This window comes from Rubinisphaera italica, from assembly GCF_007859715.1.
Lineage (GTDB): Bacteria > Planctomycetota > Planctomycetia > Planctomycetales > Planctomycetaceae > Rubinisphaera > Rubinisphaera italica.
This window is the reverse complement of record NZ_SJPG01000001.1, coordinates 634,387-692,057: the sequence shown is the minus strand read 5'-3', so window position 1 is coordinate 692,057 and position 57,671 is coordinate 634,387. Positions and strand designations below refer to the sequence as shown.

Below are 57,671 nucleotides of genomic sequence, written 5' to 3'. Positions count from 1 at the left end.
TTTCTAATCCCTGGACTACCAGAAAAGAGAAACGGTTTGAGATCGTCCGCAAAAGTCCATCTCCAGAAAGCGAATTTCAAAATAGAGTGAAGGATGGAAATCTGGAATTTCGGTATGACAAACGCCCAGTTTTGACTTACAACATTACGACCGATGAGCCTCCTACTGGAGCCAATCCCCTGTATCGGAAAAGTGGCTACCTGCATCCGGTGTACTCACCAGCCGGTCATGTACTTACGGATGATTTTCCTGCGGACCATTACCATCAGCACGGTATTTTTCACGCATGGGTCAAAACAACTATTGGCACAAAGGAAGTTGATTTCTGGAATCAAGCCAAAGGAGAGGGAACTGTTCTGCACCATCGACTGCAAAATCGATTTGCCGGTTCACAGACTGCTGGATTCGACACGGAGTTAATTCACATCATGGCCCCTGAAAAAAGTCCACGAACGATTCTGAAAGAATTGTGGAAGATACGGATACATCCCCATAAGCGATACAACATTTGGCAACTGAAAAGCGAGCAATCCAATGATTCGGGTGGCGACGTCACGATAAATCAGTACCACTATGGTGGTTTTGCGTTTCGGGGACGTTCAGAGTGGCTCGGGACTTTTCAGCAATCTGGCTGCGAAATGAGAACCGATCACGAGGATTCCCGTGAAAACGGCAATCATAAATCGGCTCGATGGGTCGTCATTTCAGGACCGGTTGAGAGTAACGAAGGTGATGCAGATCATTCCATGCCCCGCAGTGGCCTGGTGATCATGAGTCATCCTCAGAATTTTCGTTCTCCCCAGAAAGTCCGTCTGCATCCCAATAAACCGTACTTTTGTTTTTGTCCTGTCGTTGATGAAGAATTTGTTTTGAAACAAGGACAGACTTTGCTCTTGAACTATCTGGTGATCACGTTTGATGGCCAGATTTCAGATCAGGATCTGCAGGAAATCTGGCAGGAGTACTCAACGAATATTGAGATCACTCTTAGTAAGCCTATCCATGAGTAAGACTGTCGTTCACACTGTCAGTAAAGAGCCACTGATGAACCCAGTGAGTATCTCGCCTCAACTTGTTTAAATCAATGACTAATCAATCGCCAAGACGGCAAGCGTAACAAGAGATCGACAGGTATGGAAATTGAGTTGATCAGGTTGCTCTTGGCAACTCGCCGGAATCCAAATGGTGGTTTTCAAAACCTGCGTAAGCCACACAACTTTGAATCGTTAGCAGCACAGAGTTCTCAGAGAATATTCATGTAACTCCTCCAATAAAAACTCTGAGTCCTCTATCCTCTCTGTGCCAATAAATCGGTAACTCATCCCGCAAATCTGGAATTATCTCCTGGCTCTATACGACCTGTTTCATGATGATTCTTGATTAGATCATTTTCAAATGGTAACTGCAGTCGCATGGACATCAAATGTCCTAAAAACGATGTGTTTGCTCCTGCTGAACGCTGCAGGTGATTTTTGAATATGCTCTACTAACATGAACCGCAAGCAGAACCTGTATTTCGAGTAAACACGAGTTCAACAGCACTATTTCTTGTTTTCCATTTTGATATCCAGTGTATTTTCACCCTTTTGGATATCAAATTTCAATCCACTTGTGCTTGGCGATCTATATTTTGGGGGAATGTTGGGCATTTGCTTTGGACTCTCGGTCTTAGGTGAATTAGGACCGGAATCAACTTCGACCATGGGAGGTATGACAGTGATCTGGTACTCCCCCAAAGGCAATCCCCCTTGTGCGGAGTCGACTTTATAGGTTCCATCAGGACCAATTGTTCCTGTTCCTCCAATCCCCTTGGTTACATGAGTCAATTGTATGACCCCCTCGGTCACCGGCTCGCCTTCAAAAGTCACTGTACCAACCAGCACACCCGTTGGGCCGCGATCAGAGTCCCCAGAATTGCAACCGATAAATGTGAAGAGACACAGATTGAAGACAGTTGCAAGATAGATATTTTTTAATGACACCATAAATAAATTCAGTTAAAAAGAAGGACAAGAAATAAAAATGAGACATTGCTGACCCGATATAAATGCGGACACCAATGTCTCAGAATCAGCCGAATTACTTTCAAACCACAGATAAAGCTTTTGCGTTCAGATTCTTCCTCGAACCTGCAAATGCTCACCAGTGGATATAAGGCTTGTCGTTGAAGCCACTATTTTCAACCAACTGAAGTTTAGCTCAGGCAAGAAGAGTCTTAGTATTCTCCAACCACATTGCCATCGTCTCGTGTCATGAGGAAACGAGTCAAATCAAAGTCGAGATTTTCTGATAGAAAATGAACACTGCCGTCCGCAAACACCAGCTGAGCGCCGCCTTTGTGTGCTGATAAAATTGGATTGTTACAAGCATCATTGGCAATTCCTGCCAATGTTGAATCGACGGTCCCGATTGGATACCTCAATGTTGTTGTGTTGTAACAACGCACATCGGTTCTTCCATTTGGAGCCATCCAGGCAGAACTGGCTCGAGCACTTCTCACATCAGTTTTTGCCCCGCTTCCGTTTTTGCCATAGTTAGACTGCTCACCAACCATTGCGACATTGGAAGTACCATCAGTAAAATCACGCATGCGGAAGGATCTCGCATGGGAGAATGAGCCACCTTCTGAACGGATTCCCTTGCCTGTAATGGAGCCAAATGTTGAAGAATCATCCTGAACCTGAGTAAGACCAGAAGCTCCTGAGATGAGCACGTAGTTGGAAATTTGCAACACGGTCGTGGTCATGGCAGTCGCGTCTGTAACGGAAACTGTTTCTGGCAATGGACTGGAAGGGCACTGATAAACAGAAACCTTTGCACCATTTAATGGGGTATAATTTGCAGTCGCCCCTCCACCGAACCAGAACAATGCACCTGGGCCTTCAAATGACAAATTGTCATACAAACTTCCTTGCTCAACAAAAGGAAGCAGGTGAACCCAGCCACTTGGCCCATGAGTACCTAAACCCCCAGGAGGAAAAATCGTATGTACATCATGGTAATTATGCAGTGCCAAGCCGATCTGTTTCAGGTTATTTTTGCAGGAACTACGACGAGCCGCTTCGCGAGCTTGCTGGACCGCTGGAAGTAATAGTGCCACAAGTATTGCAATGATTGCAATGACCACTAAAAGTTCTATTAAGGTGAAACCTTGACGCTTCTTCATCTCTAATCCTATAAAAACATTTTGATATGAACAATCAGCTTAGCTTTTCCGAATTATAAAAGGTCCAGGTAAAACAATTCAAGAAAGAAAGTATGATAATTTTTTGAGATACCGAACATTAGTCATCAGTAACCTTCTATCATAATAGATGCCACAGATTCATTTTCAAAATCCTGCATTTGAGCCCCATACGAGTTGGCCTACTGGGATTACCAGATGTCCTTTAAATGTAAAACAATTTGTTTACTCATTCCTTTCAAAAATAAGTATCAACGATACCCACGAAACTAGTGTACAAAATGTTGAGTTATTTGAAATCAATGCTGCCCCCTCTGTTATTTCTGCTTATTTTCATAGCTTTGTGGGAACTCCTGATTCGAATTGGTGGAATTGGTCCCTATTTACTGCCGACTCCCTGGGCAGTTTTCCAAGTCCTGTTTGATCGATCTGAAGATTTGTCCTCAGCAGCTGGAATTACATTTCTTTCCGCTGTAACCGGTTTCCTGGCAAGCATTTTCGTCGGATTGACTGTCGCGGTCTTCTTTGCAGAATTTCGCTGGCTGCGAATCAGCTGTTATCCCTATGCGATTTTTCTGCATACGGTTCCCATTGTGGCAATTTCCCCACTGATCATCACATGGCTCGGCTATGGGGTGATCAGTGTGATTGTCATCACATTTATCATCAGCCTGTTTCCGGTCATTACCTCTGCAACCAATGGGTTACTCGAGAGCCGGGAGGATCTGCAGGAATTGTTTCAGCTTTACGGAGCGTCCCGTTGGCAGAAACTCTGGAAATTGAAGCTTCCCTCTGCAATTCCTCAAATCATCAGTGGCATGCAGACCGCCTCAGGCTTGGCGATTGTAGGAGCAATTGTCGGGGAATTTTTTGCTGGTCATGAGGCTGGCCGTTATGGACTGGGTTATTACATGTTCACAGCTCAGGGGCAGTTTCGAATTGATATCCTGATCGCAGCGATCCTGATTTCCACCCTGCAGGGTATTATTCTCTTCGGGAGCGTGACGCTTTTCGCGAAAACAGCCCTGAAACGATGGATGATTGCTGGCTGAAAGATTCTGATTACTTCTTGATTTCCCATCATCAAAGCATTGAAACAAACTTCACTCAACCTTAACATATTACCAAATTGCTCATATGTGCATACTTACCTCTCCTTACCCTTCCCAAGGAACATTGCATGAAAACTTTACTGCAAATCCCGAAACGTCAAGCTTTCACGTTAATTGAATTGTTGGTTGTCATCGCGATCATCGCAATACTTGTGGCACTATTACTTCCAGCTGTCCAGCAAGCTCGCGAAGCAGCTCGACGAAGTAGTTGCAAGAACAACCTCAAGCAGATGGGATTGGCTTTGCACAATTATCACGATACCCATCGCGTATTTCCATCCTGCTCCTACTACAATCCCGCAGGAACTGAAGGCGTGAATGGCGAATGGGCATGGGGCTCAATGATCCTTCCCTTCATCGAACAGGGGCCTCTTTATGACAGTCTGGCCGTTGGAGAAACCCGATTTGAAAATGCAGTCGCCAACAGTACAAAACTGGCATTGATGCAACAGCCGATTGCAACATTCCGCTGTCCGTCAGATGCGGGTGGCCCCAAACTCAATACTTTCCGCAAAGTTCCCAAGGGAGTCAGTGGAAGCACCAACTGCACAGACGCCAACCAATGTGAATCGACAGCAACAGCGAATTATGTGGCTGTGATTAACTCGGGGACAGTCGATCGAAGAAATCCTAACGGATTATTTCCCTGGGCGCACAATGGCGCCAGTAATACAACTTTTTATCGAACAATGGCTGACATTACAGACGGAACGTCCAATACGCTGGCTGTTGGTGAACGAGCCTGGAAGCTGGGGGGAGACTCTCATTATGCGGGTTTGATCTTTGGTACCAACGGCAATACAGGCCATAATTCTAATGGACGACAGGGAATGGGAGCTGTAACAGGTTGTGCTCGATATGAAATCAATCGCGTGAATCCGGGCGTGTCCCGCCCTCTCAGTTTCAGCAGCCATCACGCTGGTGGAGCTCAGTTCTGTCTGGCTGATGGTTCTGTAAGATTCCTCAGTGAAAACATTCACTTCATTATCGACAGTGGAACGCAGGGATCTCTGAATCCCTGGGATGAAGGATACAAGGAAGTGGTCGACAGTACCTTTGAACGGCTTGTCGCTATTGACGACAATCAGGTTGTTGGTGAATTTTAATTCGCTGCTGTTGAGATTCTCATACTTCATTTGCAATGCACACCGCGACGTAATTCATTGTATTTATCATTAGTACGTTGCGGTGTTCGCCTTCCTCGATGCATGAGGAATATCTCCTTGTGGTTGTTTGAGAATCTTGTTCTTATCGAATTCACTATTAACAACTCCTGCTCATTAGCCAATGGATACTTACACAATGATGGTCCTCAGTAAACTTCCCTTTTCTGCTTTGTTACTTGCAACTTTTTGCTGGGCCTCTGGCTGCGGAGGTGGGCCAAATGACTTGCCTGATTTAGGTCAGGTGAGCGGAAAGGTCACGCTCAACGGTAATCCACTTGCAGATGCACAAGTGACGTTTACGCCTGTCGACACAGATAGTGGAAACACATCCTCAGGAACGACCGACTCCAGTGGTGCATACGAATTGCACTACACCGGTGAGAATATGGGAGCAATTCCCGGCGAACACAAAGTCACTATTATTGTTGGTGAAGGTGCCACGCCATCATTTCCAGAAGGCGTTGATCCTGACAAACTTTCACCTCAGGAACGACAGAAATATGCAGCTGCAGCAGTGATTCCCGCTAAATACAATTCAGAATCTACTTTGACGGAAACGGTGAAATCTGGTCCTAATACCATCAACTTTGAACTGACTTCCGAATGATTCGGTCAAGACTAAGATCGTGACCATTACGAAGCCCTTTGCTGATAGTACAGCAAAGGGCTTTTTTGCATTGATTTATTCGATAAAAATCGGCAGCAATTCCACAATCAGGTCGGGTGATACCGGAAAAAAGCCTGCCGGCAAGGGATTGGAGAATCTCTCATTGAGAAAAAAAGCAACATCGGGTGCGAGGACCGTACCGGGATCCGTTTCGATTCGGAAACCCGGAACAGACTTCTGCTCCAAAAAAATAAGACAGGCTGGAAGCCTGTCCTACTTGAGGGATTCGTTATTCGGTAAGGAACTACGCGTACAATGGATCGACTTTGTCGGGATCGATGCCTAAATCTTTGATGGCCTGTGGCAGGATCGATTTGTCGAGATGTCCATCTTGAACGAGGCCGGCAAGTGCGGCATAAGTGACGAAGGAGGCGTCGACTTCGAAGTGGTGTCGCAACGCTTCACGGGTATCGCTGCGACCGAAGCCATCGGTGCCGAGGGTGAGATAAGTGCCCGGCATCCAATCTCGAATTTGATCGTGAACCAATCGCACATTGTCGCTGGAAGCGATGAACGGCCCCTCAATTCCCTCGAGTGTTGTTTCCAGATACGACTTCTTCGGTTCTGATTCCGGATGCAAACGATTCCAGCGCTGTGCAGCTCGGGCATCCCGGCAAAGTTCGCTGTAACTGGTGACAGACCAGACATCAGTCGCGACATTGTACTTCTCAGCCAGAATTTTCTGAGCATCGAGGACACCTTCAAGAATCGGTCCGGAGCCAAACAACTGCGGACGAACTTCAGCTGCTGGCTTCTCAACTTCGTTCGAGCTGAGTTTGTACATCCCTTTGAGAATGCCTTCTGTCACACCCTCTTCTTCGGGCATGGCTGGCATTACCCAGGTGCCATTGTAGACACTGATATAATAAAAGATGTCTTCACCATCGGCATACATTCGCTGCATACCATTCTGAATGATCACAGCCAATTCGTAAGAGTAGGCAGGATCGTAGGCGACGAGATTCGGCACAGTGGTCGCGACCAGTTGAGAATGACCATCCTCGTGCTGTAGACCTTCACCATTTAATGTTGTGCGTCCGGAAGTTCCCCCGACAAGGAAACCTTTCGTACGAGCATCACCTGCCAGCCAGATGAGATCGCCAACGCGCTGGAAGCCAAACATGCTATAGAAAATATAGAAGGGAATCATATGTAAGCCGAGATTTGCGTAGGCAGTCCCTGCAGCCACAAATGAGGACATCGCTCCGGCTTCGTTAATTCCTTCTTCAAGCAATTGCCCATCTTCTGCTTCTTTGTAGTACATGACCTGTGCACGGTCGACCGGCTCGTATAACTGCCCTTTGCTGGAATAGATGCCACATTGCTTGAAGAGTCCTTCCATTCCAAAAGTACGGGCTTCATCGGGTATAATTGGCACGATTCGCTTGCCGACTTCTTTATCCTTGAGCAACATGCTAATCATTTGCCCAACAACCATTGTCGTCGAAGCATCTTTGCCATCACTTCCTTCCAGTAATTTAGAGAACGCATCCAAATCTGGAACATTCAATTTGTCTTCTGTTGGCTGGCGGGAAGGAACATATCCTCCGAGTTCTTCACGTCGTTTTTTGAGATATTCCTGCTCTTCGCTTCCCTCTTCAAATCGATAGAATGGCGTCTTGAGAACTTCTTCGTCGTTGAGTGGGATGCCAAAGCGGGTACGGAAGTTGATCAGTTCTTTTTCGTTGATCTTCTTCTCGTTGTGCGTGTTGTTACGACCCTCGCCCGATTCTCCCAGCCCATAACCTTTAATCGTTTTGGCGAGGATAACCGTTGGAGCGCCGACGTGATCGACAGCTGCTTTATACGCGGCATAGACTTTGGACGGATCGTGTCCGCCACGTCGCAACTTCTGCAGTTGTTCATCGGAAAGATGATCAACCATATCGAGCAGTTCCGGATCAGCCCCGAAGAAGTGATCGCGGATGTAATCGCCTTTTTCGACGCTGTATTTCTGATACTGTCCATCAATGATTTCGCCCATCCGTTTGACGAGCCGCCCATCGACATCTTTGGCGAGAATTGGATCCCAGTCTCCACCCCAGATAACTTTGAGTGCATTCCAGCCAGCACCGCGGAATGCTCCTTCGAGTTCCTGAATGATCTTGCCGTTGCCGCGAACCGGACCATCAAGTCGTTGCAGGTTGCAGTTGATGACGAAGGTCAGGTTGTCGAGCTTCTCGCGGGAAGCGAGTGTGAGTGCCCCCAGAGATTCCGGCTCATCGCATTCGCCATCTCCCAGGAAAGCCCAGACGCGACATTCACTGGTATCGAGCAAACCGCGATGTTCGAGGTATTTGAGGAAGCGTGCGTGATAAATCGCCGTGATTGGTCCCAGTCCCATGGAGACGGTTGGGAATTGCCAGAAGTTGGGCATCAGCCAGGGATGCGGATAGGAACACAGTCCTTCACCACGGGGAATTTCTCGGCGGAATCGCTCCAGATGCGATTCATCGAGCCGACCTTCGACAAAAGCGCGAGCATACATTCCGGGAGAAGCATGTCCCTGGAAGTAAACCATGTCACCGAGTTGTTTGTCGGTTCGTCCGCGGAAGAAGTGATTTTGTGCCACTTCGTAGAGGGTTGCTGAAGAGGCAAATGTTGAAATGTGGCCGCCGAGCCCTGCAAATTTTTTGTTCGCTCCATGCACCATCGCCAACGCATTCCAGCGAACAATACTTTTGATGCGACGTTCAATTTCCAGATTGCCCGGATAAGCAGGTTGATCATCTAGATCGATCGTATTGATGTACGGAGTTGTGGCGGAGAACGGAATCATCACGCCCCGCAAGTAAGCCCGCTCACGCAGGTTGACGAGCAATTGAGTCACCCGTTCCGGACCGTAACGGTGAATCACGTCCTCTAAAGACTGGTACCATTCTTCGAGTTCGACAGGATCAATTCCCGCCACGACGCCATCGGTTAAATCTGTTGTCATGTTGTTCTGTCGTTTATCTTTGTGCGATTTATAAAGGATTCAACCAGACATAAAAGTCTAGTCGAGTCAGTGCCTACGAAACAATTCTGTAATATCTGATTGGACTGCAGGAGGAAATTTTCTCCAGACGGCCTTAAATTCTAATGAGATTCCCTCATTTCACAATCCACTCTCAGCCATCCAACCAATCAGACTCCACTTTCGATACAGTTGGGATTCAATCAGATTTCAGTCATTTATTGCAAGACCGATCATAACATTTCCGTAATGAGGAAATATAGTCAATGCTGTTGAGGTTCTCATTATCACAATCGATTCTGGCGCGATGATCATAATTTGTACATTGCAGATTTTTATTTTGTTTCATCGGAACGATAAGAGTGCAGCTTTGAACCATGGATGAACACGGATTTTCACGGATAAAAATATTTGTGTCCATCCGTGCTACTAAAGATTCATAGTTTTGAGGCTTGCGCGTACTTTGAAAGACAATCATTTTGGTTCCGGCGAGCAGATCAATCCAACCGTGCTGGGCTTATCCGTGGTTCTTTATTAATTTTGATTGTTCGCTTTGATTTCAAGCACATGCATAGCTCGTAAGTCATCTCTGATAAGATAGAGCATTCAAGGAATTTATGACTGTTTTGACATTTGAGATTGCTTTCTGACGTTGTGATTCACAATCTTCTCAGTGAATGCTGCTCGGATTTAACCGAAATAGAAAGGATAACAGGACGCTGAAAATGCGTTTTGAGAGTATCGCGGGTTGGGGATGACCCGTTTTGACATCAAATCCAGGGAAGGAGCCCGCTCATGCGGCGACTCGTCAAATCATCACTGCTTTCATTATTCGCTGCTGGCTTTGCAGGTTTTGGATCACCACTCGAAAGCTACTCTGCGGATCTCGAAGTCGAGCCGGTCAGCGGGATTTGTATCGAAAACTCTCCCGGGCTAAGCAGTTACGGCCAGGGTAATGCCTGCAATTCCGGCTGTCGGCCCGTTTGTGCAGACCCGTTTTACTATTTTGATGTCGATTATCTGTTCTGGTCCCGCAATTCGGGATCGGCAACGAGTCCGATTATCGGAGGGCCTGAAGCCCTCAATTATGGCGGAACAGGATCCGATTTTGAAAGCGGAGTTCGCCTGAAAGCGGGAGCTGCCTTTGAAAACTTCGAATTGCAGTTTTCCTGGTCTCGGATTGATAACTGGAACAGCACGCAATCTGGCCAGCTCGTGAACGGAATCAGCTTCGATTCCGGGATCGGCACTTCGTTCGCCGGTGCCAATTTCATCAATGGAACGACTGGTTTCCGTTCACTGTTTGCTGCGGCGGAGTTCAATCCGGGTGGCGGTCCCGATGAAACTCTCGAAGATGAAGGTCTCGGGCCAGTTGGAATCTTTGCCGATGCCGCTCCAACATTTAATGTGCAATATCGCAGTGACTTCAACGATTACGAATTTATCACCAAATTTGCCCCAATTACTTCCCGCATCAAATTCGGCGTCGGCTGGCGACATGCGGATCTCGATGAACTGATGTCCGCCTCGATTACGGGAACATTTCGAGCTGTTGACAACGCTGTGGGTGCTAACGGCGGGTTGTCACATGCGGCCTTAACGGCTGCTAATGGCGGAAATTTAACGCTGATTTCCGGAGCCGCAGATGGTTTCGACGACGAAACCGGGCTTCTGGGTGGTGTCGGACCGGACATGCTGAATATGAACGAACGATCCAGCACGACGAACTCACTTGATGGGGTGCAATTTTCGCTGGATTTACTGCTGATGGAATCGGACCGATTCCTGATTGACAGTGTGTTAAAAGTCGGAGCTTATAACAATAAGTCGACCGGAACCTTTATTGAAACCTATTCCGGAATCGGTAACGACAATTCGGTTTATGGTCGCACACTGACCGACAGCAGTAATTCGGTTGCATTTGTTGGACAGGTCGGGCTGGGATCGATGTATCGTTTTAATGATTATGTCCGTTTCCGCTTCGGGTGGGACGTCATTTTCCTCTCAGGAGTCGCCCTGGCTCCAGAGCAAACGACTCTCGCGAACACCACTTACACGATCAATAACGATGGGAGCCTGGTCATTAATGGCGGACATGTGGGCCTGGAGTTCGTCTATTAATTACTGAACTGCTTTCTCCAATTAAGCCCTGTTAACTTTCAAAGTGGAAAGTTGACAGGGTTTTTTATTTGGCTCCGGGTTTCAAATCGAATTTAGTTTAGTCACTTCCGCATGCAGTCAAGCCCGGTATTTTACTCCTTAACATAAATCTCATCAGGAACACACCTTATGTTATTTGTTACAGGCAAGTATTCCGTCGATATGATAAGTGGATAAAGTGTTGAAATCCTGACGTCAGAGCATTTGCAAACTACCGATTTTAATTGAACTTAGCTCATGAATAATTAATTCAAGACAGGAAGTCCCAGGCGAGATAATCGCTGCCAATTCTTTTTTATTGACAGGTCAGGGAAGGCCAAGGTGATTTTATGATTGATCCCCATTCCTGCACGACGCCGTCCCCTCTGGTCAATTCTGCTGCAGCGAGAACTCACCACACTCCCTCAGGAGAAAAAGTGCGAGCACTTTTTCTGAGCGATGTCCATCTGGGAAGTCCGCATTCTTCCGCAGATGAGTTCCTCACGCTGCTGAATCGATATCGCCCTGAAAAGCTGTTTCTGGTGGGTGATATTCTTGATGGACGTCGCCTGAAAAAGTTCTGGCACTGGCCGAAAGTTTACAATCAGATCCTAAATCGCTTTGCCGAATTACTCTCCAACGGCACCATCATTTACTACACCCCCGGCAATCATGATGAATTCATGCGGGATCTGCTTCCCTCATTACCGCAGTTTGTGCGATCGGACCAGATCCGGATTGCTGACGAATTTCTTTACGAATCGCACCGCAAAGCTCGACTCCTTGTGACCCATGGGGATCAGTTTGATCATCATGAGCAGGCCGCTGGATTCGTTTCTGCGTTTGTGACCGTGGTTTATGACTGGTTATTGCGTCTTGATGGTGGGTTAACCCGATTATTTCCTCAAAGAAAACGGAGCAATATTGCTCGCTGGGCGAAGCGGCAATCGTCTAAAGTGCAGCAGTTTGTGGAGCAATTTGAGGAAACCGCTGCCAATTATGCCGAGCGTGGTGGCTACGACGGGATAATTTGCGGGCATGTACATGAGCCTAAGATTGTTTCTCGAAGCTCAATATCGTATTGTAATACAGGCGACTGGGTCGAACACTGTTCTGCTTTGATAGAGCAGACCACCGGCGACTGGGAGCTGACTTTTTTCAACCCGAAACATTATTCTTCGGCCAAAACCACCAAAAGCAGGCAATCTCAGACTTGTTCCTCCACTTGGAGAACGAGACCTCCCCGAGACGATGTGCAATTGACACTACTCAAAAGCAATCGTTGGACACATCGGCATTCATTTCCCGAGAAGACGTCCGATACAGACTGCCCGCAAGTGAATGAGGCCAGCGGAAATCAATCTGATGCTGCGTCCCAAGAAAAACAAATCTCCTGAGGCAACGACCTCAAGTGATGGTGATATCCAAAAAAAACGACGACGGCTCAATTTCGACCGTCTGAGCAAAACCTGGTTCAATCTCGTCCATCAAAATAATCTCGTCTACAACACTTGCTGGGAAGATCCCCGACTCGATCATGTCGCATTAGAACTCGGTCCTGATGATGTCGTCATGGTCATCACCTCGGCTGGTTGTAACGCGATCGATTACGTGCTCAAAGAGCCGAAGCATGTGCATGCGGTCGATGTGAATCCTCGACAGAACGCCCTGCTCGAATTGAAACTGGCTGCCATCCGTGAGTTGGATTACGACCAGTTTTTCCAGATGTTTGGCCGTGGCCGACTCTCGGGATACAAGAAAATTTACAAAGACAAACTCCGAAAACATCTCACGCACGCCTCGGTTTCCTATTGGGACAAACGGACGAAGATGTTTTCTGGAAATGGTCGCCGACCGAGCTTCTATTTCTACGCAACCTCAGGAATGTTTGCCTGGTTGATCAATATTTATGTCAATCGCATTAAAAAACTTCGTCCTGCTGTCGATGAGTTGCTGGCAGCAAAGTCTGTTGAAGAACAGCAGCAAATTTACGACAAACATCGTTTACGAGAAACACTGTGGACGCCATTCCTGAAATGGGCCATGAAACGCGATATGACATTGTCACTTCTTGGAGTGCCTCGCGCTCAAAGACGACAGCTCGATCGAAGTTATCCTGGAGGTATTCTGCAGTTCGTTGTCGATTCTCTCGAAACGGTATTCACGAAACTGCCGATTCGAGACAATTACTTCTGGCATGTTTATTTGACTGGACATTACACACCCGAGTGCTGTCCAGAATATCTGAAGCAGGATAATTTCAATCGACTGAAAAATGGACTGGTTGATCGAATTTCGATTCACACCAACACCATCCTTGGCTTCCTGCGGGAAGATCAAGACGTTGAAGTTTCGCGGTATATTCTGCTGGATCATATGGACTGGCTGGCAGAAGTGCGCGCCGATGTGCTGGCCGATGAATGGCAGGTGATGCTTGATCGAGCCGCCCCGAAAACACGATTCCTCTGGCGAAGTGCCGGATTGGAAGTCGATTTTGTCGATCCAATTCCCGTCCAATGGAACGGTGAAGACTGCAACATTGGACAACTCCTGAATTACAAACAGGAACTGGCTTCGGAATTGCACCCCAAAGACCGTGTCCATACTTATGGCAGTTTCTATATCGCTCATCTGGATCGAGATGCGAAGCCTAAACCGCTCGAAGATAAAACGGCAGAATCAGTCAAAGAACCTGTTGGAACTTGAGGTTAAAACGACAAGCACGAAGTGCAATCGAGTGTGTAATAACGATGAAGAGAATCACGCTATTGAGCTTCCTGCCTGTATGAAAAAGTAATTAATGCCCATTTGAGAAGTTGAGAATCAGGAATATTTATGCCGCTGCCTCAGTCGATCAGTTCCAATGCCCGCGTGTTGTGGCACCTGGCGCTTAATCGCGTGACTGGCAACACGCACGAAGAGCGGCTTTCCAGTTTCTACAAAGGTCAGGCGGGCGATTACGACAGTTTTCGTAAAAAGTTACTGCACGGTCGTCAGGAAATGCTCGAAACCATTGTTTTCCCGAATGATGGTATCTGGGTTGATCTGGGAGCAGGCACAGGATCGAATGCGGAATATGTAGCCGAGACAATTCCGCGGCTCAAGAAGGTCTATCAGGTCGATCTGTGTGAGCCATTACTTGATGTTGCCCGGGAACGGGTTACAGAACGTAACTGGCCACAAATCATCCCGACTCATGCCGATGCTACGAAGTTTACGCCCGAAGAAGGTTATGCCGATGTCGTGACCTTCTCCTATTCGCTGACAATGATTCCCGACTGGTTCGCCGCCATTGATAATGCGTATCGAATTTTGAAACCGGGGGGAGTGATTGGAATCGTCGATTTTTTCGTTTCGCGAAAATATCCGGCAGAGGGGTTTATCAAACATCCCTGGTCAACACGAAATTTCTGGACAGTCTGGTTCAGTTCTGACAATGTGTTTCTGAACGGCGACCATCTTCCATATCTGCATAAATATTTTGAACCTTTACGGTTGGAACAACGACGGGGCAAAGTTCCGTTTCTACCTCTGGTAAGAGCTCCACATTATATTTTTCTTGGTAAGAAAAGTGAGAAAGCTGAAGTCACCACATCGTAGGCTGAATGAAAAATACAAAAATATTTAATACCACGAAGGCACAGAGTTCACAGAGGAGAAGTTAAGGTTGTCAAACCGGACTGAAATTATCAGGCCTGGAGAGTAAAATATCCTCAGTGATCTCTGTGTCTCTGTGGTTAATTAAATTTCTTTGTGACATTAATTCGCATCGAATAGTAGTCATTGACACAATGTCATCTTCCCGGAGGGAAACGGATGGCGAAAATTTTCATGAGTATGTCGGGTGAAGGCCGAGGCCATGCGACGCGGGTACGCTCTCTGGTTGAGCGAATGCGGGATCGGCATGAAATTACTCTGTTTGCTCCCGGTGATGCATATCGTTTTCTCGAACCACAATACGGAAACGATCCTGGCGTTCGACTGTTCGAAATTCCCGGACTCAAGTTTCATTATGTTGAAGGCAACATCCGACTGACGAAAACCATTTATCAGGGTTTTCATTATCAGATGACAGATCTGCCTAAACTTGTCAAACAGTTGGTGGATGAAATCCAGACACATCAGCCCGATGTTATCCTGACCGACTTCGAACCGGCATTGCCTCGAGCCGCAAAAAAGTGTGGCAAACCTTATCTGAGCATGACGCATCAGCACTTTCTGGTCGCCTACGATCTGTCCATCCTGCCGATGCACCTGAGATTCTTCGCCTGGTTTATCGGCCTGGCTGTGCCAATGCACTACACGTCTCAGAAAGAGACAATCATCTCCTCCTTCTTCAAAGCAAACTTAAAACCTCGCTGGAAGAAAAAGGGAGCCATTTGTGTCGGTCCCATGATTCGACCGGAAATTCGTCAGGACGAATTCCATTATGTCAGTCCAGAAACAGAATCCGAAGATTCAAATCATCCCCCCTTTTTACTCTCCTACTTACGCAAGCAGGCCAAGACTGATGTCGTTGACATTCTCAAGGAATCCCCGATCCCAGTGAAAGTGTATGGACTGGGCGAACGAGAGCCTGTCGGTTCGATTACCTTCCATGAAATTCACCCTCAGAATTTTGTCGATGACTTGCTGGCCTGCCATGGTGTCGTGAGTGCCTCTGGAAACCAGTTGCTTGGCGAGTGTATGTATCTGGGCAAACCGGTCTTAGGAATTCCGGAAACCTGGCATCACGAGCAGCTCATCAATGCTCATTTTCTCAAGGCGATGGGCTGTGGAGATTTCGTTACGCTCGAGAAGTTTCATATCAAACATTTAAGGAATTTTCTGGAACAGATCGAAGAGTATCGAACGAAAATTCGCGAGACGTGTCAGGGTAACGACGGCACCGATGACACAATTGCAATATTGGAACGGAACATCCCAGTTGAAATTCCGAGCAATGTCGATGTTGTCGGACAAGTTCATTGAGATCGTGTGCAGCCAATTCCAGCATGTGAAATCAACCTTTGTCGTGAATATCCGGGGCCTCTCGCAGAAGCCCCCGTTTATCAGAATTCATCGTTTGCAGATCAGTTAAGCAGGTATATTTCTCCTGAATAGTTGAACGAAAACCGTATTTGAGCATCTTTATAAGGATGGCAAATCGAGATTTGTCATAATAATTCGTCGAATCTTCATCATTTTTCGGGGGAACTGCCCCCATCCTCAGGTTGACGAATACCCGCATGGGACTAAAAATAATTGACTCGACCTCGAATACAGGAGGAGATATGACGCAAGTGGTTCTTGACCGGCCGACGCTGGTCCTAAATAAATCCTGGCAACCGGTCCGCGTCGCGACTGCCGCACGTTGCCTGATCATGTTGTGGAACGGCACCGTCAAGGCAGTCGATCCACATGACTACCAGACTTATGACTGGGAGGACTGGTCTCGCATCAATCCGGGGGAAGATGACGCTGTTGTGCAAACGGTGCAACAGTCGATTCTCGTTCCTGAAGTCGTGGTGCTGATGAACTATTCCAAGGTTCCGAAGCAGACGGTTACTTTCAGTCGTCGCAACCTGTTCCGACGCGATCAGTATCAGTGTCAATATTGCGGCTGCAAGCCACAAAGTGTTGACCTGACGATCGATCACGTTGTGCCACGATCTCAAAATGGTGGTTCCAGCTGGGAAAACTGTGTTTTGGCCTGCATTCAGTGCAATACCCGTAAGGGAGGTCGCACACCTGTTGAAGCGAATATGAAATTGATGCAGAAGCCTGTCCGACCACGTTGGACGCATCTTTTCAGCATGCCCAAGCATCGCATCAGCAGCTGGTCGAAGTTTATCAGCGACGCCTACTGGGACGTCGAATTACAAAAATAGACTGATCGTTTTTGATCATACAAATGGGCCGTACATCGAAAGATGTGCGGCTTTTTTACATTTCCTGACAACTGGAATTTAGTTTATGAGAATGAATTCTTTTGTATCGCGTTAATGATGAATAAATCATAGCAGCAACTGAGGAACTTCGATCAGTTCCACACTCAGAGAATAGGCTAAGCCGTGCATGGCCAGTTGTTCGTCATCCTTGGTGTTCATGACCAGTAAGTCGGCACGATAGCTCGAAATCAGGTCGCGATATGTTTTCAGGCGATGCCCGATTTGAATTTCTGCAATCACAGAAACTGACGGGGAAATTTTTGACAAGACTTCCGCTGCGCTTTCGGAATAGCGTTTCGCTTCATGCATCAATTGCTCTAGAAGCTTTTCCCGTGCAATGTTCGTACTGAGTTCGGGGATCTGTTCGATCGCTTTGAGATATCTTCCAAAAACAAGATCATCTTCAACATGCCCGAGAATGAGTTTACCGTCGTTGTTGACCATACCAGCTGCATAATTGACGAGGCGATGGTCACCATTCAAATGATCGGTTACCACGATGACGTTAGAGCATGTGCGATCTTCCAGGGAAACTGGCTCAAATCGACTACCAGGTAATAGTAAAATCGGCACAGGAAGAACCTGCGTGAGAACATCGACATACACGCCAAGGCTGTGCTGAGGTCGAATCGATTTTTCACATAGATGTCGCCACGTCACAATCATATCTGCAGATTGTTCCAGGAGTTGCCTTTCCAATTTGGCGACTGTCGATTGGTCATCCAGTCGTAGAGTCTCCCACTTTTCCACAGATCGAAACGCCTTGGAAAACGTCTTCAACTGCTCGATTAAAGACTCCAGGTTTTCATCGACTTGATCTGTCACAATCAGAATCGATCGCGGCACAATATTCAAATACTCATACTGCGGCTTTGTCGCTCGTCGAAAGATCGATTCAAATTCATCCAGATTCTCAAGCGTATCCATGTTCAGTTCCTTGGTCAGTTTTATGACTCCACACAATCCAACTCTCAATTATTATTGACTCAATATCATATTGGATTGGCCTGCGTTTCACTGGGAAATTCCTCATTGTGCTGCGGATGCGAACAAAACGCGGCTTATTAATTTTTGCAATCCATTCGGGATCACTACTCGGAGAGTTCGTCTGTCTGTTTGGTTGAAGGCATAATTTCCAGGGTGGCTCGCAGTCCTGGTTTGAGCTTGTTTCCCTCATTGCGAACTTCCGCCCAGATACGTATTTTCTCGGTGACGGGAGTGACTGCTCCATCGATGAAACGAATATTCCCGTTGAAGGTCATATCGCGGATTTTTGACGACAAATTCGGACTTTCCAGTCGCACGACAACGGGATCCCCCTGACAGATCTCCCAGGAGTCAGCCACATTGATAAAGCCTTCAACTTTTAGAATTTGAAAATTCACCACTTCTGCGATTTCAGTTCCCTGCTGAACCGCTTCTCCACTAGTTTTGAAACGACGAACCACCATTCCTGAAATCGGTGTGAGTATTTGATGTTCTTTGAGGCGTTCTTCCGATTCGATCAGTTCGAGTTTTTTCACGGCGAAATCATGCTCAGCCTGTTCTATTTGCAATTGAGTTTGCTCAGCGGAAAGTTTTAAGCGGCGGATTTCATATCGGGTAACAACCTGCAGATTGGGATCTGAATTTGCCTGTACGGCTTGTTCGAGTTCCGCCGCTGCAACTTCACTTGTTTTTTGAGCCAGTCTTATTTCAATATCGTTCTCGGTCTGTTTCCGGGAAATTTCAACCGCCGCGGTTGCGACATCATCCCGCAAACGAGCGATTTGTTGCTTCGCATCAACTTCATCCCCTTCCTCAACCGAAATCAATTCGAGAACTCCAGGCCGATCACTGGCAATCTTGGCAGAATTCAAAGGAGCAATCGAACAATTATCGACTAAAATACGTTCTCGATCCTCCGCGATCGATAACTCTCCAGATATCGCGAAACCAAACGCGATGAGTAATATTTTTGTGAGTTTCGAATTATTCATAGTCATAAAAAATCAATTCATTCATCGCATACAGAACAGACAACATTTCCTCGATCTTCTTAACTACTTAAGATGATGCATTCTACGAGATATTGCAAATTGGAATGTCTATGGAAGGAAGATCATTTTTTTGATGCCGTACAATTCGGATCCAAACACTGCAGGACAGGTCTCTACAGTTGCAGGATATTTTAATTATTTCACTGTTAACTTTATGTTTCCTGACAAAACGATTGAGACAAACTTCAATCGACTAACTGCTCTTAACCTCCCGTCGCTTCCAGGTACGGATTCAGGCCGATTCGCCGGTAGGTTTCCATCTGTTTCTTTTCATGTTTCATCATCTGTTTCCGCTGCTTGTAGTGATTACGTTCGAGAAAACGTTGTGTCCGTTTGAAGAGTTTGGCCCAGTTTGCAGGAAGTTCTCCCACGCTGGCACGCGAGGCTTGCTTTCGAATTCTATTCACTCGATCTGCGGGCAAGTTCTTAAGAAGTTCATCTTCCATGGAAAGGAAAAATTGAAAAGTGCCAGGATCTCCCTGCCGTGCACAGCGTCCAACAAGCTGTCGATCGATTCTGGCGGAACTGTGCATTTCGGTCGCTATCACGTGCAAACCACCAGCCTCTTGAACTTCAGGAGATAGTTTGATGTCTGTTCCGCGACCAGCCATGTTGGTCGCAATCGTAACCGCTCCCAACTGCCCGGCACGCGAGACAATTTGTGCCTCCACTTCATGATAGCGAGCATTGAGAATTTCATGGTCGATCTGATGTTCATGAAGTACTGCACTCAAACGCTCCGAGGCACCGACAGAAGGAGTTCCGACCAGAACGGCACGCCCCTGTTGTAACAATTCCTGGAGACTCTTCATGACGGCTTGATTTTTCGCCTCCTGAGTGGAGAAAACTCGTGTTGGCAAACCTTTACGAATACAGGGGCAGTTGGTTGGAATTCGCTGTACGCCCAGTCGATAGGTTTTCCGAAATTCACGCTTCGCATTTGAGGCCGTTCCGGTCATACCGCATTTTTGGGGATACTGTTGAAAAAATCGTTGTACTGTAACACGAGCGGCATCGCTGGTTGGGGAGGAGATCGGCAAATGTTCTTTGGCTTCAATCGCCTGATGTAATCCATTTTGCCATTTTCGCCCCGGCATTAAGCGTCCGGTCGATTCATCGACAATCGTGACTTCATCTTCATGCAGTGTGTAATGGCGGTCTCGCTGATAAAACAGATACGCTTCCAGAGCCCGTTCGATATTTTCGAAAATCGTTTCCATATTCACCGCCTCCATCAAAGGCGGTTTTCCCAGCAGCACCACTTTTCTGCAACCGGGATCTGTAAGAAAAACCTGCCTTTTCTTCGAGTCGGCAATATAGTCTTTATGAGATTCAAGTTTCTGGATCGCTCGTGAACACCACCGAAATAGAGCAACCCGCTGAGGAGATTCCGGCTGAGCGGTTCCGATCAGAAGCGGTGTCCGGGCGTCGTCGATCAATACACTGTCTGCTTCATCGACGATGGCACAGAATTGATTCCGTTGAACAAGACCACCTTCCTCCTGAAAGATTTTGCGAGTTTCCTCGTGAATAAGTTCGGCTCCGAGACGCAGACGATCTCTCAGATAATCGAAACCCATTTCCTTGGCGGTGCCGTAAGTGATGTCACGAGAATACGCCTGACGTCGTGCTTCATCTTCCATATCGGTGGTGACACAGCCGACCGACAAACCCAGGCGTTCGTAAATCGGTCGCAGTTCGGTGGCATCGCGATCGGCCAGATAATCGTTCACGGTCACAACATGCACACCTCGACCTGCCAAAGAAAACAACACTGCTGGCAACACAGCCGTCAAGGTTTTGCCTTCTCCCGTTTGCATTTCTGAAATCGAATGCCGGGCCATGCTGGAAGCCCCGAGGATTTGCACATGATGCAAATCGAACCCGCAGGTTCTACGAATCGATAGACAAGCAAGAGTAAAGGCTTCGTCCTGCACACTCGCGAATGATTCCCCACTTTCAACACGATGCCGTAAGCCTCGGATCAGCCGAGGGATATCTTCGCTGGGAAGATCCTTCAACTCATGAGAGCGCTGAAGGATGTTTGCCGCAAAGCGAACAGTTTTCGTCGGCTTGGTGCGGTCAGGGTTTTCGTCAGGAGTTGTCGGCGAGAGGGTCGCACTCTCCACAATAACAGCCTTTGAAAGAGTGATTATCGTCCAGAGGGATCAATAAGAGATAAGACTCAGAAGTCGAGTTGAAAATCCCATTCTACACAGGTGATGAGAAGTTGAAATGGAATTCCTGGGAGAATAGTCTCGTTATCGCAATATACAAAAGAAAACCCGTACCAGAAATGGCACGGGTTGACTCAATGAGATCAATCCACAAATTACTTTGATGGTTGATTCTTAACTCGTTTGCGAACATCGGTTTCCAGTACGCCAAAAGTCTGCTCGTGACGCTGCACCGCTGAAGCGAGCAAAGAGACGAGTCGTTTGGCGGTGAAGTGATTCAGGATCACTCGCTGTGATACGCGAATCTTTTCAGGGGGATTGCCCACAGGATTCGGATTCAAAGCCAGATCGAGGATCAGTTCCTCAGGAGTACTTGAGACCCGGCACATATTCGCGTAAATCGCTTCGACATTGGAATCATCAATATCGATTCGAATCTGTTGCTGTTCCGCTGCTGCCTGTCCTGCTTCTACCGGGGATGCTTCATCTGCCATGTGCTTAATCCTATTCTCGATCTGCAATGTCCATTCTTGCCGTATTGGTCTCGCCAGGAGATTCATGGCGAACTCATAAAACATATCACTATTAGCTGTCTGTCTGATCAGAAAGACACATAAGAGTGATAACAGTCTGATTGAATCTCCGGATTTGTCAACTTGTGGAGAATACTAACATAAGGTTCACTATCAAAAAGCTTCAATCTTCTTGAAATCAACATTGCCTTCCCTTCCTATCTCTCCATTTTTCACGCAACATAATCGGAACATGACTTAGACACCTCAAGAATTACTGAAATACAAGCATGACGCGCAAGCAAGTGAGTGAGTGAGTTTGGAGTTTTTGACTCACTGGCTTGCGTTTCGTGCTTGTAAGGCTTGTCGGTAATAATCAGCACATAAGCGTTTGGCTTAGTTGAGTGGGATTCGGTTTCACACCACCTGCTCGCTGTTATAATGAAGCGTTTTCAATAAAGATCCCTTGGAATCGAAACCGTATGTCATCTGCACGCAAAAATGAGGCTCCTCCAGAGGAATCAGAGAATCACTCGCCCTCAGTCTGGCGAAAGTGGTTGCCGGTTTTTTTGGCTATTGTATGGATCCTGGGCTTCTACACTTACTTTTACTCGCAAACCTTACCAAACGCTCAGCAGCTGGCTGATGGGACTCGTCCAGATCGCTGGTTGATCTGGGAATTTGTGCCGCAAGTCTTGCTGGATGATTTGCTTCCCATTCGGGACAAGAATGCCGCTCCGGCGGGCTTGCCGTACTTACCTCAACGGATTCCGTTTCTGCTTATCGCCATCTTAATTTACGGGCTGGCCTATTGTTTGGGGACAGGTTTGTTCCATGCACTCGGATTGAAAATCCGCAGCATTGGTCGAGCAGAATGGCATGGACTGAGCCTGGCCGTTGGACTTTCCGGACTCTCTCTGCTCACACTCGGGCTGGGTATGCTGGGTGGTTTGAATCGGATCGCTTTCGGAATTGCTTATATGATAATTCTACTGTTCTGGGCAATGGTGCATGCGCGAAGCCTGGGAGGATTCTCGGCTTGGATCTCGCGGATGAAAGCCTGGGTTTTATTGCAGAATCACAAACTCTCTCAGAAAACGTTGACTCTAAATTCGATTCGAGTCTGGGGCACAATTGTGATCGTTCCCTTTCTCATCGCGATTTTTCTGGGAGCGATGTTGCCCTCTGTCGATTTCGATGTCAAAGAGTACCACTTCGGTGGTCCCAAAGAGTTCTACCAGTCGGGCTCCATTCACATGCTGCCGCACAATGTTTATACGAGCTTCCCATTTCTCACGGAGATGCTCACGCTGACCGGCATGGTTTTATATGGGAACTGGTATTGGGGAGCAGTCGCCGGAAAAACAATTCTGGCAGGTTTCGCTCCCCTGACGGCTTTGCTCGTTTACACCATCATCCGTCGTTCTGCCACGCCCACTGCCGGCTGGCTGGGAGCGATGATTTATCTGACGATTCCCTGGACCTATCGCATTTCCATCATTGCCTACACAGAAGGGGGACTTTGTCTGTATGTCGCTGCGACTCTGCTGGCGACGATGGTTGCGATCTCACTCTTGAAAAAGAAACCGACTCCAACTCGCTGGTTTCTGGTCACAGGTTTGCTGGCCGGAAGTGCGATTTCGTGCAAATATCCCGGCTTGATTTCCGTCACTCTGCCAATCTCACTGTTCCTGCTGGGCGCCTATCTTCTGGCTGTTAAGGCAGGTCAACGGAAGCCGATCGAATTACTCAGTGGAGCAGGCGCCTTTGTGCTGGGAACAGTGATCACGTTTGGCCCGTGGATGGCCAAGAACATGGCAGAGACTGGGAATCCCGTTTATCCCTTATTGTACTCCGTCATTGGAGGAGCCGACTGGGATGACGCAATGAACGTCAAATGGAAAGCGGCTCACAGTCCTGATCATCACAAAATCACTCATTTTTTCACAAGTGTGGTCGATGTTTTTGCCGTGAACGATTGGCAATCGCCATTGATTCTGGGTTTCGGTTTAATCGGAATTCTAGCGGGCCTGAAAAGCAGTCCGAAAGTGCGATGGGTGAGTCTCTATTTACTGTGGTTGCTGATCTCCTGGTGGGTGCTGACACATCGCATCGACCGTTTCTGGGTTCCATTACTACCAGTCGGGGCTTGTCTTGCAGGATGGGGAGCCTGGTGGCTGATGCAACGCACACGCATCGGATTGATTGCGTTATTAGCGCCAGCAATGTTGTTCAATCTGGCTTTTATCACACTTGAGCTATGTGGTTACAACGCTTATGTGATTGATCTGAATGCCGCTCGAAAAATCACAGCCAATATTACTTCGCCTGAAGTTGTTTATCTCAATGAAATAATGAAAAACAAGGAGGGAGCGTTATTGAGCGTAGGTGAAGCCGAGTTGTTCGATGCAACCTTCCCGTATCGTTACAACACGGTGTTCGATCGCTCCCTGTTCGCAGAGTGGATGGGGATTGTCGATCGGAAAATTCCCGAAGGGGAATGGAAGAATAAGCCAGCAGAGGACATTCGAAAGATCTTTGCAGATAACAAGTTCAGCTACGTGCTCGTCAACTGGCAGGAAATTCTGCGATATCGGACGTCCTATAAATACACCGACTTTGTCACTCCTGAAAGATTTCAGACACTTCAGGAGATGGGCATTCTGGGAGATGCGTTACCCAATACGCCGTTTTATCAGCCATGTAAATCCTTGTCGGATTCTCAGCGAAAAGAAATCGAACGCTGGGCGCCTTCATTGATCGTTGAGATCAACGGAGAGCGGTACTTTGTGACGACACAGGTTTTTCCCGTGCTGCCCGAATGATTGGTCAATAAGCCGGTAGGACAGGCAGAATGCCTGTCCTACATGCTGAATTACATTTCGGTGCTCAGCGATTGACGATATCCCAACTCGTACATCACATCGTACAATTCTTCATAAGTGATGAAACGACGTCGGTTGCGAAGTTTGTATTGATCAACCGCGTCAGCCAATTGAGCGACTTCCGGGCGAGTGTTGTCGCGAGAATCGCCAAATTGACGGCGGTTTGGCCCGCTGTAATCTTCTGAGCGATTTTCTGAGCGGCGATCTTTAATCGCTTCTTGTTTTCCAAACAGAGTTGCCATACTAGTCTCCACAAATTCAGGATGGTCCCGCAGACTTGAATCCTGAGGGCTAAACAAAATTGTTCATTAAACCGTAGTTCAGAAATCCCATTCGAGCGGATTCCTGCTCGAAAAATAGAAGGCGAAACTGCACATCAGTTTTAAGAGAGTGCATATTCCTCAAATACGTCATAATTGATAAGAATTATCTTCTGGATAACGTCGGATTGCCAGTTGGCATGCAACCGCTTATAAGTTATCTACAACTAAAATGAACATCGAATTCGTGAACAGCAGTGCTAATCACGATTACCTTTGAGGAGTGCTTGACTCATGCCAACGAAAATTGCAATTCTGGGCGGTGGTGCCATGGCGACCGCCTGTGCGATTCTGCTCAACGAACATCAGGATCAGCAGGTCTCCATGTGGTTACGGAGTGCTGATCTCGCTCGGGAAATCACAGAAACGCGGGAAAACAAACGGCTGTTGCCGGGCGTTCAGATTCCACAGGAAATCGAAGTGACTGGCGATATTGAACAGGCGGTCGCAGATGCCGAGTTTCTGGTCGTTGCCATCCCCTCTGCCTTTCTGCGATCATCACTCGATCAACTCGCCCCGGCTCTCAACAGCAATCGCCCTACGATCAGCGTTGTAAAAGGTCTGGAACCGGAAACTCATCAGCGTCCCAGTGAAATTATTACGGACGTTCTCGGTACGCGTTCTGTAATCGCCGTCGGCGGACCGAGCCACGCAGAAGAAATTGCCCGTCGACTGCCGGCGACAGTTGTTGCAGCCAGTGGAGATTTATCACTCGCAAAACGTGTCCAGAACATGTTTGCAACCGACCGATTTCGCGTCTATGCCAATGTCGATTTGATTGGCGTTGAAGTCGCAGGTGCGGTTAAGAACGTGATTGCCATCGCAGCTGGGATTTGCGATGGCCTCGGCTTTGGAGACAATGCCAAGTCGGCCTTAATGACTCGTGGAATCGTTGAGATGTCTCGCTTTGGTGCTCATTTTGGAGCTGAAGAATCGACCTTCAGCGGCTTGGCAGGCATTGGAGATTTGATTACCACTTGTATCAGTCCTTACGGACGCAATCGATTAGTTGGCCGTCGACTGGGCGAAGGAGAAACATTATCTCAGATCCTGGAATCGATGGATGCGGTTGCTGAAGGTGTGAAAACAACTCAGGCGGTCATGGAAATTTCCGATCAGAACGATATCGATATGCCGATCTCTCAGGAGATCTATCGAGTGTTGTTCGAAGAGAAATCACCTTTCGAAGCGACGCAAACCTTGATGAACAGGCCGTATAAAATTGAGTAATCAGTCAGCCTGATCGCGATGTGGTTCCAGATGGATCAGGACATCTCGTAATTCAGGATGCTGCTTTAAAAGCTCATCTTTGACATCATGACCAATCCGGTGCCCGAAGTCGACAGTGATTGAGGGATTCACTTCAATATGCACATCCGCAAAGTATTCCAGTCCGACTTTTCGCACCAGTAAGGTTTCAATCTCTTCCACTCCTGTCACCGATAATGCGGTTTGATGGATCGATGCCAGAAATTGCGGGTCGGCCTGCTCGTCCATCAGTTCACTGGCACTGCTGCGGAACAAATGGATGCCGGATGCAATCACTCCCAATGAAACGATGATTGCTGCCACCGCATCGACCCAGCCTGGACCACCCCAACGGATAATCAGCAATCCTGCCAGGACAGCCAGCGAACAGAGCGCATCACTGCGATGATCCCAGGCATTCGCAATAATGGAAGCCGACCGTGTCCGCTTTCCCACTTGTAACTTGTATTGAAACAGCCACTCTTTCAACACGACATTTCCGCCGGCAATCGCAATTGCCCACCAGGGTGTTCGAGGTGCAATTTCGCCAAATCGTATGATCGCTTCCCAACCGACAATCGCTGCGGAAATGATGATGCCGATCGCGACATTTGTCGCTGCAATTCCTTCAGCTCGCATGTGACCATAAGGATGCTCGGCATCAGCTGGTCGTTGAGCCACTTGCAATCCATACAATACTGCCAGTGAAGTGAGGGCATCGCCCAGAGAATTGACGGCATCGGCAATGAGAGCACTCGAGCGCGCCACCATGCCAGCAGTCATTTTCACAATCCCCAAAGTCAGATTGACGACCAAGCCGATTAAGGCGGCTCGAAAAGCGTCTCGATATCGTGTTGTAATTTCGTTCAAGACGAATCTGCTGGTTGGCAAGTGGTAAGTAATAGTTAGGGAAAACTGACACAATAGTGGAAAGCTGGATGCGTTCTCAATCCACTCAGCATATTCCTTGTCATTTACTTTCAACGAAGCAGTCGACAATACAAAGATCGAAGGGTGGCGGAGGCGCTCCGCGTTAGCGGAAGCACCCGCCACACAGTCCATTGAGTCGACAAATCGGGGATGGATGATTTATGCTCATTAAAAATGTCCCAAAACTATCTCAGAACTGACATCATGAAACCAATCGTACAAATCTCACTCGACCTGACGAACATCGAAGAAGCACTGGAAACCGCTCATCTGGCGATGCGGGCAGGCGTCGACTGGCTCGAAGCGGGAACTCCGCTCATTCTGGCTGAGGGTCTGCATGGGGTTCGAGCACTCCGTGCAGAATTTCCTGAGACTCCTATCGTAGCCGATTTGAAAACAATGGACGGCGGCTATCTTGAAGCCGAAATGATGGCCAAAGCGGGAGCGACACACGTTGTGGTCATGGCTCGTGCTCATGCCGAAACAATTCGCTGTGTCGTGAAAGCCGGAGCCGACTTCGGCTGCAAAGTCATGGGAGACAACATGGTCTCCGATAGCATGGTCGACGGTGCGAAGTTTCTGGAAGACTTGGGCTGCGATTACGTCATTCACCATATCGGCTACGATGAAAGACGCGGAATCGCAGCCCGAGGCGAACGAATGCCCAGCCCGCTCGATGAATTGCGTGAAGTCGTGAATGCTGTGAAAATCCCAGTGCAGGCCGTCGGAGGATTATCACTCGAACAGGCAATTCAATGTCCCCAATATGGAGCCCCACTGGTCGTTCTGGGAGCGCCGCTCACAATTGATGCCGACGCTTTCAAAACAGCCGATGGTGATTTGGAAAGTTCACTCCGAATGATCTGCGAAGCGATTCATTCACAAAATGTGTGATGGAGTAATTAGACTCGTCTCCCAAGATACTCCTTGGAAACAATCAAACTTCATTATAACTGTAGTTTTGCAAAACCTAAGTTACAAGCACGATGCGCAGGCGAGTGAGTTTATTCCAAGAACAATTTGAAAACCGGAGAAATAAAAACTCCCGACAAAACTTAAATTTATTTTTTGCACCACAGAGACACAGAGGACACGGAGAAGTCTTGAAATCCAAGGCTTATGAAGAGCTCGGTTGTTTGTGCATTGCAGGCCATTCCGAAAATGTCTCTGTGCCTCTGTGGTTTTAATCTTTCTCAAAATCTGTTGAGTCATTTTCGAAGTATGTCTTCAAGCTGAAGTTTTGCAAAACTCCAGTTATAACACTCAATTTGGTTCTCTACACTTATCAAAGTAGTCGCTCATGAAATCTGCAGCCGTTGTGAATTATGCTCCTGAAAAGGGTTCGGTGGAAATTCGGGAAATTGAGCAGCCGAATATTGGGCCGGACGATGTCCTGCTCGAAGTCGCCAATGTTGGCGTTTGCGGGAGCGATCTACATCAATGGACGGCCGACCATTCCTGGCCAGTGAATTATCCGGTCGTGCTTGGTCATGAATTCGGCGGACGGATTATTGAACTCGGCTCGAATGTACAAGGCTGGAAAGAAGGTGATCGCGTCGTCAGTGAGACAGCAGCCATCATTGATGCCAATAACCCGATGTCTCGTCAGGGACTTTACAATCTCGATCCCACCCGCAAAGGCTTTGGCTATGGCGTCAACGGAGCGATGACCAAATACGTCTGCGTCCCCTCAAGAATTTTACATAATGTGCCGGATGGTCTCCCCTTCGAACATGCCTGTCTCACAGAACCGTGTTGCGTGGCTTATAATGCAGTCGTGCGAAATGCCCGAATTGAGCCGGGGGATCGTGTTGTCGTACTGGGACCGGGAACGATTGGGATTCTGTGTGCCGCGATGGCCCGGCTGTGCGGAGCAGAAGTCGCTTTAGTGGGACTCGAAGCAGATCGGCATCGTCTGGAGATCGCGAAGCAATATGGCTGCGAAGGAATCATTGGGGATGCAAAACCCTGGGCCATGGAGCGAGATGGACTCGGTTGCGACGGCGTCATCGATGCAGCCGGGGCCAGCGTGACTTTGAAAATCGCTATCGATATCGTTCGGCCGGCAGGCTGGATCAGCAAAGTCGGCTGGGGGCCACAGCCGTTGAATTTTAATCTCGACCCCCTCGTCCAGAAGAACGTGAAACTCCAGGGCAGCTTCAGTCACAACTGGCCCATCTGGGAACGTGTGATTGCATTACTGACGAGCGGTCAGTTGAACGTGCAACCAATCATCGGTGGCGTCTGGCCAACGACCGAATGGCATGAAGCGTTCGAAAAAATGCATTCCGGGGAAGTAGTGAAGTCGGTGTTGAAGCCGGTTTGATTGCAAATTTGACAAAGGCGAGCCGAGCCAGTTATGGCTCGGGTGGGTTCGAATCGCCAACTACTTACTACATTGATAACAATGCACAATAATAGTCAGAATACCCGAGTCATGACTGACTCGGCTCGCCTGTGAATATTGCGATGTGAAACTTCAAAGCCACAATCGAACTCGCACAAAATCAATCGCATCACCGAAGAGCACATAGCCAAGAGTCATTTTTCCACAATTGATTTTCGCAATCACCTCGGCTCCGATTCGTAACTCCGCTAACTCTCGCTCGTCGATGTCTGCATAGACTTGAATCACGTTGCCTGATTCCTGATTGATGGAGGTTCGAGAAGATATTTTTTCCAGGTGGCCGGTATAGGTCGTTTCGGGATCAGTCGCCAGGACGTATTCAATCGGCAATGCGGTTGTTTCCAATTTGGATTGTGCCCGCAGCAAGTGCCCCATGCGTTTATCTTTAACTTCCAGCTCCAGATGCCACGTTCCCTTGGGATCCATCACCTCCATCAGCACTTCGCCGCGGCGTACCGGACGGTTTCTCAGCAACTGTTCGACCTGAAAGGTCGCAATCACGCCATCGATCGGGGCATACACTTTTAGTTTTTCGATACGATCTTTGAGAATCTCTGTCTCTTTTTTCAGACTGTTGACTTCGATTTCGGTTTCTGCAATGCGTCCCTGCAGTCGAATTGCATCTTCCACCTGACCGGCTCGCGAGGCCAGTTCCAGTTCCGATTGCTGCGCTCGAACCAGGAAGGTTTTTTCGCTCAGTTCTCCCTGAACACGCAGAAACTCAGCCTGCAGTTCTGGATTCTTGAGCTGAATCAATAAGTCACCAGACTGGACGGGATCTCCTCCGTTCACGAAAACGGTTTCAACCTCAGCATCCTGACTGGCAAACACATCCCGCTGAACGATCGGCATCAATCGACCTTCGCCATTGGCCCGATAATCGTATTGCACAAACATCAACGCGAGGAGTGCTGCAAGAATCAAACCGCTCACGACTAATGTTTTAACCAGTGTCTTTCCCCGCAACGCTCGGAATCCGCGACCGATAAATCGCCAGAGGGGGAGCAGAAAGATTTTCTCGTGTTCATCGGCATTATGAATCGCAGTGGCGATATGATCTGAGACCAATTCAGCTGCAGCTTGACGGTCAGTATCCCAGTTGTGGGAGGTCAACAGTTCGACCACCATTGCACCAATCAGGACTGGCGGTTTTTCTTTATTCTGAGGTTTATCTTCTGATTTATGTTCTCGATCCTGATATTCAAGCGGATAGATGGCCAGCATGCGTGCATTGGATTCTTCGAGATAATCCGCCAGTTGTTTTTCGACTTGAGGGGCGAGATCTTTGAGTTGTCCGTTGTAGATGAAAGGTTTGCGGGACTGATAAACAGTGCGAACCAGTCGATTCAACTTCTGCATCAGGTTTGCATTGCGATTGACTTTGTCCTGCCCGCTCACCGCAATCATTTTTGTTTTTCGGCCCCACTTCATGGCGATTGCGACACGGTCGACGGTTAATATCTGTCGCATATCATTGGCAGCGGTGGTCGCAACCTGATTGGTGTCGAGCCCGTTATGCAGATCGAGTAAAAAGCGATCGATCGATTCCCAGAACGTTTTGGAGTTGACTGCTACTGGTGAAGCCATTTTTCCGGAGAGGTGTAACGATGCCAACCCAGACAAATGCTCTGCAAACTGCATCATCCCTTTTTGAGCTTCATCGGAAATGGTCTCGGGAAAAAACAGCTGCAGGATCGCTGCGCATTGCTTCTCCTTAAAAATCGGCGAAACGACAACGACTAAAGCAGCAGGTCGCAACTCGGCTTTTGTGCTGGCGGGACCGATGGCAATCGTCTGAGAATTGTTGACGACCTCGGTCAGCAACTTGGAATTTTTCTGAGTACGGGCCTGATTTTGAAGTATTTCCGTGGCGGCAATATTTTGTTCGCCAACCAGACGAATTCCATTTTCGGCCAGTCCCCAGATCGCTCCTGCCGGTGCCTGCGAACCTTCCATGGCAAACGCGAGAAACTGACGAAGAAAATCATCAGGAGGCAAGCTTTGTCGAGCCAGTTTTTCAACCGCCTGGACACAAGCCGAGATTCGTTCGTTCGGGTTTGGATTATTCATGGAGTGGATGAAGAGTTAAGTCAGTCGAGTCGATATGATTGTCAGGAGTTTCATGGGAAATGAAACTTTTGTCCATGCTGGCCCATCATATTGGGTTTAGCATGCAATAGAAACTGGCGAATGGCGACTTATTCGATCAGACCCCGATTAAATTCCGACTGCACCGTTCGCGTTGACTGTGATGGCGAACCTAGCGAATAGGAGGATTCTCACCCTGAGAAATCTGCAGGGTTTCGCTTTGTGACGACCCCAGTTATTTTATAAAAGTTCCCCCCAATAAAAATGCCCGGGGTTACCCGGGCATTATAGAGCAAAAATTCATCAGCAGAGGTTACTTGGATCGACCAGCATCGATAATTGGTCCAAAGTTATCGACAGTCAGGCTGGCTCCACCAACCAGAGCGCCATCGACATTCGGCTGGCCGAGCAGTTCCTCAGCATTGCTCGGTTTGACACTTCCTCCATACAGGATTCGCATCGCCTCAGCTGCGGCTTGGCTGTAATTGCTACTCAACCAATTACGCAAATGAGCGTGGGCTTGATCAGCCTGTTCCGGAGAAGCCGTTTTTCCAGTGCCAATCGCCCAGACCGGTTCGTAGGCAATGATGATCTTGCTGAGATCGGCTTCTGAAACATCAGCCAGTCCGCCCTTCATTTGAGTATCGAGCACTTCTCCCGTTTTGTCGGACTCGCGTTCTTCGAGAAGTTCACCGACACACAGGACAACACCCAGATTTTTAGCGATTGCTGCTTTGGTTTTCTTATTGATCGTCCCATCGCATTCGCCGAGGACATGGCGGCGTTCGCTGTGTCCGAGAATCACCCAGTCGCAACCGATGTCCTGCAGCATGTCGACAGAGACTTCGCCGGTGAATGCTCCCGATTCTTCAAAGTAGCAGTTCTGAGCACCGACAGAAATTCCGGAATCACCGACCGCTTCTTTGATAGCCTGCAGGTAAGGAAACGGAGGGCAGACCAGCACATCGACGGATGAATCTTTGCCGGCGACATGACTCGCCAAACCCTTGGCCAGTTCGGTTCCGCTGGCAAGATCAGTGTTCATTTTCCAGTTACCGGCAATCATCGGACGTCGCATGGGGATTTCCTTTATTTTATACAGTTATCATTCGAGATATTGTGGCGAGCAATATTGATTGGCGTTCTCAAATCATGCACATTGATCGTGAGAATACCCGAGCCATAACTGGCTCGGCTCGCCTGAGTTATTATTTGAAATGTACTTATGCAGTGGCAACGGGATCGCCGATGGTTTTGCCCATCAGTTCAGCCATACTCCGCATTTTCTTCATTACTTCATCGAACTGATGCGGCAACAAAGCCTGCGGTCCATCACTTTTGGCAAGTTCTGGATTGCAATGCACTTCAATATGCACCCCATCAGCTCCTGCAGCAATGGATGCTAGAGACATTGAAGGAATCAGGTCCGGTCGGCCTGTCGCGTGTGAAGGATCGACAATGATCGGCAGGTGTGTCAGTCCTTTTACGTTCGGCACAACAGCCAGATCGAGCAGATTCCGCGTTGAGGAATCGAAACTGCGAATTCCACGCTCACACAGAATGACCTGCTTGTTGCCGTTGGCCATAATGTATTCGGCAGACATGAGCAGATCGACAACCGTCGCACTCATTCCGCGTTTGAGTAAAACCGGACGGTTGGTCGAACCGACTTCCTTAAGCAGATTGAAGTTTTGCATGTTGCGGGCACCGATCTGGAAGATATCGGTGTATTGATCGATCAGCTCGACCTGTCGAGGATCCATCACTTCGGTCACGACAGGCATCTGCAGTTCGTGTCCAACATCCTGGAGAATTTTCAGGCCTTCTTCTCCCATTCCCTGGAAACTGTAGGGGCTGGTGCGTGGTTTGAATGCTCCACCTCGTAATACGTTTGCACCGCTGGCTTTGATGGCGTGGGCGATTTCTGAGAGGATTTCTTTTCCTTCAATCGCACAAGGCCCGGCGATCATCATTAAATGACCGCCGCCGACTTTCACGCCGTAGCCGAGGTCGATAATGGAATCCTCTTCCTGATACTCCCGGCTCGCCATTTTATAAGGCTTGAGAACCGCATGGACATCCTCGACACCAGGAATAGCACGCAATGGTGCTTCGCGAAGCAGGTCCTCTTCACCGATCACGCCGATGACGGTTCGCTTCTCGCCTTTACTTAAATCGTGAGCAAAGCCCATCTCCTCGATTTTTTCGAGGATGTGTTGAATCTGTTCGTCTGTAGAGTTTGGTTTTAATACGATGATCATGAACTTGAACTGCCGGGGGTGAAAAATAAGGGCATCACGCAAGCTGGTGCGCGATTTGAAATAATGCATGATCAGCGAACTTTAACCGACAGAGGTGATCGCAAACAATCCATTCCACAAAACATTGTCTGTGAAACCCGGAATTTCAGCGGATTTTCATGATTTTCCCTGCAAATTCCTCGGACTCCAAGGCATCATATCCCGAAGGAACTTCCCGGCGTAGCCTTGCTATCGCTCAACAATTCCAGATTTTTGAGCTATTCTTACAGACTATTGAACTATATTTGGTCTGACTCGAAGTAAAACCGAAGCATTTAACTGTACATATTAACCGTGAAAGCGACCGTTTCAATGGCCGAGCGTCTCAAAGGAATTTTTACTCCAAATCTTGTCCCAATGACTCAGCATGGAGAGATTAACGAGGCTGAATTGCGTCGCTATGTCGACTGGCTGATCGAAAAAGGGGTCCACGGTCTCTACCCGAACGGTTCAACGGGCGAATTCACGCGATTCACTCCAGAAGAACGCCGACGGATTGTCAAAATCATTGCTGACCAAACCGCCGGGCGCGTGCCGATCCTGGCAGGAGCAGCCGAGGCGAATGTCAAAGAGACGATTCGCGCCTGCGAATATTATCACGAAGTCGGTGTACGAGCCGTCGCGATTGTCGCTCCCTTCTACTACAAACTGAGCCCGGCTTCCGTATACGCATATTTCAAAGAGATCGGAGATAACACGCCGATTGATGTCACCCTCTACAACATTCCGATGTTCGCCAGCCCGATTGATGTTCCGACGGTTCAGCGACTGAGTGAAGAGTGCGAAAAAATTGTGGCGATCAAAGATTCGTCAGGCGACCTGCCCCACATGATTCGCATGATTCAAGCCGTCCGCCCGAATCGTCCCGAGTTCAGTTTTCTGACTGGCTGGGATGCCGCCTTAATGCCGATGCTGCTCAGCGGATGCGACGGCGGCACAAATGCGACGTCCGGTGTCGTTCCGGAATTGACCCGAGCACTTTACGATTTGACGACTTCCCATCAAATCGAAAAAGCCCGCCAGTTGCAGTATGATCTCGTCAAACTCTTTGATGTCATGCTTTATTCGGCAGAATTCCCTGAAGGTTTCAGGTCAGCTGTTGAACTTCGTGGTTTCAAAATGGGCTGCGGACGTCAGCCGTTGTCTTCAGAACAGAAAACGGATCTGCAAACGCTGAGCAAAGAACTGCAATGTATGCTGTCCACGCATGGCTACAGCGATGAACCAATCGGCGGCTGTCCGATCGATGGCAACTCAGCAGGCAATGCGGATGAAGTGACCCGGATTGTCAGCACCGTTGTCGCTGAGCTTAAACGCCGCGGTATGGTTGACTGATTTTCATGACGTGCCACGGCTCTGTGAGCCGTGCGATTTGCAATCGACGTCTAAAAACACGGCTCGCAGAGCCGTGGCACCATACGAGTACTTCTGGGTGCTTGGCTTCGCTACGACCCCAGCCGCCCATCCTGTAACGCTTATAACGGTTGCAGGAATCGGTTTCAAAAACGCAACATCGAGATGCATCGGGAAATTCGCTGCTGAGGAAATCGTAAGCTACGCTTGAATTGAATGTGCCACGGTTCTGTGAGCCGTGCGAATTGCAATCGACGACCAAAAACACGGCTCACAGAGCCGTGGCACCGGGCTTATGGACTCTCAACCTCAACAACCGGAATACGATGTTGCCTTGCATACACGGCGCGCGATGTTTCTATTGTTCGGTCTTGTGTTGGCGGTCTTTGGGATTTCTGTCACTTTTGATTTTGTAAACTGGGATGATCCCTGGTATATCCATCGCAATCCGCTCGTCCAAAGTTGGTCTTTCCAGAATCTGTATGGAATCTGCACCGAAACGGTCACACGGAATTTCGCTCCGCTGACGATCTTTTCTTACCTGATTGATCACTCGCTGTGGGGCAAATGGGCGGGGGGATATCATCTGACGAATGTTCTGCTGCATGGCATTAACGCGATACTTGTTTTTTTACTCGTGCGGCAGATCACAACGCGACACGTGTTTGCATTGGTAGTCGCGCTGTTATTTGCGATTCACCCGATTCAAATCGAATCGGTCGTCTGGATTTCTGCTCGTAAAGGCTTACTGTCCTCGGCTTTCATTCTGCTGTCACTGCTCTTCTGGTTAAAACGCGAACGAACTTCACAGGACGAGTTATCAGGAACGATTCTGTTTGTCGTCGCCTTGATGTGCAAAGCCTCGGCTGTGGTCGTTCCGGGTATCGTTTTTGTCTATGACATTATTGTGCGTCGACGCTCTTTCGCCGATTCGCTGGCCCGGCAGTTTGTCAGCGGGTTGCTGGCCATCTGGTTCATTCTGCTGACAGCCGGTTCTCAAAACTCGCAAACGGGCGGTATCCGACATCATCTCGGTCACAGTAAACTCGAGATCCTGGGGATTGATTCCGTGCTGATGTGGAAGTACGTCGGCATGCTGCTCTGGCCGACCGATCTGGCCATCCTTTACGATCCGACAATCCAGGGAATTGGAGCCGCGATTGCTGTTTCCGTATTCGCCTGGGGAATTATTGCAGTGTGGATCTGGATGAAACGGGAATCGCAACCGCTGATTCTGTTCGCCTCGTTAAGTGCTCTTGCATTGATGATTCCGGTCTTAAATTTTTTTCCACTAACGACCTTGATGAATGACCGCTATCTCTATCTACCCTGCATCGCCTTCTTTGGATTGATGGTGGCAGCAGTGGAGTCTGTATTTTATCGTGGAATGGCGGTGGCGTTATCGCACAGAAGCCCCCAAAATGTTGAGAGCTCGGGGGCTTCCGCTGAAGCGGAGCGCCCCCGCCACCCTGACTTTAGTATTCGAACTCTGAAGCCGCAGACGTCTTTTCGGATTGCCGCTTTAACTGCGGGGCTGGTCGTTCTGGCTTATTCTGCCATATCTGTTCAACAATTGTCTGTCTGGCGAAATGACTCGGCTCTCTGGAAACAGGCCAGTCAGGTCTCCCCGGAATTGCCGGTGGTTCAGTATCAATACGCCTTAGCCGAGTGGCGAACCGGGGAACATCAGGCGGCCATCACTCGACTTGAAAATGCACTTCAACTTGAGCGGGTCGATGACCTGGATCGCGAACGATTCAACGAAAAACTGCAGATCTTCAAAACTCAGTTTCAGGAACTGCAATTGAATGCTGCCGTTTCAAAATAAACAGCGGTTCTGTTGTGCCTCGGCTCTATGAGCTGTGCTTTTTATCATCGACATCGATTTACACGGCTCATAGAGCCGTGGCACCAACTTGAGTATAAACTTATCCTTAAGATGCGAATTCAAAACTGCTGCATTACACCATCCAGATAAGTTTTCAACTCCGGATCAAACTCTGGAAATCCGTCAGAAACAGGTTTTTGTCCCATCGCTTTTCGCATCATGTTGTGCATCAGATAGCGTCCCGGTCCAATTGTCATGTGGATGCTGTCGCGATACATCTGCTCGATGTTTTCCAGCGGAGCATTACCAGTATCGATGTCCTGCTGAATCTGTTGCAAAGCGTTCATCGCCTGAGTACTGCGGAATTCGCGATCGGGATACGCGTCTCGCAACTGCTTGAGTAAGGCCTCAAAATAAGCCTGACTATGCGTCAGAGTTCCTGCGGAATCATCATCGGCAAACTCTGCTTTCAATTCTGCATGTCGAGCCCAGCCTGTGTGAATGATAACCGTCGCGTTCGGCTGCAGTTCGAGCCACTCTGAAATCGTTGCAAAATCTTCTTCGAGGGTTGTGCCATAATGGGGCTGAAAAGAGATGAGATCGTATTGAGCCGAGCGAAATGCGAGTGGCCAGAGACGGGAGGTTCCAACACAAGGTTGTTCGGGATGTTCCTGAATATATTTGAGACTCTTTCCACAATCGACATGCCACTCGACACCTTCATCGAGTCGACTCGGAATCGTATCCCAGGTTAGTGAATTGCCGATCAGGAAGATGCGTTTTTGTGTCTCAAGCACTGTGTTATCGACAATTGTAATATTCTTTTCGGGAGTGTTATTAAATCGCACTGGAGGAGTCGATTCTGTTGCCAGTTCCCAGCGATTGTTTTCGACGAGGTTCTCTCCCGCTTTATGAAAGCGAATGGGCGAACGATCAATCCTGCGGATTTCATTATTGCGGATCGTAAAGCCCGTCGAACCTTCATCCAGAAACATGCCGTTCGATTCTGCTCGGCCAGCATTGAGAGGAATGTCGGTAATCAGATTGTTTTCGATCACACTGTCCGGCTGCAGTCCCAGCGTGTAAATCCCGCCGCCATCACTCAGGACCTGCATCATGTATTGGATGCGATTGTCGGCAATGCGATTATTCCCAGCTGGGGTGTTGGAAGGATTCCACATCCAGCCGAGGGAAATTCCAGTGTAGGGACAATCGTGAATGTTATTGTTTGTGATTTCCAACTCACGATTCAATGGAGCCCAGATGGCGACGGAACCTGGCAGGATCACTCCACATTGACTCACTTCACATTGATCGATTTTATTAGCCGTCGGCACCTGCTCGGGAGCAGACTGATACCACGCTTTTCCATCCACGCGACGAGAATTATTTTCTCCCAGATTCAATCCATTCCCGCCCACATCAGTCACTTTGCAGCGTTGCATCAAGCAGTTAGTCGTGCGGTTGGAGAACCAGAGGCCCGTCCCTCCCATCGCCTGAAACTGACATCCCTGAAAGCGGCAGCCTTTGGCATTCTCGATATAAACCCCAGCCGGCAGCATTGGTCGATCGGAAGTCGTTCTCTTTCCTGATGCATCCCGTGGCTCATGCATGGAAGCCTGTGCTCCTGCCAATCCTCCGGCTGGCATCGGGAATGCCGTTTCGGAAAATGTAATTCCCTGAACCGAGAGATTTGTGATGGGCGAATCATCGGTTCCAATCGCGGAGAAGAGTGTCGTCAAAACGGGCAAGGCAATAATCGGTTCTTCCTGAGAGGCAGAAGGAAGCATAATCAGTTCGGAATTCTCGGCATCGATAAACCATTCGCCCGGGAGATCCGCAAAGTTGGCATGACCTTCCAGATAATATCGCGGCTGCTTTTCAAAATGATCAATCGCGTAATGTCGAGCAGAGCAGCCGATCGGGCCAACGGTTTTCAGTGTGCGAGATTCTGCATCGAATGATCCCACTGGCAATCGGCTGCTGGACCAGTCGTGCATCAGAATCAAATCGTATCCTGAGGCTGGCAATTTGTTTTCTGCGGAGAGGTCTCCTGCTTGAACAATAAATCCACTGCGTCGATCCTCGAGTGCCTTTTCGATACGCAAATATCCCTGGTTTGGAAAACGGGCCGGCGAAGAGAGTTTGCCATTAACAATCATCGCACGTGGTTGACCATTCTTATTCCAGCCTTGTGGCAACTGGTAATGCAGGCGACCGTTCTCTTCCCGCTTAGAAATCGAAAGCTGCTGACTTCCCGCAAACACAACCTTGCCAGATTCTGCGGCCACCAATTTCAAACCTCGACCGACAAGTTGTGCATCGAGAGTTAACGGTTCTGAAAATTCATAGCGTCCTTCAGGAATGACAATCGTGACCGGATCGGACTGCTGTTCCCGAATGCTGCGAACATCATCCAGCGTTTGCAGTAAAGCGGCAGTCGTCGGTTCCGCGACTAGAAATTCATTGGGCGATTGCGCAATAGATAACGCAGGCAAACTGCATGTCAGGAGGAGTGCGGGGAAGAGGAATCGTAACATGATCGACTTTCTGGTTTCTGGAGGATCAGAAGGATTGTCGTGGAATGTGTAATTTGAATTTTAAGCATAACAAAAGCCTCCGGAAAAAGATCCCGGAGGCTTTTGAATTTATCTTTGCAAGCTTGTCAGCTTAGCTTTCGTGAGCTGGAATGACTTCATCGTTTTTATCGATTTCCTCAGCTTTAGTGCCTGCCAAGTGCACGGTTTTGTAGCCACCAATCGATTTGAAGTAGAAGAACAGCAGCAGATAGATGATCGCCATTGTACCTGGAATAAAGGAGTCCGCTACCAGAGTCTTGCGATCACCTGTGATGCTGGATTCAACAACTAAATCCTGAGCTTCCGTGCGATCTGCTGGGTCAATTTTTTTAATCTCTTCAAACTTCTGACCATCGAGTCCGGTCACTTCTCCAAAGAATAAAAATTGACTCGATGAATCCGCTTTGTATTCTTCGTAAACCTGAACATCAGCAACTTTGAGAGTTTCACCGGCATATCGATCTTTGGCATAACCCAATCCAGCTGATCCAATCAGGCCTGCGGACATCATTCCAATACCACCCATGATGCTCATCGCGACAGCACCGGTTCGGGGAAATCGGTCTCCAATAACAGCAAGCATTGTAGGCCAGAAGAATGTTTTACCTACCGCATACACTCCAAGTGCAACCAATGCACCAGCAAAGGTTGTAATACCACTGGCAAGATTCAAGCCGACACATGCCAGGATCGAACAGACGAGCAGAATTCCGACTGGAGAAAGGCCCAGTTTTTTCTCAATGAAGTCTGCACAGAATCGCAACAGGAACATGATTGTGGATGTGTAAACGAATAACCATTTCCCTTGTTCTGAACTCAAAATATTGCCTGTGATATTCTGAATCCAACCATCTGTTCCCAACTCAACAGCCCCGACAAGTGCGTGAGTGATGAACAGGACGAAGATGAGCCAGGAGCCGAGTGAGAAATTCGTAAGAATTCCAACGGCAATCAGCAGTACTCCACCGATGGCGTAACCAACATAGTTTCCAGTTTGAGCGTCTGGGAAGATAGGACCGAGTACACCTGCAAAAAACAGTGCCAGGAAGAAACAGGCGACGGCACCGCCAAAGATACCAACTTCTCGAAGCATTTCTCCCAGACTCAATCCGCTTTCAGAAGCTTCTGATTTGGGGAATTTCTGCCCAAAGAACATCAATCCATAAATGACAGTTGGCACCAGGAACAAAGCCAGCTGAAATTTCCAGTGCATGCCGACACGGTCGTCAAGAACCCAACCCATCGCACTTCCCAGAACCAGTCCGGCCGGCCAGCTGGCATGCAGAATATTCAGGTAGTGAGTTCGTTTCGTTGGAAACAGTGTCGCAACCAATGGGTTTGCAACTGCTTCAAGTGTTCCGTTTGCGATGGCGAACAGGAATGTTCCCCAGAATAGAAAAGCATAGACCGTTCCCTGTGCCATGTCGGGCGTAGGCATGAAGGTAACAATGGCTGAGGCAACATGAAAGACAAACGCAGCAACAACCAACCAGCCGTAACCGATTTTATCAACGATCACTCCACCAATGATAATCCCGAAACAGAATCCCGTGAAACCTGCTCCACCAATTGCTCCCAGTTGAGAATTCGTGAAACCATATTCACCAGCCCAGTTATCGAGGATTCCTCCACGAATGGCGAACCCCACTCCCGCGGCTAAAATTGCAGTAAAACCGGCCCATAATAGCCGGTAGGCGTTGGAACTGATGGCTTCTGTTGGCTGGGTACTCATGCGCGGCGTCTCCTGGTTGTTATCAGTCTAGCAGTTGTTCTCGGTCTTTTAGAGAAGAATCCGATGGTGTCGGTCTCAAACTGGTGAGGTGAAATCAGAATATGTTGATCGAAGCATGCTATCCCTGATTCCATGCATTTTCAACGCAATCGTGGTCTCAGATCCCAGTAAAATGGAAACATCCGTCAAGATGTGTTCATCAAGAGCGGAATGGAAGAGCAGTTCGTCGAAGCACTTTGGCAATCTCAAATCTGAACGTTTCGTTCAGAGAGTTCGCTGGGAAAAGAAAAAACTTTCCGCGCCGGTGGAGTATTTTCTCCTGCGTCCATGCAGTGGGCCCGTCCATGGGTTATACAAGAGCAACTCTGATTCGCTGAGCGAGCTACAGCTTCCCTGTCCCTGCCCGGAAAGTTCCTTAATTGGCTAGCCTTATGAACTCAAATCCTTAAATAAGGGGTTGAAACCTGGCATTTCCAGCTTCAATGTTTCGATCCAGGCCTCCGGATTCCAGATTTCTACACAAACAACCGCACCCACAATCTGTACTTCCCGATTGGCATCAACTCCCAGAAACTCTCGGAAGTTCTCCGGAATCAATAACCGCGATCGATTTGCCAGTTTGATGGTCACTTGTCGTGTTGAGAGAAGCCGACCGAGCCGCTGAACTTCTCCCCAGCGATGCTCCATCCGACCTGAAAGTATTTTCTGACGAATGAGTTCAACCCCCTGATCCATCCGTGTCTGCCATTGACTGGCCGACCACAAACTCAGGCAACCGAAACGCTCCTTCACCACAATAGTTTCTCCCTGATCATCCGAAATTGCAGAGCCGAATTCAGAGGGCAGTGACAATCGAAATCTATCGTCGAGTGTTCTTTTACATTCTCCTTGAATTAAAGAATCACCCATGATGCCCGAAATTTACTGAAGTGAGCTGAAAGTCCTCCCTGCCATTAAGTCATTTGATCCATCATGAGGATCCCCGGACTCGATTAAATCAATTTCGAGACGGAATTCCTGATTCGCAGATTGATGATAATAGGCAGATTTCCCACCTGCAAGCCCTCAATACAGCAATATTGGGTAATCTTCCCAAATAACGATCCTGTCATGTGATAGACTGTGGATCTGCTGTTCAATCACAAAACACGAGAGTCACCGTTAAGAATGTGCATGGTCATTTAGAGCCGAACGAAACGTATCGAGCCTTTGCAAGGGCGTTATTAGTTGAAGACTTTAGAGCAGTTCCAAAACTAATGTTCCCCGTTCTGCCTGAGCCAATCCACCACTTCGGGAAAATACGCACATTGCGTTTATAGCCGTTTCCACGAATATTTAGCGGGTGATCGACTGGAATAACAGGGCTTAAACCATCAACAATTCGCTACTGTAAACTGCAAACGAAAGCCACCAGTGCAAGTCGAGACTAACACTGAATGGACAAGGCACTGGCAAAGCCAGTGCCTCCCTGTTTTTTATTGGATTACAGCACTAGAACTCAAAGATGGTTCCGACGGTCAAACCCTGAGTGAGCATATTGGTTTGTTTGGGATCAACATAGATATCGGGGATTTGATCACCATCGTCATCGTAGATCACATTTTGTCCGGGTCGTGAAACCGCATACAGAAACAGCAGGTCGTAGCTGGCATAGAGTTGTACATTCTCGAAGAGACGAATTTTGGAGTACAATGCGAGACTGAATATTGGCGAAAGTTTATCCTGATTGAAGAAGCTGGTTGTTGGTGCGGTCGATTCGTCAACAGTCGTCGTTGTGGGGTCATCACCCTGGAACAGATTGTTGGTCGAGACGCGTGAGTCAATATGGTTGACTGCCAGTGTCAATGCTGGCTGTGCACCAAATGTTACTCGATCCTCGACGAGTTCCATGCGAAACCCGATTTGTGGTCCGTAAAGCTGATTGATCGCTTCGGATGCGATCGTCGCGGTGCGAAAATAAGTAATGTCGTTATTGTTCGCATCAGTGGCGACATCACTATCGACACCAATTTGTGTCATCGTTTCGTCGAGTTTGAGATAGCGAGCCCCGAGTAGAAAATTGAGGTGGAAACCATTGATTGGACGATCGTCGTCCCAGAGATAATTGATTTCTGTGCCGAACATTGACGAGCTGTAGTCGACAGCGTAGGACGTATCAAAAATTAATGCACTGTTGGTAATGGCACTATCTCTCAGGAAGGGGATGGCGGTCACCCCCGTGGTGTCCAGTGCTGGCGCGGGTGGAGTTCCTATTGTTGTAATGTTTGGATTTTGACTTGGAGCCGGGTTACGGAATACAAAAGGAGCCTGAGAGGCACTGCGATCCGTCTGAAAAATCCACATCGTGCTGGCTTCTAAAGCCCCCGTTGTTGTTTTCAAACCATACTTGAGCCTCAAACCATTCATACTATTGAGGTCGACGATTCCCATTGTGGGAGCATAGCCGTTACGAGTGCCACCTACGGAATCCGTTGGAGATGTTCCTGTCGCACGGTCAAATACGCCATAACCATATTGCGGATATTCCACATTGAGGACCTCTTCCCCGATCACACCTTCATCGTTTTGACCCAGATTCCAGAGCAGGTAATCGACTTGAATCCAAGATTGTGCGGCAACCTGTTGGAGAAAGCGATCTAAGGGCGAGACTTCTTCATAAAATCCACCACGATCGGCGGGGACCTGTTCGTAATATTGCCGTTGCCGGGCATCCCAGGGGGAACCTCCTGCCAATTGAGACTCAAAGCCTGGCGCGTAAGGTTGTGCCTGACAGGTTTCGATAGAAACTCCGAACATGCAGAGCATCACACAAAAAGAGGCCCGTCGCAGGGTTTGATTATTCTTAAGGGTTCTGATAACTGTCGCCAATAGAAATGACGCAGACTTCAGAAAACCTGTCTTATTCCATATCAAATACATAACTCTCATCCCGAAGAATGACGGTGGCAGTTCCTCGTTGGAAGAAATCGATCTGGTCATTTTGAGTCCTGGTCCATTCTTCCTGCGAGGTCACACAAAGTCTCGGTGAAGTGCCCTGTGCGGGCATATCATTGGTCATAGAATCTCTGCAATGCACACTGTTGTCGTGCTTAACAAGAATTCCAAACCAAATGTTCTCTATACAATTTCGTCGAGTACAAATTTTATACCGAGGCCACGATCTTTTCGCAGCCTCATCTCAAACTTGCCGGATTAAGGCACAAAGATTCCGTTGAACTGCAGCTGCCCTGTGAAATCTGCGGAAATCGGAGCATCAAACAGTAAGTCGGGATTAGTCAACTGGATCAACAAGGGGTTAATCAAAACGGTATTGTCGTTTTGACTATTCAGAGTAATTTCTCCGCTGGCAGCATCGAATTCTGTCACCAGAATATCATTGACTAAGAACAGCAGTCCGGTGAGTGGATTAATCAAGGCACCAGCATCGTCAATGAGGATGGTATTGCCACCGATATCGATATCAGCAGTCCCCGAGACATTGTCGAAGAAGAAGACACGTTGTTCGTCGATGGTCGTTGCAACATTTCCGCCACCAGTGGTGTCTTCATCTTCCGTGATCTGAATCTCAAGATTCTGAATACTGATTTGGGCATCCGTTTCCAGATCGAAGTAGAAGGCCGGGCCTTCTGCTATGGTGAGATCTGCAAAGTTGGGATCGTTTATCTCAAGTCCACCTTCGGTCAACCCATCATCAGGATTATCATCAATGTTAATTGTAATCGAGCCTTCACCCTGATCGATAAAGTAGAAGCCAATCGAGCCTTCTTCTCCAAGGTCCATCAGGTTGTCGATGGCATTGAAGACGAGGTCATCGTCATTCACGGTTTCGTCAGAAATGTGAATGACTCCAATTGCCCCCTGGTCCGTATCGGTGAGAGAAGCGTTCGTAACGCTATCATCTGCAGCTTCCATCTCGTTCATCACGATATTGATGTTGGTCCGAGAATTGGCCCCCGAAATGTCCCGATAGTGAATAAATCCCTGGAAATCCCTTGAGGTTCCAGCAGCGTTGAAAGCATTATTATTGACGATAAAGCCAGTCTCGGTACCGTTAAATCCATTATCCAATACTCCTATCACATTGTCCTGGGCCTGGTTCTGCATCAGGATGGAGAAGTGAGAGAAGTCGTCATCGAATGTATTCTGATCATTATCTGCGGTGGGGTCGTCAAAATCAGAATTTCGTGGTCCGATAACCAGGTCGTAAAACGTCGGGTTGTTATCAAGCCCCGAGTTATCGTCGTTGAGTGTCAGCGTCATGACTGATCGAATTGTTGCCGTCGATTGCGATCCGAAGTCACCAATGGTTGAGCTCACCTGATTGTTTGTGAAGTCAGAACCAATGACCTGTGCTGTGACAACATTTCGCAAGTCAATCGCTTCTCGACTATTAAGTGTGAAGCTACCTGTATCAACCGAGACGTCATCAATCGCGATGGCAAGAATACCGGCTGTGTTCAGGTCAATATTCAGATCGTTAACATCCAGTGTGAACTGTCGTGCCTGACCGAATATCAATCCGTTTGCATTTGGATTCGGATTGCCAAAGTTCGCAGTTTCAAGACCTCTGACAAAACTGTTGTCGACATAAATCCCCGCCTCGAAGTTCGGTCCGGGGAACCCGCTGCCGAAGTTTGTCCCTGCTCCAGTGAGATCTCCTCCATTGAAGGTTGCCTGGCCTTTTACATTTGCCAGATGTACTCCATGGTCAGGAGCATTTGTCGATTCAACATTGCTTAACTCCAGATTTAAGTCGGTCAAGTTATAAATCAGTCCTGCTCCGACGGCACTATCTGCAGTGAAAATTTCCACTGCTGTCGCAAAGTTGACATCGACATCACCATCATTGATCACGATTTGATTATTGTTATATCCGAAGATCCCGGTTGAACCCTGGATATTGTTTTGGGTGTTGCCACCCTGAATTGTAATATCATTGAATGTGAGTGATCCTGTATTCAACCGCATATCGAGCGAAGCGAACATGGCAGCAAGTTCAGCGGCAGTCGGCTCATTGTCATCCACGAAATCGACATCAGGAGAGATAAAACCCTGAACATCAAGCGAACTGAAGAAGACATCCCCTGAATTATTAAAGATCCCCACAATCGATGTTCCACCGGTCAGGTTGGTATCGATATTGGCGGTGTCTGAGAATGTGATATTGCCTGTGTTCGAGTCGATACGAATCCCAGCACCGTTCGAATTCGTGATATTGATCGGAATATCGAAGATAACATTCGACTCATACCCAGTACCTGCTGGTGAATTGTTGGGAGCACCTGCTGGTGGATCCGCTCCGATCACGATTGCTGCTCCGCCGACTCCCTGTGTTGCAGCTGCATTTGTAATCGTAAGTGTTGATCCTCCAGAACCGGCAAGATATCGGAAGACTCCCGGAGTGACCCCGGCTGGAATGTTGTCGTCATTCGAAATCCGCAGACCTGCTCCACCTGAGTTGGTAATCGACATCGCATTGTTTAAAGTCAAATTCCCACCGAAGTTCTGGAAGAATTCAAATGCAGAGGCGGTTCCCGTTGTCGCAGTGTTATATGCGATTTGAGTTGTCGCAGATGTCTGGAAGATCGTGTTTCCCGCAGTGTTGGATATGATAATTCCAGAATTCATGCGATCCAGCTGGTTGATCGATATTGGTTGCACAAAGGTCACATCGGCTAAGGTTGCCGTGATTGGAGCAGTCGCAAGACCAATCTGAATTGCATTTTCTTCGGGATTCGTAATCGTCATGGGAATTCCCGAGGGATTACCATCTGTACGCGTTCCCGAGATCACAATATTTCCATCAACGCCTGGAAAGACGCCAACTCCATTGCCGCGGCTATTAATGATGGTTGTACTAACTGGAATGGTCACATCACTTTGAGCTGCACCAGTGATAATGAAGCCATCGCCACCATTATCATTCGTGATGACGTCTGTCCAAATAACACTTCCTCCGGTTGTCGCCTGCACAACCAGATCGTGATTATCTCCGGCGACTCCGGTCAGTGTATTTGGAATCACAGCCGAACCATTATCGCGATTGACGACGACGGAATCGACTCGCGAATCAGTTTCGCCTCGAGTGGAGGACTTCATCGTTATGTCTGGACTACCACCTGCGACAAACATTTCGTGATTGCCAGATTGATTCACAATCAGACTCTGGAGATCAAAAGTTCCATCTGTCCCTGTGAAATCGAGTCCATTGTTAAGAGCTCCGTTGATATCGACAAAGCGGGAAACCGTACTGTTGGTTGTTAGAGTTACGAATTCAATACCATTACCCAGTGGACCTTGTCCTGGAGCCGTTGTTGTAGCAGGATTGAACGAGTCGGAATCTCCTGAGGCCGGATCGGTTCCGTCAGGATTTCCAAGGACGAAGCCAGAGAATTCGGTATCATCGTTAGAGATAACTGTGCCGCCAGCTGCACCGATGAGATCAAACGTGACTCCAGGACCTCCTGGTACGCCCAGATTAGTAAACAAAGGACGAGGATCGAAAATGCCATCGTCGTAATTATTGCGGGCTCGTGGACCAGCCAGCAAACCAAATTCGTTGTAATTGAATAGGTGTTCGACACGATCGCCACCACCGAGGAAGCGTTTGCCTTCCGGCACAACAATTGTCGGCTGAGAATCGAATGTGGAACCGCTCCAGACGAAGACCGTATCGTAAGTATCAATTGGAACGGCATTCGCGCCGTTGATTGCACTTTCGATTGTATTGAATGGATTCTCAACTGCTCCATTACCGGGAGCATTGGTTCCCGTGATGGAATCGACATGCACTACATAATAGGGCAGTCCTGTTGTTGGATTGATCGCAATCTGATCGGCTTCCACGACAGCGACTTCCGCTTTCGGAACTGTCCACAAACGTTTTGGTGGCAGGATCATTCGATCCCAGGTCCGGCCGCGTTCCCCGGTGTCGTTATTCGGGTCGAAGGTCCAGGACGCATTGACCGTTACGCGGGTATCGAAAGTTTCATCGTCAGTCACAAGCATACTGACATCAAGATTTCGCATGAAGTTAGCAGAGATTTCTCCCGACCAACCCCAGATGCTATCAATGTCTGGATGATTAAAATTGTAAAAACCAGCTCCGACACGCATGTCGTGAGTTCGGCCGAATTCGGTTCCAATTGGAGTCGTCCACTTGGTATCGAAACCTTCCAGTGAATAGGCAGAGGTGCGGATCTGATCGAACAGAATGTTATTGCCAACGAACTTCTGAGAACCATCCGCAAAGTCCAGTCCGATATCCTGTTTGCGTAAATCAAACGGAATGTAGATATTCGTATCCCAGTCGAGAATCGAGCCATGAGATTCCAGTGAGATTGTCACATCTGTGAAATCCTCCGGATGTGTGGCATCGACATCGAACCAGGTGATCAAGCCGAAAGTACGATCGATTTGCGGGAAGTAGCGTCGGAAACCAGCACCGACCGATCCCCCCATGCGACCACTGTTAAGTGCCCACAGACGCATGTCTGCCAGGAACATGGTTTCTTCCCAGAAGGTGTAGGGCATCGCTTCGAAGAACGTCAGTGATTCTTCAGTCCCGAGCGCTTTTCCACCTTGATGTCCGGCACGGAAATAGTAGCCCTGGCCACGTTCCTGAATCATCTGTTCCGGATAGCCGGGATTCATGGAATAGTAGTCGGGTTCCGGGGCTCCAATGGTAAATGTCTGTTGCGTATTGTTTTGAGCGGCGACATCGAACGGCATCGACGGTGGCAAGGGACGCTCGTCGGCATTGGCTGTCATGCTCCCGAACATCAAAGAGACTATCGTACAGACCGTTGCGGCTAAGGATTTGTGCCGAAACTTCGTTTTGGAATAACCCGAATGTTGTTTAGCCATGGATGTCGTTGGATTTCCTGTCGAACGTGCTCGCGGAAGCAACATTCCTTCTGATTCCAAAGTTGATCGCTGGTTACGACATCGCAGTCGAGCGGAACATTTGTCGCGCTTTCCTAACAGAGTCGCAATGCGTTCGAGAGTCTTATTGAGTGTATTCATGCGGGCCTGCCCTGTTGTGCGTAATGTCAACGGAGATCGCAACACAGACGTCACCTGGAATCAGGGGAATTGTGATGGGAAGTGAGCGAATTAAACTTTGAAAATCATTTAATACGCCGCAACGATTGGAAGGGTCCAGCTCATTCAGGAATTGAATTCACTGGTAGTCGGTCGATGTGAAACTTGGGGTGTACTGCAAATCAACAGATTGTTGATTTCTCAGTGGATTGTCGTGATATATGATTTAGTTGGAATCACCCGCAGAGGGGTGTTGGGAATGGAATATTGAGGTTGGAGTGGAAAGTATCGGATGTGACTTCGCGTGGAAAGACTGATTCCGGTATTTTTACCTTCCCTCATCATCTTCGGCACTTCGAGCCATTCCGCTTTCGTTATAACCGGACCATTCTTCAATTTTTTCAAAACTCTCTGGAAATTTGACTAAAGTTGCCATGAATTCAAAATAGTCTGGAATTCTCGGACTTTATTTAACATCAGGAAGGCCTGTGTATCAAATTTCAATAAAAAGTGGGGAGCTGCCCCAAGTGATTGATCAAAATTAAATGAACCAACTTCACTCGAAATCTATTTTCTCTCAGTAAGAACTCACTCCAGATTCGAACCAAACTCCTCTGCAAATTTTGCAATTAAAGGCACAGACGTCCCGCAACAGCCACCCAATATGCGAACTCCCTGCCGAATCCAGTTCTTTGCAATTGCGGTATGCGTTTCAACATTGCCTCCAAGTGATTGAACCCAGGTCCCATCAGGTTTCAGAACACCTGAATTGGCATACACAATTTTTGGTAAAAGATTGTTATTTAAGGAATTAAGCACATTGTCCACGATTTCAATGGGCACACAATTGCAACCCAACGCCACGATTTGAGAATTGGAAACCAATTCTGCGACATCCGAGAGCGGCGTTCCATCCAGTAAATGCAAACCATCGAAACTCACCACACTGAGCATTGTCTGAATGGAATATTTCCCTGATAGATGCAGGAGAACCTTCAGCTCCTGAAAAGTTGTCTGAGTTTCAACCAGGAGGGCATCAATCCCGGCAGAGATGAGATTTTGCAGCATTCTTTCATGTTGTTCAATGAGCCAGTCTTCACGATAGTTGGTCTGGGGGTGATAACTATCTCCAAGAGGTGCTACCGATCCACAAACCAGAATAGAATCCCCTGCTGCCTGTCGAGCCAGATCAACAGCGAAAGAGGTTAACTCACGAGCATTTTGTGAGGGATTCCACTCCTTCAAATTCACGGCATGGGTGCGGAAAGTGTTAGCGGTCAGCAGATTTGCGCCCGCTGCGACATAATCTTGATGGATCTGCAGGATCAATTCAGGATTTTCTATCAATGCCCGAGCCGACCAGCCTGTTCGATCAACATTAAAGCCACGTCTGGTCAATTCCGTCCCAAGCGGTCCATCCAGAATGAGGGTGCGATTCGTTTTTTGCAAAAGATCCTGCAATGAATGAGGCATCCTGGTCCCCCTGTCAGGTAATTATTTTGGTGACCAATAACTGCAACACACCCTGTTGTCATGCATTCCTGCTGCAGTTTGCAGTAGCGGCTTTTTGATGGTTTAAGACCTATTATTCCAGTCAATCACCCGCTACAAATTCGTTGAAAAGGCTATAAACCCTGTTCGAATTGGAAACCGGATTTCCTGTCACGTCTTGAAAAGGACCTAAAGAGTGGCGGGGGCGCTCTGCTTCAGCGGAAGCCCCCATAAGTTCAACGATTCGGGGGCTACTCTTCGAAAGCGCCCCCGCCAACCCAAATTGATTTTGTGGTAATCAAGGCTATTGATATCTCCAGAACGACGGAAAAAACAGCACGAGAATGGCAAAGAGTTCGAGTCGGCCGAGCAGCATCAGGATGGTCAGCAGGAATTTTCCCTGCTGAGAAAATGCAGAGTAATTGGAAGCTGGCCCCAGAACTCCCAAGCCCGGACCAATGTTATTGATTGTCGAGGCGACCGCACTGGCACAATCGATCAATTTCTCAGCTTTCACGTTGTTGTCGCCATTTTGCCATAAGTCATCGGGCTCGATCGTGTTCAACAACATCCAGCTGAGAACAAACAAAGACAGAATCAGACTGAAATAGACAACAACTTCCTGCCGCAGTCGATTCGGTAGATTTTCATTGCCGAGTCTCAAAGAGCGAATGACATTAGGCCGAAACGATTTTTCAACTTCAGCGTGAATGACTTTTGCGAACAGCAAGAATCGAATGACTTTTATCCCCCCGGCCGTTGAACCTGCACATCCACCTGAAAACATCAGTATCAACAGCATGGCACGTGAAAAATCGCTCCAGTTGCTGAAGTTTTCTGTCCCAAATCCGGTCGTGGTGATAATCGAAATAGTAGTAAAAATGGCATGTCGTATCGCCATTCCAAAACTGTGATAAGTTCCCGAGACCAGTAAATTTACGCAGAGCGCTGCTGAAACGACACCGATTGCCAGCATGTAGGCCCGCCATTCGGGATCGCTGTATAAGACATCTGCCCGTTTATACAGTGGTATTCTGCGTCCTTTATTCGACGAACTGGTCATCATATAAAACAAGGAGAAGTTTGTGCCGGCAATGATCATGAACAGAGCGATTGTCATTTCGATGGTCACCGAATTAAAATGACCAACGCTTTTATTGTAGGTGCTGAATCCCCCAGTTGCCAAAGTGCCGAAGGTGTGGCACAAAGAATCAAAGAATGACATGCCCTCAATCAGAAAGATAAGACTGAGCAGGATTGTGAGGCCAACATAAATTTTCCACATCGCCAGAGCCGCCTCGCGGATGCGTGGTTTGACGGTTTCTGTCAAAGGCCCGGGCACCTCACGTTGCATCAAGGCTTTGCCCCCTCCGCCTAAATGCCCCAGCAAGGCTACAAACAGTACGATGATTCCCATTCCACCCAGCCAGTGGGTGAAACATCGCCAGAACATGATGCACTTGGGAATTTGAGTAGGATCTTCCAATTCGGTCAGAACGGAAGCTCCCGTTGTCGTAAAACCTGACACTGATTCAAAAAAAGCGTCGATGAGCGTCATGGAAATTTCCGGTGTTCTCATCGTACCGGATAGCAAATATGGGAGTGCGCCCAGAAAACCAGCGAGAATCCACCCCAACCCAACAACAGCCAGTGCCTCTTTATGCAGAATCGTGCCCTGCGATTTACGTCCGTAAGCAAATAACAGTCCGCCAATCACGAGGCTGATCAGCATCGAAAGCAGAATTCCGAGACAGCCCCTGGTTTCAAATTCTGTCGCGACTCCACAAATTGGAAACGCCCAGGGTATTGAGAGAACCATCGATCCTCCGACCAGCAGCGACAGCAGCCCTAACAGTCGACACAAAATTCGCCAGTTCATCGTGTATATAAACTTCCAGCCTGAAATTGATGATGGATTCAAGTTTCAGTGTGACGATCTCACGACTGGCTTGCAATTCCAGCCAACGAGTATTACTCACAGACAAAAAAACTCCAGTCAGTTAGAATTCGCAAAAGATTAACAAACCCATGTGAGTGTTACGTTTACTGGAAATTTTACAGTTGTTGCCTAAGATATCAGTATCACTAAGAAATTTAATAATCATAGCGGCCACTGCATTCGGTTTGCTGCGGAGTACAAAATATGCTGGAGCGATTGGAATTATTCCCTCAAGTCATCGAGATCAACCATCAGGCTCGCCGCAGATTTGGTTGCTCAGTGTATCTCGTTTTTCACAAATCCGACTGGCTCCTGATCGATATTGGGTACGAAGACACAGTTGATGAAATTATCGAAATGATTCGCCAGATGGATTTCCCCCTCGGGAACTGCAGATATCTTGTCGCCTCACATGCCGATGTCGATCACATCCAGGGCTTCCATCGCGCCAAGCAGCTGCTGCCCAATGCCCAAGTGGTCGGCCATCCCGAAGCTGCACAACTGCTCAAAGATAACGACAGACTGATGACCTATGCCGAGATCCCTGCACAAAACATCTCCATCGATCTTCCTGAAATCATTATCGAAAAAAAGGTCAAAGAAGGAGATGTGCTGGAAATCGGAGAGTTGAAGCTCGAAGTCTGGCACACGCCCGGTCATACTCACGGACAACTTGCGTTTCGGTTGGGAGATCTTCTGTTTTCAGGTGATAACCTTTTTCGAGATGGATGTGTCGGCAATATCGATGCTCATCACGGTTCCAACATTCCTGACTTTATCCGCTCACTGACACGGATTCGAGACAGTGATGTTGCCTGGCTGCTTCCGAGCCATGGACCGGTCTTTCGAAAAGACAAAGAGATGATCCAGAAAACCATCGATCGATTGACTGGATATCAACACATGGCTGACTTCGGCACCTGTGCGGTCGACTGGCCCCTACTGGATGACTGGGAAGATGAACTTGTTGCGGGAATCGATCCGAAGTCTGTTACCATCTGACCTCTTTCTAACGAAAGCATCGCACGATGGATAACTCTTTTCTAGCGATCGCACTCTTAGCACTCTCAACCGTCTTGATTATCGCAGAGGTGTTTCTTCCCTCGGGAGGAATTCTCGCAATTGGGACGTTTTGCAGTCTATTCACGGCGTTCTATTTTGCGTGGCTTGCCTGGTGGGAAGCCAGCCCGGCTTACTTCTTTGGATTTACAGGGTTTGCCATCGTACTCCTGCCGAGTACGCTCGTGGCCGCCTTTGCAGTGTTGCCATACACTCGATTTGGACGTCGCATTTTATTGGATGGCCCAGCCGAAGCCGATGTCGTTCCGTTTGCAGCCGAAGAAGCTCGTCTTAAAACCTATTTGAATCGACATGCCGTCACCGTGACTCCACTCACTCCCAATGGTTTCATCATGATCGATAACGAGCGTATCAATGCCAGCAGTGAGGGGATGATAGTCGACCCTCACATGACTGTTGAGATTGTGCAGGTGAAAGGGACGCGTGTCATCGTCCGCGAGGTTTCCCCGGAAGACCTCGAAAATCGTAAAACACAAGCAAACCTCAATGATCTCGATCCCGAAAATTCTCTCGACTTCGACCTTCCGGATGCTTAACTTGGAAACAGCTTTCGGTGAATTGCCCTGAGCTACAAATCGATGAATTCCTTTCAGAGTGGTAGGTGAGGCCGAGATTCGGTAGTATCCAAGTGTGACTTTAAGAACAACGATAATCGTAATCCTGCATTCTGCAGGAATGAATATCTTATTAGCTGCCTCTCAGCATTACAGAGTGATCGACATTAAGATTTCAGGATAAGAGGATAAGAACTCATGCTCAACAATTCCCTGATTTTAGCCGCCGGACCATGGGATATGGCCATCTGGTTTGGAATTATCGTACTCGTTCTTGGTGGTCTCATCTTCTTTGCTTTATTTGCACGCTACGTGGGACTCTGGATCCAATGTAAAACGACAGGTGCCGGGATTGGGATTATCAATCTGTTCATCATGTCGATTCGTAAAGTGAATCCTTCCATTATTGCCCGTAGTAAAATTATGGCAGTGCAGGCTGGACTGACCCACGTTTATCCAATCAGCACACGTGACCTTGAAGCTCATTATCTGGCGGGTGGAAATGTCCCCAATGTCATTCGGGCACTGATCGCAGCTCATCGTGCCAGTATCGATTTAGACTGGATCACTGCGGCAGCGATCGATCTGGCTGGGCGAGACATTCTTGAAGCTGTTCGTACCAGTGTTTATCCCAAAGTGATTGACTGTCCCGATCCTAAAAAAGGAGCCGGCACTCTCGATGCCGTCGCTGGCGATGGTATTCAATTGAAAGCCCGCGCCCGTGTCACCGTACGAACAAACATCAAACAGTTGATCGGTGGAGCGACCGAAGAAACGATTATCGCTCGAGTTGGACAGGGGATCGTCCAGGCGATCGGTTCCAATGAATCCTATGCCGATGTTCTGGAAAACCCCGATCGAATTTCTCAGACCGTACTCAATCAAGGTCTTGAAGCTCAGACTGCATTTGAAATTGTTTCGATTGATATTGCCGACATCGATGTTGGAGACAACATTGGTGCCCGTCTCCAGGCGGATCAGGCCGAAGCCGATATGAACGTCGCTCAGGCAAAAGCCGAAGAGCGTCGAGCAGAAGCCAAAGCCCGCGAACAGGAAATGGTCGCCAAAACCCAGGAAAATCGTGCTCAAGTTGTCTTGGCTGAAGCCGAAGTTCCAGCAGCGATTGTGGCCGCATTCAAAAATCGAACTCTCGGCATCATGGACTACTATGAACTCAAAAATGTTCAGGCTGATACACAAATGCGAACTTCCATCGCTGGCAGCAACGGCGATCAGGTCGATGATGGACGCGTCAGCCTGTAATACCATACTGTTTAATACTTACTGAAATCGCATACGCCATTCCAACTCACGGAGAAATCACCGATGGAAGGCATCATCACAATTATCATTCTGGTCATCACCGCAATCGGTTGGATTTCGAATGCGATGAACGAGCAGAAGAATAAACCCAAGCCGGGTCAGAAGCCGCAACAGCGCCCACGTCGGAAATTGCAAAGTGAGATTGAAAACTTCCTCAAAGAAGTTCAACAGCAGCAGGGACCTGAAAAAGCAAAACCACAGCCACATCAGCAACGGCCGGCAGAGCGTCCCCATTTAGTTGAAGAACGACCTCCTGTATTGAGGCAACAGGAAAGTCCTCCAACTCGTCCACAATTTCAGGCGAAAGCTCAGGAAAAACCCCAACGCCGAAAAGAGAAACGCAAGAAGCCAAATGTCAATAAATCGGTTTCTCAACCATTAGCACACTTGAATCCGACTGCTGCATTACCAGACTCATTCAATCGTCATAATGATAAAACAAAGCCACGAGAGTCGGTCTTTGTTGTTCCGAAGGGGGCTGAATACAAGAAGCCTGCCAGTAAAGGAAACTTCTTCGCTTTGCTGCATGTTCCCGGTAATGTGCAAAACGCAATCATTATGAGCGAAATCCTCCAGCCTCCACTGGCGTTGAGGAATCGAAAGTCTTCCCGATAAGATTAATCGAATAACAGGCTCAGTCTGACGAATACTGACGTAATAAATCGATCACACCAGGCACAGCCTGACTTACACAGACTCTTCTAGTTTGCCAGTTTGATATGGATCAAAACTCACTCCCAGCCGAAGACTCTGTGAGTGGATCTGCGCTGTCCAAATCAGGATCGTCCAGTAAATCTCGCAAAAAGCGAGGCATTCTTCGAGTGATGCTGCTCTCGGATGCCTTTGAGGTTCGGGGAGCTTCCACACAAACTCTGGTTCTGGCTGAGCATCTCGTCGATTATGGGATCCGTGCATCGATCCTCACTCCGAGCATCCGTTCGGTTGCCCCGGATAGACGGTCCAAGCTCGATGTTCGTGAATACCCGTATCTGAATTACCCACTAATTAACCGTATTGTTCTCCGACTGATTGTGCAGGATTATGGCGATCAGCCTCCGCATTTGATTCATATCCAGTCCAGGCGCATGCTGAACAACGGAATTCGTCTGGCCAGACAATTCGCCATCCCTTATTTGCTCACGATCCACGATTATTTGAACCGCGGCGAAATGCTGAATTTCGATACCCAGTTTGGGCGGAAAATCATTGCGGTGAGCGAATCAGTCAAATCGGAATTGCTCACTCAGCCCTCCATCAGCAGTGATCAGGTGGTTGTCATCCATAGTGGAGTCGAAATGACTCCGAATGCAATTATGGAACCCATTTTGCCAGAAAATCGTGTCCCAGTAATCGGGACAGCAGGACCTCTCGAACAGATCAAGGGGGTTTCCTATTTTCTTCAGGCGGCTCGGATCGTTCTGTCCCGAATTCCTGAAGTCGAATTCCTGGTCGCCGGGTCAGGCCCCGAAGAAAAGAATTTGCGACAACTTGCTCGTGAACTGGGCATTGATAAACACGTAACCTTCGTCCCAAATCTGTACGGATTCCAAGAAGCTCTCAAGGCGATGGATATTTTTTGCCTCCCCTCCATCAAACAGGGACTCGGCACAATCATGCTTGAAGCAATGGCACTGGGCCGTCCCGTTGTCGCTAGTAATGTTGGAGGAATATTCACCGCGATTAAAGACA

40 protein-coding genes (2 of these 40 only partly in view) are annotated in these 57,671 nt (G+C 48.2%); 21 read left to right on the top strand and 19 right to left on the bottom strand.

Annotated elements, in window-relative coordinates; all coding sequences use genetic code 11:
- Positions 1 to 1,010 carry the 3' portion of a DUF6807 domain-containing protein gene (locus Pan54_RS02690; RefSeq protein WP_146502033.1) on the top strand. 232 nt of this gene lie to the left of the window's left edge, so only the last 1,010 of its 1,242 coding nucleotides appear in the window; its start codon lies beyond the left edge, outside the window; its stop codon occupies positions 1,008 to 1,010.
- A gap of 531 nt (positions 1,011 to 1,541) precedes the next feature.
- Here Pan54_RS02690 and Pan54_RS02685 read toward each other — a convergent pair.
- Positions 1,542 to 1,985, bottom strand: coding sequence for a hypothetical protein (locus Pan54_RS02685; RefSeq protein WP_146502032.1), 444 nt, complete (start codon positions 1,983 to 1,985; stop codon positions 1,542 to 1,544).
- Between the two features lie 230 nt (positions 1,986 to 2,215).
- Positions 2,216 to 3,166 (bottom strand): DUF1559 domain-containing protein, encoded by a 951-nt coding sequence (locus Pan54_RS02680; RefSeq protein WP_146502031.1) that lies wholly within the window; start codon positions 3,164 to 3,166, stop codon positions 2,216 to 2,218.
- 299 nt (positions 3,167 to 3,465) lie between these two features.
- Here Pan54_RS02680 and Pan54_RS02675 point away from each other — a divergent pair, with 299 nt between their 5' ends.
- The 3 genes from Pan54_RS02675 to Pan54_RS02665 all read left to right on the top strand — a co-directional run bounded on the left by Pan54_RS02675 (position 3,466) and on the right by Pan54_RS02665 (position 6,069).
- Positions 3,466 to 4,236, top strand: a complete 771-nt coding sequence (locus tag Pan54_RS02675) for an ABC transporter permease (protein ID WP_146502030.1) — start codon at positions 3,466 to 3,468, stop codon at positions 4,234 to 4,236.
- A gap of 128 nt (positions 4,237 to 4,364) precedes the next feature.
- A complete protein-coding gene (locus Pan54_RS02670) occupies positions 4,365 to 5,402 on the top strand; it encodes a DUF1559 domain-containing protein (RefSeq protein ID WP_146502029.1) in 1,038 nt (345 codons plus the stop codon).
- A 196-nt stretch (positions 5,403 to 5,598) separates the two neighbouring features.
- Positions 5,599 to 6,069, top strand: coding sequence for a carboxypeptidase-like regulatory domain-containing protein (locus Pan54_RS02665; protein ID WP_146502028.1), 471 nt, complete (start codon positions 5,599 to 5,601; stop codon positions 6,067 to 6,069).
- 304 nt (positions 6,070 to 6,373) lie between these two features.
- Here Pan54_RS02665 and aceE read toward each other — a convergent pair whose 3' ends face one another.
- Positions 6,374 to 9,067, bottom strand: a complete 2,694-nt coding sequence (aceE, locus tag Pan54_RS02655; RefSeq protein WP_146502027.1) for a pyruvate dehydrogenase (acetyl-transferring), homodimeric type — start codon at positions 9,065 to 9,067, stop codon at positions 6,374 to 6,376.
- 813 nt (positions 9,068 to 9,880) lie between these two features.
- Between aceE and Pan54_RS02650 the strand changes: the two genes are divergently transcribed.
- From Pan54_RS02650 to Pan54_RS02625, 6 genes are all read left to right on the top strand, one after another.
- Positions 9,881 to 11,206 carry a hypothetical protein gene (locus Pan54_RS02650; protein WP_146502026.1) on the top strand — a complete coding sequence of 442 codons (1,326 nt, stop codon included), beginning with the start codon at positions 9,881 to 9,883 and terminating at the stop codon, positions 11,204 to 11,206.
- A gap of 455 nt (positions 11,207 to 11,661) precedes the next feature.
- Positions 11,662 to 12,621 carry a UDP-2,3-diacylglucosamine diphosphatase gene (locus Pan54_RS02645; RefSeq protein ID WP_165441549.1) on the top strand — a complete coding sequence of 320 codons (960 nt, stop codon included), beginning with the start codon at positions 11,662 to 11,664 and terminating at the stop codon, positions 12,619 to 12,621.
- On the top strand, positions 12,590 to 13,930 hold the full coding sequence (locus tag Pan54_RS02640) for a DUF3419 family protein (protein ID WP_146502024.1): 1,341 nt from the start codon (positions 12,590 to 12,592) through the stop codon (positions 13,928 to 13,930). Before Pan54_RS02645 ends, Pan54_RS02640 begins: the two co-directional genes overlap by 32 nt.
- 129 nt (positions 13,931 to 14,059) lie before the next feature.
- On the top strand, positions 14,060 to 14,824 hold the full coding sequence (locus tag Pan54_RS02635) for a class I SAM-dependent methyltransferase (protein ID WP_146502023.1): 765 nt from the start codon (positions 14,060 to 14,062) through the stop codon (positions 14,822 to 14,824).
- Positions 14,825 to 15,040: 216 nt separating this feature from the next.
- Positions 15,041 to 16,195, top strand: coding sequence for a glycosyltransferase family protein (locus Pan54_RS02630; RefSeq protein ID WP_146502022.1), 1,155 nt, complete (start codon positions 15,041 to 15,043; stop codon positions 16,193 to 16,195).
- A gap of 302 nt (positions 16,196 to 16,497) precedes the next feature.
- Positions 16,498 to 17,094 carry an HNH endonuclease gene (locus tag Pan54_RS02625; RefSeq protein WP_146502021.1) on the top strand — a complete coding sequence of 199 codons (597 nt, stop codon included), beginning with the start codon at positions 16,498 to 16,500 and terminating at the stop codon, positions 17,092 to 17,094.
- A 126-nt stretch (positions 17,095 to 17,220) separates the two neighbouring features.
- On the opposite strand, the gene Pan54_RS02620 is transcribed toward Pan54_RS02625, so the two are convergent.
- The 4 genes from Pan54_RS02620 to Pan54_RS02605 form a co-directional block, all read right to left on the bottom strand.
- Entirely contained in the window at positions 17,221 to 18,081 is an 861-nt protein-coding gene (locus Pan54_RS02620; protein ID WP_146502020.1) for a hypothetical protein, read from the bottom strand.
- 164 nt (positions 18,082 to 18,245) lie between these two features.
- Positions 18,246 to 19,139: an efflux RND transporter periplasmic adaptor subunit gene (locus Pan54_RS02615; RefSeq protein WP_146502019.1), complete on the bottom strand. Its 894-nt coding sequence runs from the start codon at positions 19,137 to 19,139 to the stop codon at positions 18,246 to 18,248.
- Positions 19,140 to 19,396: 257 nt separating this feature from the next.
- A complete protein-coding gene (locus Pan54_RS02610) occupies positions 19,397 to 21,322 on the bottom strand; it encodes a preprotein translocase subunit SecA (RefSeq protein ID WP_165441547.1) in 1,926 nt (641 codons plus the stop codon).
- Between the two features lie 203 nt (positions 21,323 to 21,525).
- Positions 21,526 to 21,864 carry a DUF3467 domain-containing protein gene (locus Pan54_RS02605; RefSeq protein ID WP_146502017.1) on the bottom strand — a complete coding sequence of 113 codons (339 nt, stop codon included), beginning with the start codon at positions 21,862 to 21,864 and terminating at the stop codon, positions 21,526 to 21,528.
- 500 nt (positions 21,865 to 22,364) lie between these two features.
- Between Pan54_RS02605 and Pan54_RS02600 the strand changes: the two genes are divergently transcribed.
- Positions 22,365 to 24,707, top strand: coding sequence for an ArnT family glycosyltransferase (locus Pan54_RS02600; protein WP_146502016.1), 2,343 nt, complete (start codon positions 22,365 to 22,367; stop codon positions 24,705 to 24,707).
- A 50-nt stretch (positions 24,708 to 24,757) separates the two neighbouring features.
- On the opposite strand, the gene Pan54_RS02595 is transcribed toward Pan54_RS02600, so the two are convergent.
- Entirely contained in the window at positions 24,758 to 25,009 is a 252-nt protein-coding gene (locus Pan54_RS02595; protein ID WP_146502015.1) for a hypothetical protein, read from the bottom strand.
- Positions 25,010 to 25,321: 312 nt separating this feature from the next.
- On the opposite strand from Pan54_RS02595, the gene Pan54_RS02590 reads away from it, so the two are divergent.
- Entirely contained in the window at positions 25,322 to 26,317 is a 996-nt protein-coding gene (locus tag Pan54_RS02590) for an NAD(P)H-dependent glycerol-3-phosphate dehydrogenase (protein ID WP_146502014.1), read from the top strand.
- Here the strand turns inward: Pan54_RS02590 and Pan54_RS02585 are convergent, their stop codons facing one another.
- Entirely contained in the window at positions 26,318 to 27,205 is an 888-nt protein-coding gene (locus Pan54_RS02585; RefSeq protein ID WP_146502013.1) for a cation diffusion facilitator family transporter, read from the bottom strand.
- Positions 27,206 to 27,469: 264 nt separating this feature from the next.
- Here Pan54_RS02585 and Pan54_RS02580 point away from each other — a divergent pair, with 264 nt between their 5' ends.
- A complete protein-coding gene (locus Pan54_RS02580) occupies positions 27,470 to 28,159 on the top strand; it encodes an orotidine 5'-phosphate decarboxylase / HUMPS family protein (protein WP_146502012.1) in 690 nt (229 codons plus the stop codon).
- Between the two features lie 406 nt (positions 28,160 to 28,565).
- Positions 28,566 to 29,591 carry a zinc-binding dehydrogenase gene (locus tag Pan54_RS02575; protein WP_146502011.1) on the top strand — a complete coding sequence of 342 codons (1,026 nt, stop codon included), beginning with the start codon at positions 28,566 to 28,568 and terminating at the stop codon, positions 29,589 to 29,591.
- Positions 29,592 to 29,744: 153 nt separating this feature from the next.
- Here Pan54_RS02575 and Pan54_RS02570 read toward each other — a convergent pair whose 3' ends face one another.
- The 3 genes from Pan54_RS02570 to aroF form a co-directional block, all read right to left on the bottom strand.
- Positions 29,745 to 31,742, bottom strand: coding sequence for an efflux RND transporter periplasmic adaptor subunit (locus tag Pan54_RS02570; RefSeq protein ID WP_146502010.1), 1,998 nt, complete (start codon positions 31,740 to 31,742; stop codon positions 29,745 to 29,747).
- A 331-nt stretch (positions 31,743 to 32,073) separates the two neighbouring features.
- Positions 32,074 to 32,838 (bottom strand): triose-phosphate isomerase, encoded by a 765-nt coding sequence (tpiA, locus tag Pan54_RS02565; protein WP_146502009.1) that lies wholly within the window; start codon positions 32,836 to 32,838, stop codon positions 32,074 to 32,076.
- 145 nt (positions 32,839 to 32,983) lie between these two features.
- Positions 32,984 to 34,021 carry a 3-deoxy-7-phosphoheptulonate synthase gene (gene aroF / locus Pan54_RS02560; RefSeq protein ID WP_146502008.1) on the bottom strand — a complete coding sequence of 346 codons (1,038 nt, stop codon included), beginning with the start codon at positions 34,019 to 34,021 and terminating at the stop codon, positions 32,984 to 32,986.
- A gap of 351 nt (positions 34,022 to 34,372) precedes the next feature.
- On the opposite strand from aroF, the gene Pan54_RS02555 reads away from it, so the two are divergent.
- Both Pan54_RS02555 and Pan54_RS02550 read left to right on the top strand, forming a co-directional pair.
- Positions 34,373 to 35,395 carry a dihydrodipicolinate synthase family protein gene (locus Pan54_RS02555; RefSeq protein WP_146502007.1) on the top strand — a complete coding sequence of 341 codons (1,023 nt, stop codon included), beginning with the start codon at positions 34,373 to 34,375 and terminating at the stop codon, positions 35,393 to 35,395.
- A 313-nt stretch (positions 35,396 to 35,708) separates the two neighbouring features.
- A complete protein-coding gene (locus tag Pan54_RS02550; protein WP_146502006.1) occupies positions 35,709 to 37,241 on the top strand; it encodes a hypothetical protein in 1,533 nt (510 codons plus the stop codon).
- Positions 37,242 to 37,360: 119 nt separating this feature from the next.
- Here the strand turns inward: Pan54_RS02550 and Pan54_RS02545 are convergent, their stop codons facing one another.
- The 7 genes from Pan54_RS02545 to Pan54_RS02515 all read right to left on the bottom strand — a co-directional run bounded on the left by Pan54_RS02545 (position 37,361) and on the right by Pan54_RS02515 (position 52,965).
- Complete coding sequence (locus Pan54_RS02545) at positions 37,361 to 39,781, bottom strand: right-handed parallel beta-helix repeat-containing protein (protein ID WP_146502005.1); 2,421 nt, start codon at positions 39,779 to 39,781, stop codon at positions 37,361 to 37,363.
- A gap of 130 nt (positions 39,782 to 39,911) precedes the next feature.
- Entirely contained in the window at positions 39,912 to 41,552 is a 1,641-nt protein-coding gene (locus Pan54_RS02540) for an MFS transporter (RefSeq protein WP_146502004.1), read from the bottom strand.
- A 429-nt stretch (positions 41,553 to 41,981) separates the two neighbouring features.
- On the bottom strand, positions 41,982 to 42,404 hold the full coding sequence (locus tag Pan54_RS02535; protein ID WP_242631201.1) for a division/cell wall cluster transcriptional repressor MraZ: 423 nt from the start codon (positions 42,402 to 42,404) through the stop codon (positions 41,982 to 41,984).
- 639 nt (positions 42,405 to 43,043) lie between these two features.
- Positions 43,044 to 44,531, bottom strand: coding sequence for a BBP7 family outer membrane beta-barrel protein (locus Pan54_RS02530; protein WP_146502002.1), 1,488 nt, complete (start codon positions 44,529 to 44,531; stop codon positions 43,044 to 43,046).
- Between the two features lie 213 nt (positions 44,532 to 44,744).
- On the bottom strand, positions 44,745 to 49,622 hold the full coding sequence (locus Pan54_RS02525; RefSeq protein WP_146502001.1) for a beta strand repeat-containing protein: 4,878 nt from the start codon (positions 49,620 to 49,622) through the stop codon (positions 44,745 to 44,747).
- A gap of 561 nt (positions 49,623 to 50,183) precedes the next feature.
- Positions 50,184 to 51,068 (bottom strand): homocysteine S-methyltransferase family protein, encoded by an 885-nt coding sequence (locus tag Pan54_RS02520; RefSeq protein ID WP_146502000.1) that lies wholly within the window; start codon positions 51,066 to 51,068, stop codon positions 50,184 to 50,186.
- A 322-nt stretch (positions 51,069 to 51,390) separates the two neighbouring features.
- The gene (locus Pan54_RS02515; RefSeq protein WP_146501999.1) at positions 51,391 to 52,965 is read right to left on the bottom strand and encodes a TrkH family potassium uptake protein; all 1,575 of its coding nucleotides are present in this window, start codon (positions 52,963 to 52,965) and stop codon (positions 51,391 to 51,393) included.
- 264 nt (positions 52,966 to 53,229) lie between these two features.
- Between Pan54_RS02515 and Pan54_RS02510 the strand changes: the two genes are divergently transcribed.
- From Pan54_RS02510 to Pan54_RS02490, 5 genes are all read left to right on the top strand, one after another.
- Positions 53,230 to 54,027 (top strand): MBL fold metallo-hydrolase, encoded by a 798-nt coding sequence (locus Pan54_RS02510; protein WP_146501998.1) that lies wholly within the window; start codon positions 53,230 to 53,232, stop codon positions 54,025 to 54,027.
- Between the two features lie 26 nt (positions 54,028 to 54,053).
- Positions 54,054 to 54,641: an NfeD family protein gene (locus tag Pan54_RS02505; RefSeq protein ID WP_146501997.1), complete on the top strand. Its 588-nt coding sequence runs from the start codon at positions 54,054 to 54,056 to the stop codon at positions 54,639 to 54,641.
- Positions 54,642 to 54,857: 216 nt separating this feature from the next.
- Complete coding sequence (gene floA, locus Pan54_RS02500; RefSeq protein ID WP_146501996.1) at positions 54,858 to 55,922, top strand: flotillin-like protein FloA; 1,065 nt, start codon at positions 54,858 to 54,860, stop codon at positions 55,920 to 55,922.
- A 63-nt stretch (positions 55,923 to 55,985) separates the two neighbouring features.
- Positions 55,986 to 56,597: a hypothetical protein gene (locus Pan54_RS02495; protein WP_146501995.1), complete on the top strand. Its 612-nt coding sequence runs from the start codon at positions 55,986 to 55,988 to the stop codon at positions 56,595 to 56,597.
- A gap of 137 nt (positions 56,598 to 56,734) precedes the next feature.
- Positions 56,735 to 57,671, top strand: the 5' portion of a protein-coding gene (locus Pan54_RS02490; protein WP_242631200.1) for a glycosyltransferase family 4 protein. 221 nt of this gene lie beyond the right edge of the window; 937 of the gene's 1,158 nt are visible here — the first part of the coding sequence; it begins with the start codon at positions 56,735 to 56,737; the stop codon falls past the right edge of the window.

Coding starts and splice junctions, on each gene's coding strand:
- Pan54_RS02685 (WP_146502032.1), bottom strand. CDS start 1,985: ATGGTGTCATTAAAAAATATCTATCTTGCAACTGTCTTCAATCTGTGT.
- Pan54_RS02680 (WP_146502031.1), bottom strand. CDS start 3,166: ATGAAGAAGCGTCAAGGTTTCACCTTAATAGAACTTTTAGTGGTCATT.
- Pan54_RS02675 (WP_146502030.1), top strand. CDS start 3,466: ATGTTGAGTTATTTGAAATCAATGCTGCCCCCTCTGTTATTTCTGCTT.
- Pan54_RS02670 (WP_146502029.1), top strand. CDS start 4,365: ATGAAAACTTTACTGCAAATCCCGAAACGTCAAGCTTTCACGTTAATT.
- Pan54_RS02665 (WP_146502028.1), top strand. CDS start 5,599: ATGATGGTCCTCAGTAAACTTCCCTTTTCTGCTTTGTTACTTGCAACT.
- aceE (WP_146502027.1), bottom strand. CDS start 9,067: ATGACAACAGATTTAACCGATGGCGTCGTGGCGGGAATTGATCCTGTC.
- Pan54_RS02650 (WP_146502026.1), top strand. CDS start 9,881: ATGCGGCGACTCGTCAAATCATCACTGCTTTCATTATTCGCTGCTGGC.
- Pan54_RS02640 (WP_146502024.1), top strand. CDS start 12,590: ATGCTGCGTCCCAAGAAAAACAAATCTCCTGAGGCAACGACCTCAAGT.
- Pan54_RS02635 (WP_146502023.1), top strand. CDS start 14,060: ATGCCGCTGCCTCAGTCGATCAGTTCCAATGCCCGCGTGTTGTGGCAC.
- Pan54_RS02630 (WP_146502022.1), top strand. CDS start 15,041: ATGGCGAAAATTTTCATGAGTATGTCGGGTGAAGGCCGAGGCCATGCG.
- Pan54_RS02625 (WP_146502021.1), top strand. CDS start 16,498: ATGACGCAAGTGGTTCTTGACCGGCCGACGCTGGTCCTAAATAAATCC.
- Pan54_RS02620 (WP_146502020.1), bottom strand. CDS start 18,081: ATGGATACGCTTGAGAATCTGGATGAATTTGAATCGATCTTTCGACGA.
- Pan54_RS02615 (WP_146502019.1), bottom strand. CDS start 19,139: ATGACTATGAATAATTCGAAACTCACAAAAATATTACTCATCGCGTTT.
- Pan54_RS02605 (WP_146502017.1), bottom strand. CDS start 21,864: ATGGCAGATGAAGCATCCCCGGTAGAAGCAGGACAGGCAGCAGCGGAA.
- Pan54_RS02600 (WP_146502016.1), top strand. CDS start 22,365: ATGTCATCTGCACGCAAAAATGAGGCTCCTCCAGAGGAATCAGAGAAT.
- Pan54_RS02595 (WP_146502015.1), bottom strand. CDS start 25,009: ATGGCAACTCTGTTTGGAAAACAAGAAGCGATTAAAGATCGCCGCTCA.
- Pan54_RS02590 (WP_146502014.1), top strand. CDS start 25,322: ATGCCAACGAAAATTGCAATTCTGGGCGGTGGTGCCATGGCGACCGCC.
- Pan54_RS02580 (WP_146502012.1), top strand. CDS start 27,470: ATGAAACCAATCGTACAAATCTCACTCGACCTGACGAACATCGAAGAA.
- Pan54_RS02575 (WP_146502011.1), top strand. CDS start 28,566: ATGAAATCTGCAGCCGTTGTGAATTATGCTCCTGAAAAGGGTTCGGTG.
- Pan54_RS02570 (WP_146502010.1), bottom strand. CDS start 31,742: ATGAATAATCCAAACCCGAACGAACGAATCTCGGCTTGTGTCCAGGCG.
- tpiA (WP_146502009.1), bottom strand. CDS start 32,838: ATGCGACGTCCGATGATTGCCGGTAACTGGAAAATGAACACTGATCTT.
- aroF (WP_146502008.1), bottom strand. CDS start 34,021: ATGATCATCGTATTAAAACCAAACTCTACAGACGAACAGATTCAACAC.
- Pan54_RS02555 (WP_146502007.1), top strand. CDS start 34,373: ATGGCCGAGCGTCTCAAAGGAATTTTTACTCCAAATCTTGTCCCAATG.
- Pan54_RS02550 (WP_146502006.1), top strand. CDS start 35,709: ATGGACTCTCAACCTCAACAACCGGAATACGATGTTGCCTTGCATACA.
- Pan54_RS02545 (WP_146502005.1), bottom strand. CDS start 39,781: ATGTTACGATTCCTCTTCCCCGCACTCCTCCTGACATGCAGTTTGCCT.
- Pan54_RS02540 (WP_146502004.1), bottom strand. CDS start 41,552: ATGAGTACCCAGCCAACAGAAGCCATCAGTTCCAACGCCTACCGGCTA.
- Pan54_RS02530 (WP_146502002.1), bottom strand. CDS start 44,531: ATGACCAGATCGATTTCTTCCAACGAGGAACTGCCACCGTCATTCTTC.
- Pan54_RS02520 (WP_146502000.1), bottom strand. CDS start 51,068: ATGCCTCATTCATTGCAGGATCTTTTGCAAAAAACGAATCGCACCCTC.
- Pan54_RS02515 (WP_146501999.1), bottom strand. CDS start 52,965: ATGAACTGGCGAATTTTGTGTCGACTGTTAGGGCTGCTGTCGCTGCTG.
- Pan54_RS02510 (WP_146501998.1), top strand. CDS start 53,230: ATGCTGGAGCGATTGGAATTATTCCCTCAAGTCATCGAGATCAACCAT.
- Pan54_RS02505 (WP_146501997.1), top strand. CDS start 54,054: ATGGATAACTCTTTTCTAGCGATCGCACTCTTAGCACTCTCAACCGTC.
- floA (WP_146501996.1), top strand. CDS start 54,858: ATGCTCAACAATTCCCTGATTTTAGCCGCCGGACCATGGGATATGGCC.
- Pan54_RS02495 (WP_146501995.1), top strand. CDS start 55,986: ATGGAAGGCATCATCACAATTATCATTCTGGTCATCACCGCAATCGGT.